The organism is Streptomyces sp. NPDC058620 (genome assembly GCF_042717135.1).
Classification (GTDB): domain Bacteria; phylum Actinomycetota; class Actinomycetes; order Streptomycetales; family Streptomycetaceae; genus Streptomyces.
Window position 1 is genome coordinate 36,130 of sequence record NZ_JBHXQO010000005.1, and the last position, 56,889, is coordinate 93,018.

The following is a 56,889-nucleotide window of genomic DNA, read 5'->3' on the forward strand; positions in this document are numbered from 1 at the left end:
GCGCAGGCCCGTGAGCGGCTGCGCCACGCCCTCCACGTCCAGATCGTGGCCTTCCCGCAGCACGGCGTCATCCGCACGCCGGGCACGGCGGCGCTGCTGGAGGAGGCGGCGCGCGAGGGGACCATCGACATGATCGGCGGCATCGACCCGATCGGCTTCGACGAGGCGCTGGACGAGCAGCTCGACCTCGTCTTCGGCATCGCGGACCGCCACGGCGTCGGCGTGGACATCCACCTGCACGACCGCGGCGAGAAGGGGATGGAGGCGATGCGCGGCATCATCGACCGTACGCGCGCCCTGTCCCTCGCCGGGAAGGTCACCGTCAGCCACGTCTTCTGCCTGCCGGAGCTCTCGGACCGTGAACTGGGCTCCGTGGCCGCCGACCTGGGCGATCTGGACATCTCCCTCACCACGGTGGCCCCGTCCGCCTCGCTGGTGCTGCCGATCGCCCGACTGCGCGAGTACGGCGTACGGGTCGGGCTCGGCTCCGACGGGGTGCGCGACTCCTGGAGCCCGTTCGGCAACGCCGACATGCTGCACCGCGCGCATCTGCTGGGCTGGGTGACGGACGTGCGCCTCGACCAGGAACTGACGGACTGCTACCGGGTCGCGGCACACGGCGGCGCGGAGGTCATGGACCTCGCCCGCGCGGACTTCGAACCGGGCGCACCGGCCGATTTCGTACTCGTCCGGGGCGAGTGCCTGCCCCAGGTCGTCGTGGACATGCCCCGGCGCGACATGGTGGTGCACGGCGGGGTCGTCGTGGCGCGCGACGGTGTGTTCCTCGGCCGATGACGCGCCCGGCCGGCCGGTGAGACACCGAATCGGCTGACCGCGCACAGAACCGCCCCGGCCGGGCAAAAAGCCGGCCGGGGCGGAGCGCTGTGCGGAGGATCGCCGTCGGGTGTCAGCCGAGCGTGGCGATGGCCTGGTTGAACGTGGCGGACGGGCGCATCACGGCCGCGGCCTTGGCCGGGTCGGGCTGGTAGTAGCCGCCGATGTCGACCGGCGAGCCCTGCACCGCGATGAGCTCGTCGACGATGGTCCGCTCCTGCTCGGACAGCGTCTTGGCGAGCGGCGCGAACGCCTCGGCGAGCTTGGCGTCGTCGGTCTGCGCCGCCAGCTCCTGGGCCCAGTAGAGCGCCAGGTAGAAGTGGCTGCCGCGGTTGTCGATGCCACCGAGCTTGCGGCTCGGCGACTTGTCCTCGTTGAGGAAGGTGCCGGTCGCACGGTCCAGCGTGTCGGCGAGGACCTGGGCGCGCGCGTTGCCCGTGCTCGTCGCGAGGAACTCGAAGCTGGCCGCGAGGGCGAAGAACTCACCCAGGCTGTCCCAGCGCAGGTAGTTCTCCTTGACGAGCTGCTGGACGTGCTTCGGGGCGGAGCCGCCTGCGCCCGTCTCGAACAGACCGCCACCGTTCATGAGCGGGACGACGGAGAGCATCTTCGCGCTCGTGCCCAGCTCGAGGATCGGGAACAGGTCGGTGAGGTAGTCACGGAGCACGTTGCCGGTGACGGAGATGGTGTCCTCGCCGCGGCGGATGCGCTCCAGGGAGAAGGCCGTGGCCTTCACCGGCGACATGATCTCGATCCGGAGACCGTCGGTGTCGTGGTCGGCCAGGTAGGTCTTCACCTTCTCGATGAGCTTCGCGTCGTGCGCGCGGTCCTCGTCGAGCCAGAACACGGCCGGGTTGCCGGTCGCGCGGGCGCGGGTGACGGCGAGCTTGACCCAGTCCTGGATCGGCAGGTCCTTGGCCTGGCACATCCGGAAGATGTCACCGGCGCCCACGGCCTGCTCCAGCACGGCGTTGCCGTCGGCGTCGACGACCCGCACGGTGCCCGTGGTGGGGACCTCGAAGGTCTTGTCGTGGCTGCCGTACTCCTCGGCCTTCTGCGCCATGAGGCCGACGTTGGAGACCGAGCCCATCGTGGACGGGTCGAAGGCGCCGTTGGCACGGCAGTCGTCGATCACGACCTGGTAGACGCCCGCGTAGCTGCTGTCCGGCAGGACCGCGAGGGTGTCGGCCTCCTGGCCGTCCGGGCCCCACATGTGCCCCGAGGTGCGGATCATCGCCGGCATGGAGGCGTCGACGATGACGTCGCTGGGGACGTGCAGGTTGGTGATGCCCTTGTCGGAGTCGACCATCGCCAGGGCGGGGCCCTCGGCGAGCTCGGCCTCGAAGGACGCCTTGATCTCGTCGCCCAGGTGGGGCACCGAGTCGAGGCCCTTGAGGATGCCGCCGAGACCGTCGTTCGGGGTCAGGCCGGCCGCTACGAGCACCTCGCCGTACTTGGCGAACGTCTTCGGGAAGAACGCGCGGACCACGTGACCGAAGATGATCGGGTCGGAGACCTTCATCATCGTGGCCTTGAGGTGCACGGAGAAGAGGATGCCCTCGTCCTTGGCGCGGGCGATCTGCGCGGTGAAGAACTCGCGCAGCGCGGCCCCGCGCATCACGGCGGCGTCGACGATCTCGCCCGCGAGGACGGGTACCGACTCGCGCAGGACGGTGGTGGTGCCGTCGTCACCCACGAGCTCGATGCGCAGGGTGCCGGGCTCGGTGACGACCACGGACTTCTCGGTGGACCGGAAGTCGTCGACGCCCATGGTGGCGACGTTCGTCTTCGAGTCGGCCGACCAGGCGCCCATGCGGTGCGGGTGCGCCTTGGCGTAGTTCTTGACCGAGGCGGGGGCGCGGCGGTCGGAGTTGCCCTCGCGCAGGACGGGGTTGACCGCGCTGCCCTTGATCTTGTCGTAGCGGGCGCGGACGTCCTTGTCCTCGTCGCTCTTCGCGTCGTCCGGGTAGTCCGGAAGCGCGTAGCCCTGCGCCTGCAGCTCGGCGATCGCGGCCTTCAGCTGAGGGATCGAGGCCGAGACGTTCGGCAGCTTGATGATGTTGGCGCCGGGAGTCTTGGCCAGCTCGCCGAGCTCGGCGAGTGCGTCATCGATACGCTGGCCGGCTTCGAGGCGCTCCGGGAAACTGGCGATGATGCGCCCCGCCAGGGAGATGTCACGGCTTTCCACCGCGACACCGGCCGTCGACGCGTACGCCTCGACGACGGGCAGGAACGAGTACGTCGCCAGGGCAGGGGCCTCGTCGGTGTGCGTATAGATGATGGTCGAGTCAGTCACCGGGTGCTCCGCTCCACGTCTGCAACATTGCTTGACATCAAGATATCTCCTAGCCGGTCCCCTCTCCACCCCCGGTGTGCGGTACGGGTCGGGAGATGCCCAGGCGCATCCCTTGCGGGCGGGGGTGTGGCTGGTCAGCGCCCGGCGCCCTTCCTGAGCCCGGGGCCGCTCGGGGCGGGCGGCCGGTGCTCGAACCAGCGGCGGTCGGCCTCCAGTTGGGCGGCGAGCGAGATGAGCCTCGCCTCGCTGCGGGAGGGGCCAAGCAGTTGGGCGCCGACCGGGAGGCCGTCGCCGGTGAAACCGGCGGGCACGTTGATGCCGGGCCAGCCCAGGACGTTCCACGGCCAGGCGTACGGGCAGGCCGCCGCCATCGCGAGATCGGTGCGCCAGGCGCTCAGGCGGTCGAACGCGCCGATGCGGGGCGGGGGCGCCGCGGTGGTCGGGGTGAGCAGTACGTCGAATCCGGACGCGTCGAAGAAGGCGCCGATCCGCCGGTGCTGGCGCACCTCGCGGGCCCGGGCCGCGCGTACCACCCGGCCGCCGAGGCGGGTGCCGGTGCGCAGGGCGCTGCGGGTGCGCGGGTCGAGGAGGGCCGGCTCGGGGTGGAGTGCGGCGAGTTCGGCGATCCCGGCGGTGGCGCGGGGGACGAAGGAGAGGCCGATCAGCCCGTAGCGGGGGCGGGCCTCCTCCACGTGGTGGCCCAGGCGGGCCAGGGTCTCGGCTAGTGCGGAGACGGCCCGGCGGACCTCTGGGTGGGGGGCCGCGTGGGTCAGGGTGAGCGGGGGCCGGAAGGCGACGGCGATGCGGAGGGTGCCGGGGTCGCGGCGGGCGGCGGCCGACGCGCCGACGGCGGGCGGGCGGTGCGGGTCGTCGGGGTGCGCTCCGGCGACGGCGTCCAGCAGCAGGGCGGCGTCGGCGACGGTACGGGCGAGGGGGCCGTTGACGGTGAGCCCCTGGAAGGCGTCGCTCTGCGGGTGCACGGAGATCCGGCCGCGCTGCGGTTTGATGCCGACGAGATGGGTCCAGGCGGCGGGGATGCGGACGGAGCCCGCGCCGTCCGAACCCAGCGCGGCGGGGACCAGTCCGGCGGCGACGGCGGCCGCGGACCCGCCGGACGAACCGCCCGGCGTGTGCGCGGTGTTCCAGGGGTTACGGGTGACGCCGAAGGCGGGCCCCTCGGTGAACGGCCACTGGCCCAGCTCGCACGAGTTCGTCTTGCCGACGACGACGGCCCCTGCGGCGCGCAGTCTGCGCACCGCCTCGCTGTCCGAGGTGGCCGGGGGCCGGTCGCCCTCGCAGCCGAAGTAGGTGGGCATCCCCGCGACATCGGTGTCGTCCTTGACCGCGACCGGCACACCGAGCAGGGGCAGCCGCTCCCCCGCCGCGAGTCTGCGGTCGGCCTCGGCGGCCTCGGCCAGCGCGGCCTCGGGGCGCAGATGCCGGAAGGCGTTGAGGGTGGGCTGCGTCGCCTCGATGCGGGCGAGCGCGGCGGCGACCAGGCCGGTCGAGGTGGTCAGGCCGTCCGCGAGGCGGCGTGCGCTCTCCGCCAGGCCGCTCGTGTCTGCTGAGGGCATGCGCCGACGCCTCCTCGTAGTGACTTACTGGAGGGTAACCACAGGGGGCGGCCCGCTCAAGCATGCGACCGGGACTGTCGGTGCTGGTTGCTACGTTCGGCAGCACATGAGAACGAGAGGAACGGTGGGGTCTGTGAGACCGGAGTTCGAGGGGGAGTTCGAGACGCACCTGACGGTGCGCCCGGCATCCGGACCCGACGCCACGGAGGGCTACGCGGACCGGCTGGGGCTCTGGGCCGTCCGCAGGGGACTGAAACTTACCCGCATCGTCCTGGACCGCGGGGCGGCCCCCGACCAGCCGATGCTGACGGAGCGGGGCCGGGGCACCCTGTCCGGTCAGCGGGAGGCGGCGGCCCGGCGCCGGGCCGAGCTGGAGGCGGCGGGCTTCCCGGTCGTCCGGGTGAAGATCGAGGCGGCTCCTTGGAACGAGGGCGTGCCCGGCACACCCTCCGCCGCGCGCGAGCTGGAAAGCACGCTCCCCGGCTGCCACTTCGAGCACCACATCAAGCTGGTGCTGTCGGGCGAGGACCAGCTCGGGGCGGCCAGGGCGGTGGCCGAGCTGCACGGGGCGCATCTCTCGCGCAATGCGCGCCGCGCGCACGAGGGGCGGCACGAACGGTTCGTGACGCAGCGCTGCCGGGCGGTGGGCCGCCCCGGGGCGCGGGCCCGGCTCGACGCGCTGCTGGCCGGGCTGTCGGCCGCCGCGCTGGAGGCGGTGGAGGTCGAGGAGGAGTTCGTGGTGTACGACGACTGCCCCGCGGTGGACGCGGGCTGGATCAACGAGCGCGAAGAGGTGACCGTATGAACGCGTCCGGGGAGAACACCTCCACCGAGCGACCGCCGGCGCAGAGCCCGTTCGACCGAGCCGCTCCCGGCGAACCGGTCTTCGCGGACCCGGCGCTCGCCCCCCGCTGGCGGGCCGCCCACCGGGCGGTGCGGGACCACGTGCTGCGGCTGGTCGCCGGGGCGCCGTGGGGGGCGGGCCTGGTACTGCGGGGCAGCCTCCCGGTCCAGGTGTGGGTGGGCGAGGCGGCGCGGGAGCCCGGCGATCTGGACTGGGTCGTGCTGGGCGCCCTGGACGTCCACGAGGTGGTCGTGGAGGCGCTGCGGACCGGTCCCGCACTGCCCGACGGCATACGGATCGACCCCTCCGCCGTGACGGAGGACGCGGACTGGACGGTCCGGGAGTACCAGACGGACGGCATACGCATCCTGATCCCGTGGGAGGCCGAGGGGCTGCCGCCTGGCGTGCTGCGCATGGACTTCGCGTACGACGAGGACATGCCCGAGGCGCCGGTACGGCTCGACTGTCCGCGTGGCGACGGCGGCCCGCCCACGGCGATATCCGCCGCGAGCCCGGGGCTCTCGCTCGTCTGGAAGCTGATGTGGCTCACCGAGGACTGGGACACCGAGGGGGCGGGCGCGGGGAAGGACCTGTACGACGCGATGCTGCTGGCCGAGCACCCGCTGACCTCCCTCACCCGGGACCACCTCCTGGTCCTGGAGACGGAGGTGGGGGACTGGTTTATCCCCGGCTCGGTGCGCGACTTCGAGGTGGACTGGGACGCGTTCCACGCCGGGCATCCCTGGGTGGAAGGCGACGCGGCGAAGACGGCCGAACGGCTGGAGCGGGCACTCACCCGGCTCTTCGACGAGGCACCGGCTCCGCGCTGAAGCCGCCGCGCGTCGGGCCCCGGGCCGGCGTACCCTCGAAGGCACGGATCGCACGCCTGAACACGGCCCTGACCAGGGCCTTTCAAAGGAGGCGACGTGACCGGACAGCGTACGGCGGCCCGGCTGGCGGCGGGAGCGGCAGCCGTCGTTCTCACGGTCACGAGCGGTGCGGTAGCGCGTGCGGACGACGACATCGAGTCGCTTCCCGCCCAGCAGATCGCCGACCGCTCCCGTGACGCCCTGCTGGACGCCGGCTCCCTGCGCCTGACGTCCGAGGGCGATCTCGGTGAGGGCAGGCCCCCGATGACCGTGGATCTCACCCTGGACCGGGAGGGGAACTGCCGGGGAGACGTGGATCTCGGCGACGACAAGGGCGCGGTCGAGATCGTCAAGCGGGGCGACGCGGTGTGGCTGAAGCCGGATTCGGCGTTCTGGAAGAACCAGGTTCCGATCGGCGGGACCACCTTCGAAGCCATTCTCGACGGCCGGTACATGAGGGGCGAGGCCGACGACCCGCGGCTGCGCGGTGTGACGGAAGCCTGTGACCTGGACACCTTCCGTGAGCTGCTCGTCGACAACGCGGACAGGACGGACGGGACGCTCACCAAGGGCGCGAGGACCACGGTCGGCGGCACCCCCGTCATCCCGGTCACCAGGACCGGGGACGGCGGGAAACTGACGCTGTACGTGGCCACGGAGGGCAAGCACTATCCGGTGCGCCTGACCGTCCAGAGCTCCTCGGCGGACGCGGTCGTGGGCTTCTCCGGCTTCGACAGGCCGGTGCCCACGGCCACGCCGTCCGAGGACGAGACCGTCGACGTCACCGCGCTGCTGGGCCGGACTCCCGCTCCGGTCTGAGACCGAGGCCGAGGAGGGTGTAGAGGACCAGCGAGGAGACCAGCCCGACGGCCCAGCCGTAGTCCGCGAGCGGTTTCAGGAACGGGATCAGTCCGTCGGCGGGGAACGGCCCCTTGCCGGGCGCCGAGTGGGAGCCGCCGACCGCGAGGACCCCGCCGAGGACGAAGGCGGCGGCGGCGCGCCAGTTCCAGCCGTTGGTGTACCAGTAGCGGCCGCCGGGGCGGTACAGATCGACCAGGTCCAGGACGGTGCGGCGGATGATCCAGTAGTCGGCGATCAGGATGCCGGCCACCGTACCGAGCAGCCCTCCGACCAGGCCGAGCCACGTGAAGATGTACAGCTCGGGGGTCTCGGTCAGCTTCCACGGCATGATCAGGACACCGATGACGCCGGTGATCAGCGCGCCGGTGCGGAAGCTGATGAACCTGGGCGCCAGATTCGCCAGGTCGTAGGCGGGTGAGACGACGTTCGCCGCGATGTTCACCGAGATCGTCGCGATCAGGACGGTGATCAGCCCGAAGAGCAGCCCGAAGACGTTGTCGGTCTTGGCGACGAGCTGGACCGGGTCCCAGACGGGCGCCCCGTACACCGCCTGCGAGCCCGAGGTGACGAGGACGGACAGCAGCGCGAAGAAGGTCATGGTCGTCGGCAGTCCGAGCGACTGCCCCCACAGCTGGGCGCGTTGGCCCGCGCCGAAGCGCGTGAAGTCGGGGATGTTCAGCGAGAGCGTGGACCAGAACGCGATCATGCCCATCAGCGAGGGGAAGAAGACCGGCCAGAACTCCTTGCCCCAGCCGAGCGCGGAGGGCTGGTCGAGGAGCGGGCCGAAGCCGCCCGCCTTGACGGCGATCCACACCAGCAGGACCACGGCGCCGACGATGACGAAGGGCGCCGCCCAGTTCTCGAAGCGCCGCAGGGTGTCCATCCCCCGGTAGATGATGGCGAGTTCGAGGGCCCAGAAGAGGGCGAAGCAGAGCCACAGCGTCCAGGGCTGGCCGCCGATCGGGGAGGCGTTCGCCCAGCCGCCGAAGATCTTGCCGAGCAGCGTGAAGATGCCGACGCCGCCGATCCAGGTCTGGATCCCGAACCAGGCGCAGGCGACGGCGGCCCGGATGAGGGCCGGCAGGTTGGCGCCGCGCAGCCCGAACGACGCGCGTGCCAGCACCGGGAAGGGGATGCCGTACTTGGGCCCGGCGTGACCGGTGAGCAGCATCGGGGCGAGGACGATCACATTGGCCAGAGCGATCGTGAGGACGGCCTGCTTCCAGTCCATGCCGAGGGCGACGAGCCCCGAAGCGAGCAGCCAGGACGGGATGTTGTGCGCCATGCCGACCCAGAGGGCGGCGAAGTTGTACGTCGTCCAGCGGCGCTGTGCGAGCGGTACGGGCAGGAGGTCCTGGTTGACGAAGCGGGGGTCGTCGGGGACGGAGCCCGGGGCCAGCTCGACGCGGCCGGACGGGTCGGGCGTCCGGTCGGGTATCCGGCCTTGTTCCGGGGCGGGTGGGACGGTCGATGTCATGGCGGCTGGACCCTTCGCTCGGGAACGGTGCCGTGCGGGGCGGGGGGGGTGTGTGCAGCCTGAGGGCGTGCGGAGCCGGGAGGGGTGTGTTCGGGGTCAGTCGGTCAGAGCGGGGATGATCTCGGACCCGTAGGCGTCGATGGTCGCTTCGCGCGCGTCGTGCATGTCGTAGACGGCGAACTGGTCGACGCCCAGGTCACGCAGGACCCGCAGCTTCTCGATGTGCGCCTCGGCCGGGCCCAGCAGGCAGAACCGGTCGACGATCTCGTCGGGCACGAAGTCGGTGTCCGGGTTGCCGGTGCGGCCGTGGTGGCTGTAGTCGTATCCGGACCGCCCGGCGATGTACGCGGTGAGCGCCTCGGGCACGAGATCCGAGTGCTCGCCGTACCGCGAGACGAGGTCGGCGACGTGGTTTCCGACCATGCCGCCGAACCAGCGGCACTGCTCGCGGGCGTGGTCCAGGTCGTCGCTCACGTAGGCGGGGGCGGCCACGCAGATGGTGACGGCGTCCGGGTCCCGGCCGGCTTCGGCCGCCGCCTGCCGTACCGCCTTGACCATCCACTCGGTGAGGTACGGGTCGGCGAGCTGGAGGATGAACCCGTCGGCCTTCTGGCCGGCCAGGGCGAGGGCCTTGGGACCGTACGCTCCCATCCAGACCGGCAGCCGGCCGTCCTTCACCCAGGGGATCCGGACGGGCTGGCCGTCGACGGTCGCCTCGCGCCCCTCGGCCAGGTCGCGGATGGCGTCGATCGACTCGCCCAGGCGGGCCAGGGTGTTGGGCTTGCGCCCCGCGACCCGCATCGCCGAGTCGCCCCGTCCGATGCCGCACACCGTCCGGTTCCCGTACATCTCGTTGAGGGTGGCGAAGGTGGAGGCGGTGACCTCCCAGGTGCGGGTGGAGGGGTTGGTGACCATCGGGCCGACGATCAGCCGCTCGGTGTGCTCCAGAATCCGGCTGTAGATGACGAACGGTTCCTGCCAGAGCACCGTCGAGTCGAAGGTCCAGCCGTAGCGGAAGCCGTTGCGTTCCGCGCGGCGCATGAGTCCGACGACGGCCGACGCGGGTGGGTCGGTCTGGAGGACGAGTCCGAAGTCCATGACAGGTGCTCCTAGTCCAGGTACTGACACGTGGCGCGGGGGGTGTACATGCCGTGCCCGGCGCGGCCGGTGAACTTCCGTCCCTCGATGACGGGTTCACCGCGCGAGAGCACGGTCTCGACCTGACCGGTGAGCCGCTTCCCCTCGTACGCCGAGTAGTCGACGTTCATGTGGTGGGTCTCGGCGGAGATCGTCTGGGTGGCGTGCGGGTCGTAGATGACGACGTCCGCGTCGGCCCCGGGGGCGATGGTGCCCTTCTTCGGGTAGAGGCCGAACATCCGGGCCGGTGAGGCGCAGGCGATCTCGATCCAGCGGCGGCGGGTGAGGTGGCCGTCCACGACCGCCTGATGGAGGAGGTCCATCCGGTTCTCCACGCCCGGCATGCCGTTGGGGATCTTCGAGAAGTCGCCGCGGCCCATCTCCTTCTGGCCGGAGAAGCAGAACGGGCAGTGGTCGGTGGAGACGACCTGGAGTTCGTTGTTCCTGAGACCCCTCCAGAGCGCTTCCTGGTGCTCCTTGGGCCGCAGCGGGGTCGAGCAGACGTACTTGGCTCCCTCGAAACCGGGCTCCGCGAGGTTGTCGGTGGAGAGGAAGAGGTACTGCGGGCAGGTCTCGCCGAAGACCGGAAGGCCCTTGTGGCGGGCGGCGGCGATCTCCGCCACGGCCTCGTCCGCGGAGACGTGGACGACGTACAGCGGCGCGCCGGCGACCCGGGCGAGCTGGATGGCGCGGTGGGTGGCCTCGGCCTCAAGCGCGACCTTGCGTACGTCTCCGTGGTAGCGGGGGTCGGTGCGGCCCTCGGACAGCGCCTGTTCGACGAGGACGTCGATCGCGATGCCGTTCTCGGCGTGCATCATGATCAGGCCGCCGTTGTTCTCGGCCCGTTGCATGGCGCGCAGGATCTGCCCGTCGTCACTGTAGAAGACGCCCGGGTAGGCCATGAACAGCTTGAACGAGGTGATGCCCTCCGATACGAGAAGGTCCATCTCCTTGAGCGAGGACTCGTTCACATCGGCGAGGATCATGTGGAAGGCGTAGTCGATGGCGCAGTTGCCGTCGGCCTTGGCGTACCAGGCGTCGAGTCCGCCGCGCAGGCTGCCGCCCACGCTCTGGACGGCGAAGTCGATGATCGTGGTGGTGCCGCCCCAGGCGGCGGCCCGGGTGCCGGTCTCGAAGGTGTCGGCGGCGAAGGTGCCGCCGAACGGCATCTCCATGTGTGTGTGCGCGTCGACTCCGCCCGGGATGACGTACTTCCCGGTGGCGTCGATGGTCCGGTCCGCGGTCCAGCTGTCGGCGGCATCGGTTCCGTGGGCGGCGAGGGCGGCGATGCGCCCGCCCTCGATGAGCACGTCGGCGTGGATTTCGTCGGACGCGGTGATGACGAGGCCGCCGTGAATGACGGTGCGGCTCATGTACCCCTCCTCGCGGTGGCGGAATGGGTCTACGCACGTAGACATGGTGCGTGGTGAAGAACGTAGAAGTGGGTTACCCACTGTGGCAATACCGCTGCTGCTAACCGCTGAAGACGTTTCCGTTTCCCGTACGGCGCACCCCACCGGCCCAACGCGCCACGCACCCCGGCACCGGCCCGGCGCCGGGATGCGCCGTCGCGCCGGGCCGTATACAGCGGACAGGAACCGGCATCCTGGGCGCTGGTGGCGGGCGCACCCGTGGGCCGAGACAGGGCCGAAGTGGACGCGGTGCGGGGCGACAGGGCTCCCTGACGTGCGACCGCGTGTTCCGGGCGAAGCCGTAACGGCCCTGGTGAGGGGCCGGGTCCGGGCCTCGCACCCGGGCCCGGCCGCCCGGCCGGTCTACTCCGCCGCGCGCAGGGCTTCCGCGAGGATCGCAGCACCCTCCTCCGCCTCGGCGACGGTGAGGGACAGCGGCGGGGCGATCCGCAGGACGCTGGTGCTGTGTCCGCCGCCCTTGCCGAGGAGCAGGCCGCCCTCCCGGGCCGCTTCGAGCACCGCGGCGGCCGCCTCCGGATTCGCCTCGTCGGTGCCCGGCCTGACCAGCTCGATGCCGATCATGAGGCCGCGGCCCCGCACTTCGCGTACGCAGGCGGAGCCCGCGCCGACCGCCCGCAGCCGCTCGATGAGCAGCCCTCCGACGCGTCGCGCGTTGCCTTGCAGGTCGTGTTCCAGGAGGTACGAGAGGTTGGCGAGCCCGGCCGCCATGGTGACCGGGGAGCCGCCGAACGTCGAGATGGAGTTGGCGTCCAGGCAGTTCATCACCTCGGCGCGGGCGACGACCCCGCCGATCGACATGCCGTTGCCGATGCCCTTGGCGAAGGTGAGGATGTCCGGCGGCCCGTGCTCGCCGTGCGCCTGCCAGCCCCAGAAGTGGTCGCCCGTCCGCCCCCAGCCGGTCTGTACCTCGTCCGAGATCCACAGGATGCCGTGCCGGTCGAGGACCTGGCGGAACGCGGCGAACAGCCCGTCGGGCGGTGAGGTGAAGCCGCCGACGCCCTGGATGGGTTCGGCGATCAGCGCGGCGGCCTCGCGGGTGTGCCCGAGCAGGTCCTCCAGATCGGCGACGCACGCCTTGACGAACCGTTCGTCGCTCAGCTCCGCGTACGGTCCGCGGGTGCGGACGCCTCCGTGGACGTACAGCGTCTGGAGCGGCGACAGACTCGTGGGCGACCAGGCCCGGTTACCGGTGATGGACACGGCCGCGAACGACCGGCCGTGGTAGCTGTTGCGCATCGCGAGGATCTGGTTGGACTTGCGGTACGTCGTCGCCAGCAGCAGCGCGGTGTCATTGGCCTCGGTGCCCGACGTGGTGAAGAAGACCCGGGCGTCGGGGATGCCGGAGAGGGTGGCGACGCGCTCGGCGAGTTCCACCATCGGGCGGTTGAGGTAGAGCGTCGAGGAGTGGATGATCCGCCCGGCCTGCTCGGCGACCGCCTTCGTCACCTCGGGCAGGGCGTGCGCGGTCATCGTGGTGAGGATGCCGCCGAAGAAGTCGAGGTAGCGGTTGCCGTCCGCGTCCCAGACGTGGCGGCCCTCGCCGTGGGTGAGCTCCAGGGGACGGCGGTAGTAGAGCGCCAGCCAGTCCGGGCTGACGGCGAGGTGGCGCTCGTGCAGTCCGGTCACGGCTCGACCAGCCCCTCGTACGCGTCGGGACGGCGGTCCCGGAAGAACGCCCACTGCTGCCGGACCTCCTCGATCAGCCCGAAGTCGAGGTCTCGGACGACGAGTTCCTCCTCCTTGTCGCTCGCGACGTCACCGACGAACTGGCCACGGGGATCGACGAAGTAGCTCGTGCCGTAGAAGTCGTTGTCGCCGTACTCCTCCTGGCCGACCCGGTTGATCGCGGCGACGAAGTACTCGTTGGCGACGGCGGACGCGGGTTGTTCCAGCTGCCAGAGGTGGCTGGAGAGTCCGCGCGAGGTCGCGGAGGGGTTGTAGACCAGCTGCGCCCCGTTCAGGCCGAGTTGTCGCCAGCCCTCGGGGAAGTGGCGGTCGTAGCAGATGTAGACGCCGACCTTGCCGACGGCGGTCTCGAACACCGGCCAGCCGGCGTTTCCGGGCTTGAAGTAGTACTTCTCCCAGAATCCCTTGACCTGCGGGATGTGGTGCTTGCGGTACTTGCCGAGATACGTGCCGTCGGCGTCGATCACCGCGGCGGTGTTGTAGTAGAAGCCGGACTGCTCGATCTCGAAGACCGGCACGACGACCACCATGCCGGTCTCGCGGGCCAGGTCCTGCATCCGCCGGACGGTGGGCCCGTCCGGGACGGCCTCGGCCCAGCGGTAGTGCTCGGGTTCCTGCACCTGGCAGAAGTAGGGGGCGTTGAACACCTCCTGGAAGCCGATGATCTTCGCCCCCTGCCGGGCGGCCTCGCGCGCGTGTTCCTCGTGCTTGGCGATCATGGATTCGGTGTCGCCGGTCCAGGTAGCCTGGACGAGTGCGGCGCGTACGACGTGGGACATGAGCTGCTCCTTCGACGCGGCGTCAGAGAGCCTCTACGTGGTTTCTACGCCCGTAGACACAGTGCATAGGGGAGAACGTAAGCCCCGCCCCACAGTGGGGCAAGACCATCGCCGTGAACCGGCGGAGTCGATCATGTTTCGTACCCGAGCGGTCCACTCCTTGCATTGAAGCGCACTCGAACTCGTAGCCTCCGGTACACGACCGACCGAAGGGGAAACCTCGTGCGTTACACACTGTTCGGCAGGACCGGTCTGCGCGTGAGTGAGCTCGCGCTGGGCGCCATGACGCTCGGCAGCCACGAGACGGACCCCCGGGCCGTCACCGCGACGAGCGGGCGCATCATCGACGCGTACGTGGAGGCGGGCGGCAACTTCGTCGACACGGCCGACATCTACGGCGCGTCCGAGGCGGTACTCGGCGAGGTGCTCGGCCGGCGCCGCGAGAGCCTCGTGCTCGCCAGCAAGTACACCTGCGCCACCGCCAAGGGCGATGTCAACGCGGCTGGCAACCACCGCGGGAACCTGGTGCGGTCGGTGGAGTCGAGCCTCGCCCGGCTGAACACGGACCGGCTGGACGTCCTGTGGGTGCACGCCCGCGACAACTTCACCCCGGTCGACGAGGTCATGCGGGCACTCGACGATCTCGTCCGGGCCGGGAAGGTGCTCTACGTCGGCGTCTCGGACTGGCCCGCGTGGGAGATCGCCCAGGCGTGCACCCTGGCCGAACTGCGCGGCTGGACGACGTTCGCCGGCTCGCAGCTGCGCTACAGCCTGCTGGAACGCACCCCCGAACGCGAACTGCTGCCGCAGGCCCGCGCGTTCGACCAGGCGGTCTTCGCCTGGAGCCCGCTCGCCCGTGGCCGGCTCACCGGCAGGGACCTGCCCGCCGGGCCGGAGGCCGCGGACAGCGGAGGGGACTCCACGCCGCGCCGGGAGCACGAGACGATCACCGCGGTCGTGGACATCGCCCGCCAGGGCGGCTGGACCCCCGCGCAGGTGGCGCTGGCATGGCTGCGCGGCCGGCCGGGCAACATCGTCCCGGTCATCGGCGCCTCCACGGAGAGCCAGCTCGCGGACAACCTGTCCTGCCTGGAGGTCGAGCTCGACGCCGCAGCCGTCGCACGCCTCGACGAGGTGAGCGCCGTACCGATGGGCTTCCCGCACGACTTCCTGCGTGAGCCGGGCGTCGTGGCGACGGTGTACGGCGACCGCTGGGCCGACATCGACGACCGGCGCTCCACGTACCGCCGCACGACGGACGGGGCCTGATCCGGCGAAAGTCCCTATGCCGTCCGCCGGATGTCACGCACCAGCGTGTGGACGGTGACCAGGAGGAGGGCGACGGCGCCCCAGACCCAGAGAACGGACGCGCCGTCACGGTGGTCGCGGACCGCGACGAGGAGCAGCACCAGGGCGACGGGAACGCCCAGGGCCGAGATGACGGCGTCGACGCGGTGGATCACCCGGTCATCATGCCCGGCCGGCGGCCGCCGCGTAAGAGCTCGGGGCAACTACCGCTCTACGCACCGGCGATGCCCGCCACCCGCAGGGCGTGGACGAGGTCCCACTCCCGCGCCGCCGACACCTCGCGGGCCGCGGCCAGCAGTTGGGGGACGAGGTGGCGAGGATCGCGTTCGGCGATCCTTGCCGCGTCCTGCGGTGTGCGTACGCGGACGAACGCGCCCAGCAACGCCCGCGCCTGAGGGGCCAGGCCCGCCCGGTCGAGGGCGGCCACGGCGTCCGCGATCTCGCCGGCGGGGCGTGCCGCGCCCTGGCGCAGCAGGTGGGCGCAGTCGTCGGACCGCCCGGCGACGGCCAGGGCTCCCGCCGCCGCGGCCAGCCCTGCGGGCGGGAGCGTGGACACCTCCCACAGCAGGGTCGCCCAGTCGGCGGCCAGGCCCGCCCCGTGCAGGGCCACCGCGAGGACCGGCAGGTGGTCGGCCGGCCAGGCCGCCCCCTCGCACAGCACGACGTGCGCCTCGCCGCTGCGGCCTTCCGCACGCAGCCCGACCAGCCGTTCGACGGCCTCCTCGGCGGCTCGGCGGGCGGCGGGACCGGGTACGGCGGGGCCGGGCGCGGTGGTGGGCGGGTCGGTCGCCGGGCGGGCCTCCCGGGCCGCGGCGCCCCGGAAGCGCGCGCCGCGGGGGCCTGCCGCGGCCGTCGGAGGTACGGGGAGCACGGGCATCGCCGAGGGTGCGGTCAGCTCGGTCTCGTCGTCGACGTCCAGGCCGGCGAAGCGGGCACCGCGCGGCTTCCTCCGCTTCGGGGAGGAGGGGGGCGCCGCCTCCGGAGCGGGCTCCGGCCGGTGTTCCTCGGTGGCTTCGACGAGCCCCGCACGGGCGGGGGTCTCCCCCGGTGCCCCGGCATCCTGTTCCTCCGTGCGGAACCAGCCCTTGGGGGCGGATGCCGCCGAGAGCCGCTTGCGCAGTTCCGTACAGCGGGCCGAGGCGCGTTCGTGGTCGTCGCGGGCCCAGGCCAGGGCCTCCGCACGGACGTCCGGGGTGTGCCCCGCGTCGGTGGCGACGGCGCGCAGGCGCTGCTCGGCCCGGGCCTGTTCCCGGAGCATCAGCTCCAGCCGTTCGACGAGGGCCCGGCGGCCGCCCGGCCGCCGGTCGTGGGCCGTGGCCGAGGCGGAGTACAGCGCGGCGGCCCGTACCGACTCGTGCTCCGCGAACGCCGTGCCGCGCGCCACCACCAGGTCCTGGAGCAGCGACTCGACCACGTCCCAGGGCGGCACCTCGGCGCCGTCGAAGCAGGCCCGCATGCCCTCGGGATCACGTCGGGAGAAGACCCCGTACCAGCCTCGTCCGGGGTCGAGCAGGGCCGTCAGGTCCCGCAGGTAGTGCGCGAACGTGGCTACTTCCACCGCAGGTTGCTGCACCGTCATCGTCGCCCTCGCCGGCCGTCGACTGGCACCTTCCAGTCCGCAGGTATTCGATCGCAGGCGTGTTACGGGACGACTACGCGGGCTTTTCGGGCAGGCTGCGGCCGGCGCGCACCGCTGCGCCGCGCGCCCCCTGGGACGCGGGGCTCAGAACGTGATCGCGATGCCCGTGTGCGGGCGCTTCCCGAGCCGTACAGCTGTCGCGGGCCAGTCGAGCAGCCAGTACTTCCAGGTGTACTTCCGGCCGATGACCTTACGGACCTTCCGGGTGCCCGCCTCGTCCAGCAGGCGCCCGGTGCCCTCGGCGGCCGGGGCGCCCTCGGTGACGCGGCCCCGCAGGTCGCAGACCGTGACGGTGACGCGACTGTTGTCGCGCAGCCGTTTGACCTTCCACGAGTCGGACCGGGTCCAGACGTACAGCACGTCCCCCTCGGCCGCGGCCCAGACGGGCGTGGCGACGGGTGTGCCGTCCTTCCGGTACGTGGTGAGGCTGACGTACTCGCTGCGCGCGAAATCCTGAAGAGTCACGGCGCGACCCTACGCTGCCGCGCCGCGGGTGCGTACGGCTCAGGCGGTGAGCGGGAGGGGTACCGGCGGAGCCCCCTGTCCCCGTGGGGCGAGCGGAACGAGGCCGCTCGCGGGCTCGGCAGCGCAGTGGGCGAGCAGGTCGTCCATCGAGAGGCCGAGGGCGCCGGCGAGGGCGGCGACCGTGAAGAAGGCGGGGGTGGGGGCCCGCCCGGTCTCGATCTTGCGGAGGGTCTCGGCGGAGATTCCGGCGCTCGCCGCGACCGCGACCATGCTGCGGTCCTCGCGCGCCTCGCGCAGCAGCCGGCCGAGGCGTTCGCCGCGAGCGCGTTCTTCCGGGGTGAGCGGTGTTCGTACCATGCCGTCATTCTAATACCGCCTCGACCGGTATAGTAATTGGCATGGTGCAACTCAAGACAGACACATCCATCGAAGCGATGCGCGAGACCGGCCGGGTCGTCGCCCAGCTCCTGACCTCCGTACGGGAAGCCGCGGCCGTCGGCGTCTCGCCGCGCGAACTCGACGAGGTGGCCCGCGAGGTCCTGCGCGAGGCGGGCGCCGGGTCGCCGTTCCTCGGATACCGCCCGCACTTCGCGCCGACGCCCTTCCCCGCGGTGATCTGCGCATCGGTCAACGACGCGATCGTGCACGGCATCCCGACGACGGAGCGGCTCAGGGACGGCGATCTGGTGAGCATCGACGCGGGCGCGACGCTGAACGGCTGGGCGGGCGACTCGGCCATCAGCTTCACCGTCGGCCGCGCCCGCCCCGAGGACACCCGGCTGATCGACACGGCGTTCGCCGCGCTCGACGCGGGCATCGCGGCGGCGGTCGTCGGCAACCGGATCGGAGACATCGCCCACGCGATCGGCACCGTGTGCCGCGGGGCGGGGTACGGCATCCCCGAGGGCTTCGGCGGCCACGGCATCGGCCGGTCGATGCACGAGGACCCGGGCGTCCCGAACGAGGGGCGCCCGGGCCGCGGCATGGTGCTGCGGCACGGCATGGTGCTCGCGATCGAGCCGATGCTGATCGGCGGCGGAGTCGACGACTTCCACCCGGACCGCGACGGCTGGACGCTCCGTACGAGCGACGGCAGCCGGGCGGCCCACGCCGAGCACACGGTCGCGATCACCGACGAGGGCCCCCGCATCCTCACGGCGCTCTGAAGTCCCCTCCGAGCGGCGTCAGTCGGTGCTCACGAACTCCCTGGCCGGCTCCGTCCCGGCGGCGACCGCAGCGCGCTGTGGCCCTCGATCGGTGACACCCTGGAGTTCGTGAACAGGATGTACGTTCAGCCCGGACGCACCACCATGGCCGAGCCCCCACCCCTGCGCACCTTTTCCGCCGCCGCGACCCAGCGCCCGTCGGGCAGCCGCTGCACCCCGGTCGCCGCCCCGATCTCCGGGTTCAGCCGGAAGGCGTGGCCGAGCGATTCGAGACCCGCGCGGACCTGACTGTCCCACAGCCCCGGCTCGATCTCCGTCGTCGGTGAGTTGCGCTGGCTGGCGCGCGGCGCCGCGATGGCCTCGACCAGCGGGAGCCCGCGGTCGAGATGGCCGGTCAGGGTCTGGAGCACCGTGGTGATGATGGTCGCGCCGCCCGGCGAGCCCAGCGCCAGGAGCGGCCTGCCGTCCTTCAGTACGATGGTCGGCGCCATCGACGACCGGGGGCGCTTGCCCGGACCCGGCAGATTGGGGTCGTGAACAGCCGGGTTGGCGGGCGCGAAGGAGAAGTCGGTCAGCTCGTTGTTGAGCAGGAAGCCGCGCCCGGGCACCGTGATCCCGCTGCCGCCCGTCGACTCGATGGTCAGTGTGTAGGCGACCACGTTGCCCCACTTGTCGGCCGCGGTCAGATGCGTGGTGTTCTCCCCTTCGTACGGCGTCGGGGCGGCCTCGCCCGTACTCGCGCAGGCGGCCGGGTCGCGCGGGTCACCGGGGGCCAGCGGGCTCGTCAGCGCCTTGCCGTCGTCGATCAGGCACTCCCGGGCGTCCGCGAACCGCTGGCTGAGCAGCTCCCGCACCGGTACGTCCTCGAACGCGGGGTCGCCGACCCAGCGGCCCCGGTCGGCGAACGCGATCCGGCTCGACTCGATGAGGCGGTGCAGATACCGCTCCGGGCTCGCCTTCGAGAGATCAGTGGACTCCAGGATGTTGAGCGCCTCGCCGACGCTCGTACCGCCCGAGGAGGACGGCGCCATGCCGTACACGTCCAGCCCTCGGTAGCCGACCCTCGTCGGGTCCTGGCGCAGGGTGCGGTACCGCTTCAGGTCCTTGGCCGTCAGATCGCCGGCGCGGACCACCCGGGTCGCCTCCGGGTCCACCGGCGGATTGCGGACGGTCCGCACGATGTCCTCGGCCAACTCGCCCCGATAGAGGGCCTCGACCCCTTCGCGTCCCAGCTTCGCGTACGTACGCGCGAGGTCGGGGTTCTTGAAGACGGAGCCGGTCACCGGGAGCTGCCCACCCGGCAGGAACAGCTTCGCGGAGTCCGGGAAGTCCGCGAACCTCGCCTGGTTCCCCTCGGTCTGCGAGCGGAACGTGCCGTCCACGACGAAGCCCTCACGGGCGAGCCGTTCGGCCGGTTTCAGCAGCTGGCGCAGGGACTTGCTGCCCCAGGCGTCGAGCACGCCGTCCCAGGTGGCCGGAGTGCCGGGCGTCCCCACGCCGAGCCCGCTGGTCATTGCCTCGCCGAAGGCGATCGGCCTGCCGTCCTCCAGGAAGAGCGAGGAGTCCGCGCTGCGGGGTGCGGTCTCGCGGCCGTCGACGGTCTGCACGGTGCGCCTGGCGGCGTCGTAGTAGACGAAGTAGCCACCGCCGCCGATGCCCGCCGAATACGGCTCGGTGACACCGAGCGCCGCCGCGGTCGCCACGGCCGCGTCGACCGCGTTGCCGCCGTTGCGGAGCACTTCGATGCCGGCGGCCGAGGCATCGGCGTCGACGCTCGCCACCGCGCCTCCGTATCCCACCGCCACCGGCGACTTGGGCGGCGGGCCGGCCGGTGTCGCGGAACCGGCGGGAGCGGCTGCCCCGACCGAGGCGATGACGGCGAGAACACCTAAGAACGAGACATTCCGCCCGACGGAACGACGCATGCGCACCTCCACTGAAGGATCGTCCGCGCAGGGTAACTCCACCCCGCCCCGATCGTCAGGACCGCCTCGAACAAGAACCCGGATGACCGCTGCCAAGACTGAGTCCGTCCGCGGTCAGCCCGCGGAGCCGGCCGCGGTCACACCGCCTTCACTGCGCGGAACCGCCCGCGCCCCGCACCTGGACCGTGCGCGCGAGTGGGTCGCCCGGCTCCACCCGGAACTGCGCCGCCAGCTCACGGCCGGAGCCGGCCAGCACCCACTGCCGGTTCACCACCCGGCCGTCGACGGCGAACTCGTTTCTCAGGACAGGCAGTTCGGTCATCCGCGCGAACCACTCCGCCGCCCGCTCGGCGAGGAATTCCGGCGACCCGTCATCCTCGATCAGCGTTTCCAGGGTCCGCTCAAGGGTGTACAACTGATCGTGGAATTCCCCGCCGACGAGACGCGAACCGGTGAAGAACGCGCCCACGGTCAGCACATGCTGCTCGGGCTCGGTCGTGGGATCGGACAGACCCAGGGTGACGAGAAGTTCCGTACGGTTCTCGAAGACCGCGAACGTCGCATAGGTGTCGTCGGGCTCGCAGCCCCATCCGCCGGACTCCGCCCGCTCCCGCAGCGCGGCGAGAAACCGCAGGCCGTCCTCGGTGGGCTCCAGCTCCGGATCGGCGTCGAACCAGCCGCCGGACGTGTCGTACTCGCTCATCACGCTTTTCTGCCTCGCAGGGCCCGGGGAAAGGCCCGAATCGTTGTGCCCGGACAAAGGGCCTGGTCCCCGCGGCACAGTGCACCGCGGGGACCAGGATATCGGGGGTGAGTTACCGGAGACTCACGGGTGAGTCACCAGAGACCCGGGGGGTGAGTCACCAGAGACTGTTCAAGAAATCACCCGCCTTGCTGCCGACATAGCTCCCGGCGATACCGCCGGCGATACCGCCGACCACGCCTCCGACGACTCCACCGACGGCTGTTCCGGCGCCGGGGATGATGGATCCGATTGCCGCGCCGGCCACTGCGCCGACCTTGGCACCCCCCCAGGCACCGGCCAGGCCGCCGGCCAGGGTGGAGCCGGCCGACACGGCCGCCTCACCCTTCTCGCCGTCCGGCGCCGACCAGACCTCGTAGGCGGCGACGCCGACGCCGAGTCCGAGCAGGCCGCGGCCGCCCCACTTGGCCGCCGTGCTCAGCTTGCTCGCGAAACTGGAGCCGCTGGAGGCCGCGCCCGCGGAGGACGTCCGCGCCGCGGCCGCCGAGGCGGCCTGCGTCGACCGGACCGCCACCAGCTCGGTGCTCGCCCGGCTCGGGATGGCCAGCTCACCGGGAGAGGTGTGGATCGCCCGGCCGCTGTCGAACCGGCCGCCCGGCTTCCACTTGGCATCCGCTGGGTACTGGCTGCGCGCCGAGTCGTTCTGGCAGTTCTCGCAGACGCCGATGATGGGCTGCTTGGACGGCCGCTGGTACGAGATGGCGTTGCCGAACCGCACCTGGTCCATCGGCAGACCGAGCTTCCGCGCGCAGTCCCGCTCGGCACAGCCGAACGGGTTCGACGACAGGCCCGCCGCGTAGCGGCCGGTCGCCGGGTCGTAGGCACCCACGTAGGTGCGGCCCTTGACCTTCGTCGTGCGGATGTAGTGGTCGCGGATGGTGTTCATCATCTCGTCGACCAGGTCGGTGACCGTGCCCGCGCTGTCGACGGCGAACGACGGCCGGCCGTTGGAGCTCAGCCAGCTGTGGCCGTCCAGCTCCACGTTCGACAGCGGGTTGCCGCCGGCGAACGCGTACCGGTTGCCGGTGACCGGGTCGGACGCCAGCCGCATGTCGAACAGGGCCCCGTTGTACATGTCACGGGAGAGGAACCGGTTCATCCCCGTGGAGTAGGTCCGGAAACCCATGTTGTAGTTGCCGGAGGCGGTGTCGACCCGGGCGCTGTTGAACCGGTACGCGTTGTACGGCTCGGCGCCCGCGCCGCCACCCGCGCCCGGCTTGTCGGCGCCGGACATCTGGGTGTCGTCCTGGGCGCCGTACGCGGTGTAGCCGTACGTCGCCTTGGTGTTGCCCTGGTCGTCGGTGAGCGCCGCGACGTCCGAGTGCGGGTTGTAGGTGTAGTAGGTGTAGTCCTTGGTGCCGCCCGTGCCGTGCACGATCTGGCTCAGCCGCTCGCCCATCGGCGAGTACTGGTAGGACTTCTTCAGGATGCCGTCGACGGTCTCGCTGACGACCGCGCCGCCCATGGCAAGGTAGTCGAAGACGGTGGTCTTCGCGGACCCCGTCCCGGCGCCCTTGACCTCGGAGACCGTACGGCCGAACGCGTCGTACGTGAAGTCGGTCCTGGCCAGGCCGGTCCCGTTGTTGTTCTGCTGGGACTTGATCCGGTCGTAGCCGTCGTAGGTGAACTTCTCCAGCACCACGCCGGCGCCGGTCACCGTGTCCATCCGGCCGAACGGGTCGTAGTTGTACTTGATCGTGCCCGAGGGAGTGCTGCTGGACAGCAGCCGGTCCCGCGAGTACGTGTTGGTGATCGGAGAGCCGCCCACGTTCTGCGACGTGATGTTGCCGTTGTCGTCGTAGGCGTAGTCCTGCGGCGAGGAGCCGTCCGAGTTGCGCACCGAGGCGATCTGGTCGCGCGGGGTGTACACGTTCGTGCTGGTCCGCGACAGGTACGCGGCGTGGTTGTCGGCGTTCTGCGTGGTCGAGACGTCCTTCGTCCGGTTGCCGTTCGGGTCGTACGTCAGGGAGTGCTCGGCCACCAGGGTGCCGCCCGACGTCCGCTCGGACGACTCCTTCAGTGAGCTGTCCAGGTAGTACTGGAACGTCGCCACGTTGCCGTTGCCCTTGGTCTGCGTGGCGAACTGCCCCGCAGGGGTACGGGTGTAGGACGTTGTCTTCGGGGAGGGGTCGGTCGCGGACTCCTTGTTGACGACCTTCGACAGCAGACCGCGCACGTCGTAGTCGAACGTGGCGCTCCGCGCGTCGTGGGTCTGGCTGACGATGTTGGAGTCGGCGTCGTAGCCGAATCCGGTGGTGTGCTTGACGCTGCCGGCCGCCTTCTCCTGGAGCCGGGTCAGCCGGTCCCGTGCGTCGTAGGTGAACGCGTAGGCGTCGTAGCGGGAACCGGGCGAACCGTCGGTGAGGTCCGTCATGTTGCCGTTGACGTCGTAGCTGTAGCCGAAGGACTGCGGCGGCAGCTGGGTGTCGCCGGAGTTGTCGCGGACCAGCTTCACGGCGTCGGCGACGACCGTGCCGCCGGCGTTCTGCGCCAGCGAGACGCGCTGCGGTGTGGCGCCGCCGGCCTTGAACCCGTAGCTGCCCAGGGGGACCCAGGCGCCCGCGTTCTTGGTCTGGTCGACCGGCTTGGTCGCCGAGCCGCCGTTGTGCTCCACCTTGTAGGAGGCGGTGGTGGCCGCGCCGGTGACGGCCGGGTACTTCACGTACACCTGGTACGTGCCGTCCTCGGGGATCGTCGTCTCCCAGGTGAACGCGTCCGTGCCCGCGCCGGCGGCGTGGGTGGCGTAGTCGTGTCCGGTGAGCCCCGTGCCGGACGAGGACGAGGTCCACGTGCCGGTCTTCGAGACGTTCTGCGTGTCGGAGTTGTCGACCAGGACGACCTGGAGGCCGGCGGGGACACCGGTGTCGGAGCGGGTCTGCAGCTTGCCGTCGGGGAAGTAGCCCCAGTTCATCGTCCGGGACGACGAACCGCCCGCGCTGGTGAGCGTGCGCCGGGTCTGCAGGCCCAGGGTGTTGTACTCGTAGCTGGCGACGATGTCCCACGGGTCCGTGGACGACTTCACCCAGCCGTTGTCGAAGTAGCTGTAGGTGGTGTCGTTACGGGTCGTCTCGCCCTTGGAGGGCGGGGCGCTCACCTTGGTCAGCCGGCTGACGGCGTCGTAGGTGTAGTCGGTCTGGACGGGCTTGTTGTAGACCGGGTCGTTCGCGTCGTACGGCGAGAGACGCGCCTTGACCCGCCCCAGCTCGTCGTAGACGGTCTTGGCGGTGAACGCGTCGGCCCGCCCGGAGGCGACGCCGCGCGGGGTGATCACCGCGGTCTGCCGGCCCACCACGTCGTACTCGTACTTCGTGGTGTTGTACGTGATCGTGCCGCCGGGTTTGTCGTGCGGCGCGCGCACCTGGGTGACCTGGCCGCGCTCGTCGTACGTGGACAGGACGGTGTTGCCGTTCTCGTCCGTCGCGGACAGCGTGAGGCCGTCCTTGTCGTAGGTCGTCGACCGGGTGTAGCCGGCCGGGTCCTTCGTCGAGACGGGACGGTGGTCCAGGTCGTACGTGTATGAGGCGCTGTAGTCGTCGGCGGCCGCGGTGTTGTTCTTCAGCGGGTCGACGACAGTGCTGACGTTGCCGACGTCGTCGTACGAGGCGGTGGTCCGGTTCCCGAACGCGTCGGTGATCGTGACCGGCCGGTTGAGCTCGTCGTACGTGTACGTCGTGGTGTGCGCGCCCGCGGCCGCTCCGGCCAGGTTGCCCTTGGGCAGCGTCACCGACAGCTGGTTGCCCACCGCGTCGTACGTGTACGTCGTTGTGCGAGCCTGCCCGGTGGGGGTGTCCTTCGGGTCGCTGAACGAGGTCACCTGGTCGCCGGCGTCGTACACGGCCGTGTGGACCGCGCCGTTGGGCGCCGTGGACGTGGTGATGTTGTCGTTCGCGTCGTACACCGGCGCCGGGTTGGCGATGTACACCCCGGCGGCCTGGTCCTTCGGCGTCCGTCCGTCCGTCGGGCGGCCGTAGACGTCGTAGTTCTGGGTGACGGTGTGACCGAGCTCGTTGGTCGACGAGGTCACCTCGCCGCGCGGGCCGTAGGCCACCGTCGACGTCTTGTTGAGGGCGTCCTTGGTCGTGCGCGGGTAGCCGGCCGGCTCGTAGTCCGAGTACGTCGTGGTGGTGTTCGCGGCGTCCTTCGCCGTGAGCATCTGGCCGTACCCGTCATACGTGTACGTCGTGGTGTAGTCGCCGACCGTGGGCGTCGCGACGCCCTTCGGGTCGGTGACCGCGGTCAGGTTGCCGAAGGTGTCGTAGCCGAACTGCCAGGCGCGGCCCTCCGGGGAGGTCTTGCGGAACAGGTCGGCCGAGTAACCGTCCACCCGCGTCTGGTACTCGTACTTCTGCGCGTTGGCCGGGTAGACGCCGGGCGCGCAGTCCGAGGACGGCGGGACACCGGACTTGTTCTGCTCCGCGGTGCGCTGCCAGAGCGGGTAGCCCGTCTTCTGGTCGTAGCAGTACGCGGCCTTGGCGCCGTTGTTCTCCTCGACGTACGTGACGTTGTTGTCCGCGTCCCAGCTCATCTTCGTGGTCTGGGACTTGGTGTTGGTCGTCTGGACCGGGCGGCCGAAGTCGTCCGTGACGAACGAGGTCGCCTGGGTCCGTGCGTCCGTCACCCGGGTGTCGACGAACTTCGGGTTCGCCGCGTTCTGCGCGTACACGAAGCTCAGGTCACCGCCGGTACGGTCGGTGACCTTCTTGCTCCACCAGTGGTACTTCGGGTCGTCACCGGCGGACGGGGTGTTGTACGTCAGCTTCGTCGGGTTGCCGCGCGGGTCGGTGACGCTCACGAGCTTGACGTTCTTGTTGCCCTGCGTCGCGTCGTACTCGAAGAGGAACACCTTCGGCTGGGTCGAGCCCGCGCCGTCGGTGAGCTTCGTCAGCAGACCCTTGTCCGAGTACTCGAAGGCCAGCTTGCGGCCCGAGACGTCGGTCACCGACTTGACGTGGTCGGCGATCTTCGGGCCGACGCCGTCGGCCTTCGTGAAGTACGTGACCGTCAGCGACTGCCGGTCCGCCGGATCGGTGATGTAGGTGAGGAACTTGGTCGGCTTGTTGTTGGACTTCCGCTCCTCGTACGTGTACGTCTGCGTGTTCCCGTTGTTGTCCACGATCGACGTCATGTAGCCGTCGCAGCCGAACAGGAACCGCGTGCCGTCCGGCCGCATCAGCGTCCAGGCGTCCGGGATCGGGTCCTTCTCAGGCGTGCAGTCCAGGCCGGGCTTGGCCGTGAGCTTGTAGTGGACGCCCGCCGGGGCCTTCCAGGAGCCGTCGGGCTGCTTGCGGAACACGTGGGTGGTGCCGTCGCCGTCCGGGAGACGGATCTCCGTCGGGTGCGGCTTCGGGTGGAAGTCCAGCGGCGCGCCGAGCCGGACCGGACCGGCGAGCTGGCCGGACCAGCCGTGACCGAGCACGGTGTCCGAGGTGTCCTGGCTGTTGTACGCGAACCGGGCGAAGGTGCCCAGGCCGCGACCCGGATTCGCGAACGCGTCGTACGACCACACGGTGTTTCCGGACGACAGGTTGTTCATCACCGAGGACGCGGAGCCGGTGTTGGCGCCGGCGTAGGCGTAGAACTTCTCCATGCCGAGGCTGTTGGAGGTCGGGTCCTCGACGGCCACGTTCTGCCGCAGGCCGGGGATGCCGGCGGTGCCGGAGGCCCAGGTGCCGGTCGTCTTGTTGTAGACGTCCCAGGTCAGCACGTAGTCGGTGCGCTTGTTGCCGTTGTCCGAGTTGATCGGCGTCTTCACCTGCGCCTGCAGGCTGACGCTGTCACCGGGGGCGACGTTCGACGGCAGGGCAGTCCGGACCTGGTTGCCGCCGTTGGTGACGTCGGTGCCGTCCGGGAGGGTCCACTTGTAGCTGAGGACCTGGTCGGCCGCGTTCCACGTCGCCGCGGTGGTGTTGGTGAGGGTGAAGTCCACCGTGTAGTCGGAGTTCGGGGTCATGCGCGCAGGGGTCTGCGGCGCGAAGTACGTCGACTCGGTGGTCGAGTCGACGTACGTGACCACGATCTTCGGGTGGAGCTTGGGCTCGGCGCCCTCGGAGGACAGGAACAGGGTGCGTTCCTGCGCGACGGCCTCATTGGCCATCTTGATGGCGACGCCCTTCTGGGACGTCGGGGTGGTCACCCAGGACTGGGCGAGCGAGGTGACGTTCCAGTCGTGCCGAGCCGGGTCGTTCGTCTTGGAGCCGGTGTCGGACACGGTCGCGCCGACGTCACCGCCCTGGGTCGTCCAGTTGGTGGCGGCGTTCGCCTTCACCCAGGTGGCGGTCTCGTCGAAGTCCCGGGTCAGCGGGCGCAGTTCGTAGATCGCGCCGGTGGTGTCCTGGCTGGTCTGGGTGCCCCACAGCCGTACCGTCGCGTCCAGGACGCGTGCGGTGGTGGGGATGCCGAGCTGGGGGAACTTCAGCAGGGCGCGGGTGTCGCCGTAGTTGACGGAGTTGTTGCCGGCGGAGATCCAGGTCTGCGGAACACCCTCGGTGAGGGTGTCGTGCGCCAGGGCCGGTTCGGCCGAGGACAGGGTCGTGTCGGCCGATGCCTCCAGCACCTTCGTGGTCCGGCCCGCCTTCGGGAGGCGAACCAGTTGGGTCTGGGCGCCCAGGACCTGACGGTCCTTGGTCTTGACGGCGACCATGTAGTAGTACGCCCGGCCGAACGGGTCCGGGTCGTCCGCCTTCGTCGGCACCGCCGTGGTGTCGGTGAACGACGTCGTACCCGGGGCGATCGGCGACACCATCGTGGCGGCCGACGGGGTGAAGGTCTGGTTGATGGAGCGGTGGACCTGGTACTCGACCAGGTCGTCGTCCGTGGTGGCGGCCGACAGGTCGGTGTACGCCGACCAGTTGAGCTCGGCGCCGGTGTCGTGGACGGTGGTGGGGGCGGCGAGGTCGACGCCCTGGCGGCCGTAGGTCAGCACCAGCTTCGGATAGTTCGCCGACTCACCCGCGTAACCGAACTCACTGCCCTCGTAACGCGGCCCGCCCTTCGGCCCGTTCGCGCTTTCGTCACCGGCCTTGATGACGAAACCGTTGTTGGTGTTCGTGCCGTCGATCCACGACTGAACGGTCTTCGTCACGGGGAAGGTGTGCCAGGTGTTGAGCTCACCCGGCTTCTTCGTGACCACACCGCCCTTCGTGAAGCGGACGGCGTCGGCGAGGACGGTGGTGGAGGTGGACGCCGGGCCGTCACCGAGGACGACCTTGCCCAGGGTGCCCGCCTTGAACGGGTGCGTCCCCAGCGTCTTCCACTCACCACCCGTACCGGCCTGCTGATTGACCGTGTACGCCTTGCTCCCACCGTTGTACGTCACGGTGTACGGGGCGTTGGTCGCGCGGTCGGTGGCCGGGACGTAGTGCGCCTCGACCTGGTAGTCACCGTCCTCCGGAAGGCTCGGCTGCCAGCTATAGGAATCCCCGGCGACCGTGTCCTTGTTGTAGAGGTAGTCCGTGTTCACCGCGTACTGGGTGTACGCGGTGTTCCCGGAAGCAGGCCACGCACCGACAGCCGCGGTGCGCCCGGCGTCACCGTCATCGACCACCACCGACGTACCGGAGAGTTCACCGGTGATGGTGGTGGCGTTGTTCCACGTCGCACCCGCCTCGGTCCACGGCTGCGTGGCCCGGTGCGCCTCCAGCTGCACCTCGGTGTCACCCGCGGTGTGCGTCTGGTCGTAGTACAGCTTCAGATCAGCCGAATCCAGCTTGGTACCAGCGGGGACCGTGCCCAGCGGAAACCGCAGCAGGGCGCGTGAGGAACCCGTGGTGGTGTTACCGACCGACAGACGCCAGTTGTCGTCGTAATTCGACGCCGGACCGTCCGAGGAGATCATCACGTCCTGCGCCGAAGACGGCGTCGGCGCGATCGTGATAGTCGGGTCGACGGTGACCGGGTACTGCCGCTCCTTCGCAGCCAGCCACTTCGCATCCGGAGTGACCGTCAGCTTCCAGTCCTCACCGGACTTGGTGAGCTTCTGCTCAACCGAGGCACTGTAACCGCCACCGTACGGAGATGCCGCGTTCCGCTTGGCGTCCGTCATGAACGCAGCAGGGATCACCAGTACCGGATTGGGCGCGTCGCTGTAGAACTTGACCGAGCCATCCTTGCCCGACTTCGGCGTCAACCCGCCCGCGTCCAGGGTGAACGTGAACGACACCGGACCGGCTGGGCGCTCCGCGAGAACAATGTTCTCCTTCACCTGCCCCGGACCCACCACATACGACAGATCCGCGCCCGCCACCGCGTCCTTGTACGTCACGGTGTTGCCCTCAGCCACGGGGCTGAGCTTGCCCGCGCCCTCCAGGCCCAGCGTCACCGTATGACCCTCGGCCTCGAACTTCAGCAGCCGATCCGCATCCGCGCCGAACCAACTACGCGCCGCGTTCGTCGTGTTCGCCAGAGCGAAACCCTTGGCATCGGTCTCGGTGACCGTCGGGTCGATGTCCTTGAACGACTTCCCCGACCGGTACCCGGTCGGCGTCACCGACACCTCGGCCTGCACCCGACCGTCCGACAGCCGCCAGAACCGCTGGTTCGCCGTGCGCTGGGAGGTCAGCTCCCCGACGCGCTTCGCCCTAGGGGCCGCCTTGCCCTTCGGCAGCTTCTCCCGGCTGGGGCGCACCGAGGCGTCGCCGACGGGAGGCTCCTCCAGGGCTCGGGTTTCGTCGTCGTCCGAGAACCAGCCGGAGAGGGCCTCTACGATACCCTCGCCGTCATCGCCCGAAACTGGTGCCGCGTAAGCGACTTGTGGCACCATGCTTCCGGCGATTGTCGCAACCACGAGGCAGGCTATCGCCCGCCCGTATCTGGCTTTCACGCAATCCCTTTCATCGACGCCCGCCGCCTTTCTGGCGAAAATGGGCGCGCCGTAGCGCCGACACGGCTGATCCGTGCCGGTTCACTCGTAGTTCACCTGCCGGAACGCACGCGTGCGTAGGTCAGGCGGTGGAATTTGTAGTCACTGATCTGTTGCGCCGTCAACCGATGTCACATATCCGGCATTCTTGATCCGAAGCCCCTTGTGTCCACGCTCGTTGACGGTGTGTGAGCGATCTGGTGGCACGACCCCGGTGTAGTTGATCTTTGATGCGGTTCGGCCGGCTTTGCCGGGGTGATGAGAGTGCTGATTGCAGTACGAGCGCGACTTCTGATGATCCTTCAGGTCTCCGGGCTGAAGATCGTCACAGGAGTCGCGCTCGTGTCCGCACCTCCTCCGATCAGCCCCGCTTGACCCGCTGAACGACCTGGCGCTGCGGGAGGGGCAGCTGGCAGTCGAACCCACCACGACGATCACCAACCAGGCGGCGTCCCGTTATCTGAGCCGCGACGACGAGAAGCTGCACCGCAGGCACGGCAGCGGCACGTTCTGTCTGCTGCTGAAGGTGGTCGACTCGCAGGCGTACGGCCCCGACGTCGTGGAGCAGGTCGCGGTTGTCACGCGTGCCGCGCAGGACCTGCCGGCTGCGCCGCGTACCTCGCACCGGGCCACGGGCTGACCCGTGACCGGGAGAGCGGCCCTCGTCGCGTATCTCCGCGACGTGGGGCCGCTCGGCCTATCGAGCACAACCCGACCGGCGCGCAGCTGACCTTCCCCCCGTCCGGCACGGACCGGATGGTGTCCGGTTCCGCCGCACGAGAAGTGATCACCGGCTGCTGCCGGACGGGCACCGCTCGGCTACTGCCCGCCGGGCAGCAGCGTTCCGGGTTCCGCCGGAGCGACCTCGACGGCCTTGGTCTTGACGTTGCGCCGCTCCCGTTTGGCCACCCACGTGGCGAACCACGAGAGCAACATGCAGAGCCCGATGTAAATCGGCGAGATCACCATCACCACAGGGATGAAAGGAAGATCGTAGTCGAGATTCGACGCGATCAGCTTCCCCGCGTGGAGAAACTCCTCGTAGGTGATCAGATAACCGAGCGAGGTGTCCTTCAGCGCCACCACCAACTGGCTGATGATGGTGGGCAGCATGGCCCGTACCGCCTGGGGTGCGAGCACGTAGGTGGTGACCTGGGTCTTGCGCATGCCGAGCGCATAGGCCGCTTCCCGCTGGCCCCGGTCCACCGAGTGGATTCCGGTACGGAACACCTCGGCGAGCACCGAGCCGTTGTAGAGCGTCAGCCCCGCGACGAGGGCGGGCAGCGGCTGCACCTTCAGCGCCACGAAGATGAAGAAGATCATCACCAGGACGGGCATCGCGCGGAAGAACTCCACGAGCAGCGTGGAGATCCAGCGGACTGGCCGGTGGACGGAGAGCCGCCCGACCGCGAGTACGGCGCCGAGCGCGAGGGAGAGCACCGCGGCGTACGCGAACGCCTTGAGGGTGTTGCCGAGTCCGCGCAGCAGGAGTTCCTGGATGCCCTTGTACTCGAAGGGCATCCACTTATCGCTGGTGAACTGGTCGGTGTCGAAGAGCAGGTAGATGATCCAGCCGAGCAGCGCGAGGATCAGGACCGTGGACACGATGCCGTACAGGCGGTGCCTTTTACGGGTCAGCGGCCCCGGGATGTCGTAGAGCGCGGTGGCCGAGGGCGCGGAGTGGGTCATCGGGCGACTCCCCAGCGCTTCTCCAGCACATTGAAGAGCGCACTGATCGACAGGGTGATGAGCAGGTAGCCGACGGCGATCCACACGAAGGACCAGATGATGCTGTAGCCCAGCTCGTTGAGGGTCTTGTACGTGCCGAGCAGCTCGGTGACGCTGAAGGCACCGGCGATGGCGGAGTTCTTCGCGAGGGCGATGAGGGTCGAGCCGACCGGTGGGATCACCGAGCGGAACGCCTGGGGAAGGACGACCGCGTTGAGTGTCTGCCCGAAGGTCATCCCGAGGCTGCGGGCCGCTTCGCCCTGGCCCGTGGGCACGGTGTTGATGCCGGAGCGCAGGACTTCGCAGATGAACGCCGAGGTGTAGCACCCGAGCGCGAGGACGGCGAAGACCTCGAACGGCAGGACCAGTCCGAAGCGCGGCAGCCCGAGCAGCACCGCGAAGAACAGCAGCGTGAGCGGGGTGTTGCGCAGGACCGTCACCCAGACCGTGCCGAGCACCCGGAAGGAACCGACGGGTGCGACCCGGAACGAGGCCATGAGGAAGCCGAGGACCAGGGCGAGGACCGAGGAGTAGACGGTGAGTTCGACGGTGCCGAGGAACCCTTCGCCGTAGAGGGAGAAGTTCTCCGTGAGTACATCCATGTGCTGGCCGGTCCCCTCAGTTCGCCGGGTAGCGGTCGATGGGCGGCGGCGTCGGCGCGGGCACTCCGGAGAGCCCCAGCGTCGCTTCGAACGCCTTCTTCCAGTTGCCGTTCTTCTCGTTGGCCTCCAGGGCGTCGTTCAGCGCGAAGCGCAGCGCGTTGTCGCTGCGCGGGACGCCGATGCCGTACGGCTCCTCGGAGAACGGCTTCCCGACGACCTTCATCTCCTCCGGGGCCTTGGCGGCGAAGCCCAGCAGGATGGCGTCGTCGGTCGTGACGGCGTCGACCTGGAATGTCAGCAGATTGTCGACGCAGATCGAGTACGTGTCGTACGCGACGAGGTCCGCCTCGGGATAGTCCTCGGCGATCCGCTGGTACGGCGTCGATCCGGCGGCGGAGCAGACGGTCTTGCCTCCCAGGTCCTGCGGCCCGTTGATGTCGTCCTCGTCGGTGCGCACCAGCAGGCCCTGACCGGCCATGAAGTACGGCCCGGCGAAGCCGACGAGCTTCTTGCGCATGTCGTTGATGGTGTAGGTGCCGACGTAGTAGTCGATCTGTCCGTTCTGGAGGGCGGTCTCGCGGTTGGCGGACGCGATGGTCCTGAAGCGGATGGTCTTCGGCTCGAAGCCGAGGGACGCCGCCATCATGCGGGCGATCTCGATGTCGAAGCCGGAGTAGATGCCGGTGGCAGGGTCCTTCTCGCCCAGGTAGGGCTGATCCTCCTTGGCTCCCACCACCAGGTATCCCCGGCTCCTGGCCTTCCGCCACGTACTGGAATCAGGCAGCTCGAAGCCGGTGGCGACCGCGTAGCTGGGCAGTGCCCCGGGCTTGGGACCCTTGACCGGCGGGCTGCCGTCCTTGCCGCAGCCGGCGGCGAGGACGGTGAGCAGCAGGCAGGCCAGCGCTGCCAGGAGTTTTCTCGTACGCACCATGGATCCCCCCGTCAGTGCTTGAGGATCTTGGACAGGAAGTCCTTGGCGCGGTCACTCGACGGGGCGGTGAAGAATTCCTCCGGGTGACGGTCCTCGACGACGGCTCCGTCGGCCATGAAGACGACGCGATTGGCCGCCGACCGCGCGAAGCCCATCTCGTGGGTGACGACGACCATCGTCATGCCCTCCCGGGCGAGCTGCTGCATGACTTCCAGCACCTCGTTGATCATCTCCGGGTCGAGCGCCGACGTGGGCTCGTCGAAGAGGAGGGCCTTGGGGTCCATGGCCAGGGCGCGGGCGATGGCCACGCGCTGCTGCTGGCCGCCGGAGAGCTGGGCCGGGTACTTGTCGGCGTGGGCGGCGAGCCCGACACGTTCCAGGAGTTCACGCGACCGCTTGTCCGCCTCGTCCCTCTTGCGCTTGCGGACCTTGATCTGCGCGAGGGAGACGTTCGCCAGCACGGTCTTGTGCGCGAAGAGGTTGAACGACTGGAAGACCATGCCCACTTCGGCCCTGAGCTGCGCCAGCCCCTTCCCCTCCTCGGGGAGGGGCTTGCCGTCGAGGGCGATGTGACCGGACTCGATCGTTTCAAGTCTGTTGATCGTCCGGCAGAGCGTCGATTTGCCGGAGCCGGAGGGGCCGATGACCACCACCACCTCCCCTCGGCCGACGGTGAGATTGATGTCCTGCAGTACGTGCAGCGCACCGAAGTGCTTGTTGACGCCCCGCAGCTCGATCAACGGATCGACGGCCATACACTGCCCTACCCACTATGTCGCTGTGCTGAGTCAGCGCAAACTATCCGTCCCGGTACGGGACTTAGAGGGCGACACGCATCAGAGGGCGATAAGGCTGTTTATCGCGATTTGGTGACGCATCAGTTCTCGGCGGACTCGGCGTACACCTGGGAGAGCTCAGGACTGCCAGACATCGCCCAGTCGAGACCGGCCTCGACCACGTCGATCTCCCGTCCCGAGTCCAGGCAGACCACGGGCTGGCCGCTGGGCCGGATATGCCACACGGCTCCGGGCACGTTGCGCACGAGGACGGTGCCGAGGTAGAGGCCCGCGTCGTTGCCGAGCCAGGGCAGTTCTTCGGGGTCGTCGCGCCAGCGGGGCGGGAGTTGGTCGAGCGCGGTCAACGAGGCGGGGCTGTCGTCCAGTTCGAGTCCGTTCTGCTCGGCTCGGACACGCAGCAGCTCGCACTCGGCGAGCAACTCGGCCACACCGGCCGGGTCGGCTTCGACGGCGGCCGCGAGCGCGACCCCCTGCGTACCACCCTGACGCTTACGCCAGTTGTCCAAGAAAGGGATGTTCATACCACTAGGGTCCCATCCTCGCCGTGTTCCGCACCACAGGGCGCGCGGCCTATTCCGACTGAGACCTGACACGTCGGGGCAGATCGGGGCGAACCAGGAAGGGCGGTGGCCGACCGCGGACCGGGGCAGGCCCGCGTCTAGGGTTTGGGCATGATCACGCAGTCGTATCTTTCCGAACTCTTCTCCCTGGACGGCCGCGTCGCCGTGGTGACCGGCGGCAGTTCCGGCATCGGCAGGTCCATCGCCGGTGCCCTGGCCCACGCCGGTGCGAGCGTGGTCATCGTGGCCCGCCGGGAGGCCGAACTGACCAAGGCGGTCGGCGAGCTGACCGCCGAGGGCTGCCGCGCGGCCTGGGTGAGTGCCGACCTGGGCACCTCCGAGGGCGTCCGCGCGGCCGCCGACGAGGCGGCCTCCGTGTTCGGGGAGCCCGACATCCTCGTCAACTGCGCCGGGATCAATCTGCGGCCGCCGATGGGCGAGCTCGGCGAGGACGTCTGGGACACCACGATGGATGTGAACCTGAAGGCGCCCTATCTGCTGGGCGAGCGGTTCGGGCCGGGGATGGCGGAGCGGGGCTACGGCCGGATCATCCACATCACCTCCCAGCAGGCGCACCGGGCGTTCGTCAACAGCGGCGCCTACGGGGTCTCCAAGGGGGCCCTGGAGTCGCTGGCCCGCTCGCAGGCGGAGGCATGGTCGCCGCACGGCGTCACCTGCAACACCCTCGTGCCCGGCTTCGTGATGACGCCCCTCAACACGCGGCTCTCGTCCGACCCGGAGAAGGTGGCCGCGCTGGCCGCACGCACGATGGTCAAGCGCAACGGGCTCGCGGAGGACTTCGCGGGTGCGGCCGTCTTCCTGGCGAGCGGCGCCTCCGCCTACGTCACCGGTCAGTCACTCTTCGTCGACGGCGGGTTCTCCGTCCACTGAGCGTGCGCGGGCCTCGGCTTCGGCTTCCACCGCTTCGGCGACGCCGGTTCCACCATCGGACTCCAGCAGGGCGAGCAGGATGTGCTCGGTTCCGACGTAGGAGGGCCCCAGCCGCAGGGCCTCGCGGAAGGTGAGCTCCAGGACCTTGCGGGCACCGGCGTCGTACGGGACCGACGCCGTGCGGTCCCACGCGCCGCACCTGCTGCCCGCCGCGAAGAACCAGCACCGGCCGGCGGTGCGGCGCGGGGCCCGCGCCGCGCTCAGAGGTCGAGGTCGACGACCACCGGGGCGTGGTCGGAGGCGCCCTTGCCCTTGCGCTCCTCGCGGTCCACGTAGCTGTCCTTGACCGCTGCCGTGAACGGGGCGTTGCCGTAGACCAGGTCGATCCGCATGCCCTTGTTCTTCGGGAAGCGGAGCTCTCGGTAGTCCCAGAAGGTGTACGGGCGGTCGTACTTGAGGGGGCGCGGCATCACGTCCGACAGACCCTCCTGGCGCAGACTCGCGAGTGCGGCACGCTCGGCCGGGGTGACGTGTGTGGCCCCTTCGAAGAGCGCCGGGTCCCAGACGTCCTCGTCCGTCGGGGCCACGTTGAAGTCGCCGAGGACGGCGAACGGCTGCGAGCCCGCGGCGTCCGCCGCGACGGCCTGCTGGAGCGCCTCGAACCAGGCCAGCTTGTAGGCGTAGTGGTCGTGCGCGACCTCGCGGCCGTTCGGCACGTACACCGACCAGAGGCGGACCGGGCCACAGGCCGCCGAGATCGCGCGCGGCTCCTGCACGCCCTCGAAGCCGGGGCCGTCGGGCAGGCCGGTGACGACGTCGGCGAGGCCCACGCGGGAGATCAGCGCGACCCCGTTCCACCGGCCCGTGGCGTTGACCGCGGACTCGTAGCCCAGCTCCCGGAGCGCCTCGGCCGGAAACTGCTCGGCCGTGCACTTGGTCTCCTGGAGGCAGAGCACGTCCGTGCCGCTGCTCTCCAGCCAGGCCAGCAGCCTCGGGAGGCGGGCGGTGATCGAATTGACGTTCCAGGTGGCGATGCGCATGGCAGTAAACCTAACGCCTCCCACTGACAGTCGCCCCGCTCCCCGCCGCCCCGCGCCCCCGCTCAGAGTTCGGCGGTGCCGCCGGGAGCCAGCCGTCCGTGGTCGGCCCCGCCCAGCTTGCCGATCTGGTTGTCGTAGATCGGGCGCGCGAGATCGGTGAGCAGGGCGTCGTGGATGTCGATGGCGCGCCGCGGCCGGACCTCGCGCACGTAGTCGATGACCTCGGAGATCTTGTTCCACGGGGCCATGACCGGCAGCATCAGGGTGTCGACCGGACGGTCGGGCACCGTCAGCGCGTCGCCGGGGTGGAAGACCGAACCGTCGATCAGGAAGCCGATGTTGGTGACCCTCGGGATGTCCGGGTGGATCACCGCGTGCAGCTCGCCGTGCACCTCCACGTCGAAACCGGCGGCGGTGAACGTGTCACCGTGGCCCACGGTGTGGACCCGGCCGGGAAAGGCCGCGGAGAGCTGGTCGGCCACACTGCGCAGGGTCCAGATCTCGACGGCCAGGTCGGCTTCCAGGGCGGCGCGCAGCCGGGCCTCGTCGAAGTGGTCGGGGTGCTCGTGCGTCACCAGGATCGCGTCGGCGCCGGCCACCGCGTCGCCCTCGGAGAAACCCCCGGGGTCGATGACGACCGCACGCCCTTCCCTCTCCAGCCGGATGCAGGAGTGCGTCTTCTTCGTGAGCGTGAGAGGCGATGCGTCCATGCGCCCATCTTGCTACGCGGGCGGCCTGGTTTCCTCCTGGATCACGGACCTCGCGATGGTGAACGCGGCGCCCGCGGCCGGGATGCCGCAGTACACGGCGGACTGGAGCAGCACTTCCTTGATCTCGTCGGGGGTGAGCCCGTTGCGCAGCGCCGCCCTGGTGTGGGCGGCGAGGCCCTCCAGATGGCCCGAGGCGACGAGCGCCGTGAGCGTGACGCAGCTGCGGGTGCGGCGGTCGAGGCCCTCGCGGTTCCACACCTCGCCCCACGCGTAGCGGGTGACGAGCTCCTCGAAGTCCTCGGTGAAGGCGTCGGACGCGGCGACCGCCCCGTCCACGTGGGCGTCGCCCAGCACTTCGCGGCGGACCTTCATCCCGCTGTCGTAGCGGTCCTGCGCTGCCGCTCCCGCGACGTCGGGGCCGACGGGGGCCGCGGCGATCTCCGCGACGGGCGCGAAGGGTGCGGAGAGCGCCGGAGCGGCGGGCGGCACCGGGATCGGGCCCAGGGTGTCCTGCCAGGCCGTGGAGAAGTGCATGAAGAGCAGGTCGGTGACGGCTCCGGGCTGCTCGACGGGGGCGAGGTGGGAGGCGCCGGGGACGAGGGCGAGCCGGGCGTCGGGTATCCCGGCGACGAGGGTGCGGGCCTCGGCGGGTCCGGTGACGTGGTCCCCGGCGCCGACCAGGACGAGGGTGGGGACGCTGATGCGGGCCAGGTCCGCCCGCATGTCGAAGGCGGCCAGCGCCTCGCACGCGGCGATGTAGCAGCCGGGATCGGTCGTGCGGACCATCTGGACGGCCCATTCGACGATGGCCGGCTGGGCGGCCGCGAAGCCGGGGGTGAACCACGCTTCGGGGGCGGTACGGGCCATCGGCTCCAGGCCGTTGGTACGGACGATCACGCCGCGCTGACGGAACTCGTCGGCGCTCCCGAACCGGGGCGAGGCCGCCACCAGGGCCAGCGAGGCGACCCGGTCGGGGTGGCGCAGCGCCAGATCGGCGCCGATCGCGCCCCCGATGGAGCAGCCCGCGTACCCGAAACGCTGGACGCCGAGGCTGTCCAGGGTGGCGAGCAGCCGGTCGGCGAGCTCGCCGACGCCGGTGGCGGGGTGCGCGGGCGCGCCGCCGTGGCCCGGGAGGTCGTACCGGAAGACCCTCCAGTGCTGGGAGAGCTCGGGAATCTGCCGGTCCCACATGTGCCATGTGGTACCGAGAGAGGGTCCTAGCACCAGCACGGGTGCGTCCTCTGGCCCATCTACCTGGTACTTCAACGTCTTGTTGCCTGTCTCGCTCACACTCACACGCTCCCACGTCTCACAGCCGTCTCACACACCGCCCTCCTGAGCACTGTGAAGACCGCCCCATGTCGTAGCGGCTCCACGAAGATCCTCTACGTCCGGCTTCACGTACCAGCGCTTGGTGGTCTTCACGTTGGTGTGCCCCGCCCATCGTGCCAGTAGGTGATCCGGCACCCCATTGTTGGCCAGGTAGGTAAAGCACGATGCACGCGCGTCGTAGAGACGCACCTGACGGAGTCCGATGTCTGCCATGAGCTTGTAGGCGCGAGTACGGAGTTGCTTCGTGGTGTGAACTTCTCCGGCCGCATTCACGCACATATAGCCGGCATCGGCGTAGCCCGTTCCCAGAGCCAACTTCTCAGCAGCTTGCAGAGCCCTGAACTTCTTCAAGGCTTCCTTTACCGGAGCGGGCAGAGGGAGAACGCGTTCCCCCGCCATTGACTTGGTGTCCTTCTCGATGACGGTTTTGTTTCCCATCATGGTCCGCGTGTTGGCCACGATGAGGGTGTCATCAGCCAGGTCAATGTCTGCCCAACGAAGTCCGCAGACTTCCGCCGGACGAAGACCCATGAGCGAGAGAAGGAGTGGAGCGTAAAGCCTGTCTCCGCTAATCCCCTGCACGAACGCGTGGACTTCCTTGACGTTCCAAGGCTCAAGTTTCCCCTTCGTCTTCCGCTCCACCTTCCTAGCCTTACGCGGGATGCTGATTTCCGATGCCACATTCATTTGCACGAGCCGCTTAGTCACGGCTCGATTCAGAACGTCCTTGAGCCGAGCAAGGCTCATATCCACGCTCGTCACGCCAAGTGGAGTTCCCGCCTTGTCGCCACGAACGCGACCGAACTTGAGAGACCAGAGCATCCACGCTTCTACGTCTTCCTCGGTCAGCTCTTGCAGCTTGATGTTTCCAAGCTTCCCGCGGACCCTATCCAGGGTGATCCGGTAGTTGTAGACAGTGGTCTCCTCCAGGTCCTCTGCCTTCTTTTCCAACCACTGATCAATCCACTGATTGACCGTAAGCAGGTGAGGCGGAACGAAGGCCCCTGTATTCTGTTCGTTCTCGATACGAGAGATCTCTGCCTTCACCTCTTTCGCAGTATCCTTAGTGATGGTGAGTTGCCTACGCTTACCATTCTCGTGCTTCCCGATTCCAATTACCGCGCGATAGCGGATTTTGCCGGAAGCCAGGACGATCTTCTTCGGTTCGGGCATGAACCCACATCCTTCAATTTTCCACGTGCTGACATCACAACGCCGCCCCTACCGATTAGGGGTAGGAAAATTGACGGCACCGTCCGCTCCGGCTCCACCGCCAAGCACAGCCAGGAGCGAACACCATCAATCCTCTCTACGATCCCCGGTTTCGGTAACCGGGGATCATGGCCTATATTCCGTCCCGCATTCTGGAGGGCTACGAGGTGAGTCGGGAAGACCTGAGCGCGGGGTAGGCATCGTCTTCGGCCAGGACCACCAGCCCGCTCTCGGCGAGTCGTCTGAGGTTGCGAGCCACGACGCGCTCGGGGCACCGACAACTCGGGCGACAGCACCAGGACGGCTGTGCCCTGCGAGCGTGATCAGGTGCTTGACGATCTCCGTGCTGCACCAAGTCCTTACCGAAAAGCCCGGCCGCGCAGAGGCACAAGACCAGGGAAAGAGCGGCGTAATCAGCTTCCGACCGGGCGGTACATGCGTTCCTGGCGACAAGCGCCAGATGGATCGGGGCATTGAAGCGGACAAAACGAAGTGTGGGCTGCGGCAGGCAAGCTCCATCGTAGGGACCGTGGCACGAGAAGGGGTACGGTGAGCAACATCGGAACGGCTGGCATCCTCACTGCTTCCATGTCTCTGACCTGGTGTTTTCCGGGAGCTTGTACGTTGACATGGCCTCCCGGGGTGGTTCCAGTCCCGGAGGGCTCTTTCTCGTCTGCCGGGAGCGAATCCCTCCTCGGCCTGGAGTGGTGAGAGACCCTGCACCGCTACGAGGCCGGCCGGACCTCAAGGCACTGTGGCCCTGATCTGACCGGATGCCTGGCTCCGCGACCAGGCCAGCCCCCTCACGGGCGGTGGGGCCTCATTCCGACTGCAGCTCGTGGCCAGCCGATCCCAAGTCGAACCATGAGCTGAGTGGTGGTGACGAGGCGGACTTGGTGAGTGCGGGCATACGAGACGATGGTCAAGGACAACTTAGGTTCCGCGGCGGCATCCCTTCTGGCCGTCGCGGTCCAGCAAGTACGACGTGAACCGCACCAGGCTGTGCAGGAGCCGTAGAGCACGCGGACCGTACTCTTCCGATCATCGTCTGTACTGGCCCCGCACACGACCACCGCATAGTGGCTGGCAGCCTCCGCGTAACGGGCCAAAAGCTGGTGCCGGGCCTGCACACACCGTGCCAGAACGCGGCGGCTCAACGGCACGAGCGGCGTGTCATAGGGGTGACGAACCAGGACGGCCCGCTCCCCGCCCGCCACCCCGCCTCCTCCATGACGTGTGCCAGGTCGGGCCGCTCCCACCCAGGGCGGAGTTCCTTTGGCGGGTACTGCGACCAGTCACCTAAGCGCGCCCTCGTGTCGGGCTGCAGCGATAGCGTCGGCGAATGCACACACGCGTGACGGGGATCGTTCTCAGCGACGACGACAAAATCCTTTTGCTGCACCAAGACACCGACGGGCCACGCCACTGGTCCCTGCCCGGCGGCAAGGTCGAAGACGGCGGGACTCTTGAAGAGGGCCTGGTCCGGGAGATGCGGGAAGAGACCGGCGCGGACGTCGAGGCTGGGCGGCTGCTTTACCTGTGCGACAACGTTCCGGCTCGCGTCGTGCACATCACCTTCGAGACTCGCATCATCGGCGGCGCCCTCGGCGCGGTCACCGAGAGCGCCGACACCCGGCAGATCCACGCTGTCGAGTTCGTGCCGCTCGATGACCTGCCCCGCCTCGGCTTTTCCGACCTGTTCGTGAAGCTGTGCCGGGACGGCTTCCCAGGCGCAGGCTCGTACATGGGGCCCAAGTCCGCCATCGGTCTATGACCCCACTGTGGCCATGAGCAGCGTCGAAGACTAAGCCGCAGCGTAGTCCGGCGTTCTACGATGCAGCAACGCAGCGGAATCCCGTGTCGTTGTCCTTCATAGTCGCAGCGGCTGTGTTCAGGAGGGATGGCGCAGCCCGTTCGAACGGAGACGTGAACGCGGACCCCTTCAGGTGGTACCGCCCGTTTCCGGGCTCCTCTTCCGTGGAGCACCACTCCCAGGCGTTGCCGCACATGTCGAAGGCGCCGAAAGGGCTGGCGCCGGACTGGTAGCGGGAGACAGGGGTTGTCGCGTCAATGCCCGCTTCGGCCGTGTTCGCCTTCGCGGCTGTCGGCTCATTGCCCCAGGGGTAGACGCGACCACGCGGTCCGCGAGCCGCCTTCTCCCACTGCCGGGCGGTTGGAAGGAGCTTGCCAGCCCAACGGGCGTAAGCGGCCGCATCGTGCCACGTCACCCACACCACGGGGTGGGTGGCCAGGGTGACGGGGCAATGGCCGTCTGGCCAGTGCTGGGGCGTCCGGTGCTTGGTGGCCAACACGAAGCGCGAGTAGTCCTCATTGGTCGTCGGGTAGACGTCGATGAGAAACGGTTCCAGCCACACCGAGCGGTTGTCAGGGCCGGAGAGATAAATGCCCTCCTCGACGAGGGCCATGACCTTCCCGTCGATCGGGTGCCGGCGAGTGCTTGGGTCCCGTCGCAGGAGTTCCTCGGCCCGCTCGTCGTGCTCAACGGCCGCACGTTCGGTCATGAGCGCGGCGAACCGTTGCTGGACGTCGGGCGTAGCCTGAGTCAGAATCGTATCGAGGGCCGTCTGGTTGTCGAGTTCGAGTTCGATGGTCTCGCCCCGGCGTTTCCACCGGGGGACCTGACGAGGGTTCACGCCTACCAGCTCGGCGAACTCCTTCTGCTTCTTCCGCATGGCCGTGCGCAGCAATTCGGCTTCACGGCCGGTCCACCTGGTAACCCGCGCCATAACGCTTGCTTCCCTACAGGGTCTCGCCGGCGATCGACAGGTACGCCTCCTGGAGCTGCCTCAAGACAGGGTGCTCCACGGAGAACTCGGTGTCGTCGATCGCGGCCAAAGGGCGCACGCCGATCGACGTGTTCGTGGCGAACGCCGCGGCCATGCCCTTGGCCTGGTCCAGGGTGACAGTGGAGATGCGGTGTTTCGCATGCTGCTGGAGCAGAGCCATGGTGACACCGGGCAGCACGGGGGCATCTGGCCACACGACAGTGCCCTCTTGGTCGACGAAGGCCACGTTCCAGGTGCCGCCCTCGGAGACGAACCCGTCCCAGCCGACGAATAGGGCATCGTCGAAGTTTGCTCGCTGAGCCGAGCCCCGGGCGTGCAAGGCGCCGAAGAGACCGATGTGCTTCACCTGGGGCAGGTCACGCTCGTACACCAGGCTCTGGGCGCGCAAGGGCGCCGGAGGAAGGGCGCCGGCACCGCGTACGGACACGAGAACGTGCGGCTCGTTGGCGTGGGCCGGGTGGCCCATCTCGACCTTCGGGTCATAGATCGTGACACGCACGACGCACGGGCGGGTCTGCCCCTCCAGAGCCTGACGGACGTACTCGCGCACGCGGTCGGTCTTCAGAGCCGCGTGCCACACGATCTCGCAGTCCCGCGCAAGGCGTTCCAGGTGCAACGTCAAGCCACGGACGCTGCCGTCGGAATCGACGCGCATGGACGTGAAGTGCCCGACGTTCGTGAGCGCCAGGGGAAGCAAGTCATCTACAGATACGGGCTTTCCATCGAGAGTCACCATGCAGCCAAGCATGTCAGGACCATGCCCTCAGGCGGCACCCAAATCTGGTTACTGACGGGTCAACGTCATCTGTAAGTCATTCCCAAGCCTTCACTGCGAGGTGTTCGCTGGTTACTGCGCGAATACGCCTCGCCATCGGCAGGGCGCCTCGTGCCGCGCGCTTGACGCCTCCGCCACACGTTCACCACGCCATTCATCCGGGAGGAGCCCGATGACGGTCGCAACAGCTCTCGCACCGGTTACGACGCGGTCGGTACCACGCCCCGGGTACGCCGCCTTCGAGTCATGCTTCGCCCCGGAACCGATCAACGTCGGCCGCGCGCGTCACACCAGCAGCGTCCTCCTGCGGCTATGGGAGGTCGCCGGCCCCTTGGCGGAGGACGTGGTGCTTTGTGTCTCCGAGCTGGTCACTAACGGTGTGACTCACGGCTCTGGAGACCTGTCACTGCGCGTCCGATGCCGCGAAACCGAGATCCTCGTCGAGGTCCAGGACGGCAGCTCAGTGTCGGCGACCATGCGTTCGGCCAGTGCTGATGCCACTTCGGGGCGGGGCTTGGCCCTCGTTAAGGCCCTCTCCGGGGATTGGGGAGCCAGCACGGACGGCCGGACGACGTGGTGCACGTTTCCTATCCTCGTGGGCAGGCCCTGATGACTGCCCCTGCGAGCACCACCATCGCGGCATTACAGGAAGTCGAGCTACGGACGTTCCGAGGCGTCAAGCCAGTACGTGGAGAGCATCTCGCCCGGCCAAGTCGGCTGACGGACTTCACTTCGCGGTCCCATCTCCTCGAAGTACGGCGCCAGGTCGATGATCGGTGTCCCGTCGACGGCGTCAAGATCCGTCACCAGGAGATCCCGGCCCTCCACTTTCAGCAACCGCGGGTAGCTGGTCGCCAGCTGGTTGGGCCTCCGATGGTTGCGGTGGACGAACGTACCCGTCGCCGGCCACCTCGGATTTCCCCGCGGGCTACGCGCGTGCAGCTGAACGTCTTCCGGCCGCGCCATGTGGAAGCGCCACGTCACCGTCAGGTGGGAGAACTCCTCGATGCCCCGCAATGTTTCGAGGGGGTACGCGTCGTTGAGCCTGATGACCGATTCGATCCCACCCTGGTAGTCATCCTGAACGCGGGTGTGGCCCCCGACCACCGTTGCGATCGACTCGACCTCGTACTTCGCCATCAGGGTCGTTCCTCTCACTCAGAACTTACGCATCCTGTAGCCGTCACGCGAAGCAACGGGCCTGATCCGCGGTCAGCCTATGACCCGCAGCATCTCCCGTGCCCGATGGTCCAATTCGGCAACGTGGCGACCTCCGCGTTGCCGAACGGGCGAGAGGTCGCTCTGCATCCGGACGATGACGTCGCGGACGCGGCCCGACAGGACGCCGGCCATGGCATCGAGGGCTTGCCCCCAGGTAGTGCATGCCTCGTCGAGGTGGCCCTGCTGAACCTGGACGGCGCCGAGGTAGCCGAGGGTCACGCTGTGGGTGCGGGCGTATTGCTGGCGGCGGCGAGTGGCAACGCTGCGCTGAAAGTGGATCTCCGCGTCGACTGGCTGACCCAGGTCGCGCAGGGCGCAAGCCGTCTCGTGGGCGAGGGAGGCTTCCTGGAAGAAGTCCACGCGGCCGGGCGCACCGTCGTTGTCCGCGCGGGCGAGGTCCCGCTCCGCGCGACTGATGGCCGCGATGGTGCCAGACCGGTTGCCGTCGGCCGCGAGCGCTCGTGCGTGAACGATCGCGAGCAGAGCTTTCTCCCGCTGGCTGGCCTGGCCGTAACGGTCGCGGGACATGGAGGCGTCGGCCAGGGCGAGCGCTTTGCGTGGGTGCCCGAGGTCCACTGCCTGATGGGCGAGGGCTCGCAGAATGTGACCGGCAAGTGGTCCGTCCCCGGCTTCTGCCGCAATGCGGGTGGCAAGGGTGAGGTAGCGCTGGGCTGTTCGGTGCTCGGAGGCGTCGAACGCCATCCAGCCGGCGAGGTAGGTCATCTCCGCGACAGCGGAGTACGTGTCCCGGCGGCTCTGTTCCGTGCGGAATCGGCTGCCAAGCAGGGGGACTGCTTCGTCGCGAAGGTGGCCGGCCAGCGCCGAGCGCCCGGAGGCGCCTCCGCGCTGCTGGTCTCGCGCGGAGTAGAAGTTCGTGAGGTCGCGGACGTCGTCGATGTCGGCCTGGGCCACCAGTCGGGGAGAGACTGCCGTGCGTCTGGCTGCTGCGGCAGGGGCGGCTGCCCACCACGAGGCGGTGGGCAGGGCCAGGCCGGCGGCGGAGTACGCGGAGGTCGCCAGCAGCTTGCGTCGGTGCATGTCCAGATCGTCGCTTCCCAGCTCAGCCAGCACAGTCAGAGGGTCGACGCTCCAGTCGGAGCCACTGTCGGCCGTGCCTGTTGGCACTTCCTCCAGCCCGAGGTCAGCCAAGGTGAGGCGGCGGCCGAGCCTGCGGGAAAGCGTCTCGCGCAGGATATGCCGCGCTATCCCGCTGGGCTTCGTACCCAGGACCCACATAGAGATATGCGAACGGGAGATGGCCTCCAGCTCCCGTACGCCACTCTCCGCAGCCACGCGGGCAACTGCAGCGGCCGCTTGAGGCTGGGACCAGCCCGCTTCGCGCAGAAGGGCGGAGAAGGCGAGGTTTCGCTCACGGGCCATGGACTGCCCCTCGGTCTCGAAATGATCTTTGGCGCCTTTGGCGGCCTTGGCAGCCGTGCAGGCATACCCCTCGGCGGTGATTCAGGGTTCGCTCAACGTAGCGGCCGGGTCACTCACTATGCACCTCAGCCGTCGGCACTCCAAGGCGAACCCCACTTAACTTGGCTTGATCCACACAGGAGTTGTGTCATGCGCCTCTCGCTGTTCCTGCATCAGACCCGTCACAGCGATGGTCGAGGCAAACTGGCCAACCTCACCCTGGGATCGGCCGATGTCCAGCGGGATCAAGCGGTGGCTGCAGCAGAGACGGTGGCGCTCGTGCTGGACGATGAGTCCCCGCTGCCGCAGAGCGCCGGCGACGTGGAGGAGCTTGCACGGCGCCTTCGCGGTCACATCGGACAGCTCGGGGCCGTCGTGCCGCCGGGAGCCGCAACACTGCGCGGCGCGCAGCAGCTCGCTTCGGCAGGCGTCCCCGACGAGTACATGCCGAGCAGGGTTCATCTGGTCAAGCTGGCCGAGGCCACTCAGGTACTCGTTGCGACCGTACAAGCTCACGGCGTGGTCCCCGCGAAGCCCATGCGGAGACGGCGTTGGTGGAGGCCGCAGCTCAATGTGCTGCGCGGCTCGGTCTTCGCTGTCGCCTTCGTCCTCTTGGCTCTGGCCGCGTCGGTGCCACGGGCATGACCGCCACCGGGGCAGTTCTGATCGCGGTGGTTCTCGGCTCGATGGCGTGGCTGATTCTTCGCGGTGGCCCAGCAACCGGCCGCGCCGCTCCCCAGAACGAGGACTCCGCACCGGGGCAGAACGGACCTCCCCCGCAGGTGCCCACCAAGTCCTTCCTCATCTACCGTTCCCGGCCGCTGCGGCGGCCCGATGCCATCCCCGGATCCGCGGGGTCTACGGAGATCCACACGATGACTCGCCTTCCGCGTATCGAGCAGTACGGCCTGATCGGCGACATGCAGACCAGCGCCCACGTCTGCGACGACGGCTCGATCGACTGGCTGTGCCTGCCCCGCTTCGATTCGCCGGCCGTCTTCGCCAGCCTCCTCGGAACCCACAAGCACGGTTCCTGGCAGATCGCCCCGGCCCCGTCTGCCGGCCGATCCGACGCCGGAGTGGTTTCCGAGCGCCGGTACCGCGGTGACTCGCTCGTCCTCGAATCGCTGTGGCGCACCTCGACCGGATCGGTTCGGGTACTCGACTTCATGCCGCCGCGCGACGGAGCACCCCAGGTGATCCGGATCGTCGAGGGCGTGGCCGGCGAGGTGCCGATGGTCTCGGCTCTGCGTCCGCGGCCGGGGTACGGCAGCGTCAGCCCGTGGATCCACGAGGTCGAGAGGCGCATGGTCGCGGAAGCCGGCGCGGACGCTCTGTGGCTCGACACGGGCGTCCAGCAAGTAGAAAAGGACGGTGTCATCGTCAGTGCCTTCGCCGTCGCCGCCGGGCAGAGCGTGGCGTTCGTTCTCAGCTGGTGCCCCTCCCACGCAGCCTCACCGGAGGTTCCCGACCCGGAGACCGCTCTCGCCGAGACGCTCGCCTTCTGGCAGGACTGGACGCAGGAATGCACCTACGACGGGCCCTACCGCGAGGCAGTGGTTGGTTCCTCGATCGCGCTGAAGGCTATGACGTATGCGCCGAGCGGCGGGATCGTCGCGGCCCCGACCACGTCGCTGCCCGAGGAGATCGGCGGCGGACGGAACTGGGACTACCGCTTCACCTGGCTGCGCGACGCCTCCACTACCTTGGCCGCGCTGCTGGGAACCGGCTACCGGCAGGAGGCCCATGCGTGGCGGCGTTGGCTGTTGCGTGCGGTGGCCGGCGATCCGGAGAACCTGCAGATCATGTACGGGATCACCGGCGAGCGGGATCTGCGCGAGCGGGAGCTGCCCTGGCTACCGGGGTACGAGGAATCAGCTCCGGTGCGGGTCGGGAACGGGGCGGCGGACCAGCTGCAACTCGACGTGTACGGCGAGTTGATCGAGACCCTCTACCTCGCCCACCAGAGCGGTGTCGCCCACTGCGCCGACACCGCGGCCCTGCACCAGCGGCTCATCGAGCACCTGACCCAGCGCTGGCAGGAGCCCGACGAGGGAATCTGGGAGATACGCGGGGCACGCCGGCATTTCGTGCACTCCAAGGTGATGGCTTGGGTGGCCATCGACCGCACCATCCGTCTGGCCGAGGCCGGCGCCCTCGCGCTGGATCCGGGCCCCCTGGTCGAGCTGCGCGAGACGATCCACCGCGAAGTCTGCACCCGGGGGTTCGACCCGGTGCGCAACACCTTCACCCAGTCTTACGGCTCGCAGGAACTGGACGCCGCCACACTGTTGATCCCCCGGGTCGGCTTCCTTCCGCCCGACGACCCCCGCGTCGTTGGCACCGTGGACGCCGTACGCCGGGAGCTGTCCACGCCGGTCGGGCTCGTGCGCCGGTACCCAACGGTCGGCAACCACCCCGGATTGGACGGCCTGGCGGGCGATGAGGGCACCTTCGTCCTCTGCTCTTTCTGGCTCGTGGATGCCCTGGCTTTGACCGGCCGCATGGAGGAGGCCCACGCCCTGTTCGAACGCCTTCTCACGCTGCGCAACGACCTCGGCCTCCTCGCCGAAGAGTACGACCCCGTCCAGCAGCGCCAACTCGGTAACTTCCCGCAGGCGTTCAGCCACATGGGCCTGATCCAGAGTGCCCTGCTCCTGCAGCAGCTGGCGACACAGTCCTCTCCTCACCGAGGCGCGGTGGCGGTTCCGGCGCGCCGTTCCCCCTCACTCGGGTCGCTACAGAACCGCAAAGCCCTGACGTCGCAGCACGCCTAGCCGCCTCTTTCCACTGACGAGGATTCTCATGTCTGACAGCGCGTTCCCGCCACGGCCGGCCGCGACCGGCCACCGCCGACGGCGGTCGCCACGGACCGATGCCTTCACGGTGCACCGCGTCCGTCGTGCCGTGGTGCTGCCCCTGCTGCTTCTTTCGGGCCTGCTGGGCATCGCCTTCGCCGCCTGGTCGACGGCCGCAGTGGCCCTCGGCTGGCTCCTGGTCGGCCTGGTCTGTGGACTGACCGGGGTCGCCCTGGTAGCGGCCCGCGGAGCGCGGACGGCCGCCGACGCCGTGCAGACAGCCGCAGAGGAACGACGCGCGGCGGTGCTGACCGCTGTCACGGGAGCGGCGGCGGCCGTCGAGAAGTCGGTGGCGTGGTCGGCGGACGAACTGTGCCGAGGAGCACGACCGCGGCTGCCGGACATGCAGATGCCGCAGCCGGCCAGTGCGGCAGCCGAGATCGACAAGGCGCTCAGTGCACTGCAGGTGCAGGCCATCGCCTCCCTGATACGCGTGCACGACGAGTCCCAGTACGTCGTCCTTCTGGAAGTACTGCGCCGCCTGGCCACTCGGGAGCACGCCCTGGTCGGGAAAGCGCTGGAAGCACTGACGCAGCTGGAGATGCTGACCGACGATCCGGAACTGCTCGCGAAGATCTTCGAGATCGACCACCTCGTGACGCGGATGCGACGTCAGGTGGAGAGCACCGCGGTGCTGGGCGGGCAGTCCCTGCGCAGCGTGCGCCAGCCGGTGCCCGTCACGACCACATTGCGCGGTGCGATTTCCGAGGTGGTGCAGTACCCGCGCGTGGTGGTCGCGGCCGGTTCCGTGGGGGGCGAGCTGGGGCTTCCCGGACACGTGGGTCCGGACCTGACGCACCTGCTGGCCGAGCTGATCGAGAACGCATGCGAGTGCTCCGACCCGGCGACGAAGGTGATGGTGCGGGCGCAACGGGTACCGAACGGGCTGGCGGTTGAGGTCGAGGACCGGGCCATCCCCATGCACCCGCAGGACCGCGCACGGATGAATCATCTGCTCAAGGCCCCCGATGAGGTCGATGTCAGCGGTCAGGTGCGTGATGGGCAGCTTGGCCTGCTGGTCGCCGCGAAGATCGCCCAGTCGCACGGCTTGTCCGTTCTCCTGCAGGAGAACGTGACGGGAGGAACCACCGCTCTGGTCGTCATTCCGGCCCGGCTCCTCGTAGCGATTTCTCCCGTGGGTGACGCGGGTGCTCGACGCCGGGAAGCACGCCCCTCCACGCTCCAGCCACGGCAGGCTGCCGCAGCGACGGCTGCTCCTGCAGGGCAGGTCCAGCACCCGCCCGCCGTAGGCCGGCCGGGAGGCGACTTGGAGGGGCAAGCTGCTCCAGTGCCCGACCTTCCCCGGCGTACGCGGCAGACCGGTTCCTTCCCTCCACCGCGTGAGCGGGAGCAAGCCCCCGCTACCGCGGCGTCGCCAGGGCTCGCAGCCGCCTTTCGCGCGGGCATCGAGGCCGGCGGGGCCGCCGGTTTTCCTCCCCCTCCGGCCGAGCAGCCCAGGCCCTGACCATCGCCCGGCCCCTCCCCGTTCCCGGTGGCCCGGACATGTCCGCCGGCCCTTCCCCCTTTCTGGAGCGATCCTCATGAGCACCCACCCTGAAATGAACCCGACGCCCGGTGTCGCGCCCGCATCCGAGGCGACGGCGAGCCATCAGCGGGATGACATGGCATGGCTGCTGCGGCAGTTCGCCGACGACGTTCCGGGCGTCCTGCACGCCGTTCTGCTGTCGCGGGACGGGCTGCGGCTCCTGGACAGCGAAGTCGACAAGGACTGGGCGGACGAACTGTCCGCAGCGCTCGCCGGTATGGCCTCCCTCGCGTCGAACGCCACCGGTCCCACCCACCGGAAGCGGCCGGCCAGGCAGATCATCATCGAGCGCGACGACTGCCTGTTCTTCGTCCAGAGCGCCGGCCGCAGCGCGGTCTTCGAAGACCACCCCGGCAACGAACGCGGGGAGGTGGACACGGTCCTCGCCGTCATCGCTGCCCCGGACGCCGACGCAGGCCCCGTCGGCTTCGAGATGGGGCGCCTGGTGAAGAGGTTCGCCCCCTACATGCAGATCCCCGTCCGCGTCGGAACAGGTGATGAGTCCCGGTGAGCACCCACGGCGATGCGGCCGAGGACTCGACGTTCGTGCGGACCTACACGCTGACGCGCGGGCGCACCAGGCCGCGGCACCTGCTGGGCTTGGACACCGTGCTGGACACCGGCCCTGGACGACCCGGCCTGGGCCAGGTCGAGGAATGCGAAGAGATCCTCGCCCTGTGCCGGGATCACCGACGGTCGGTAACCGAGCTGGCGGGACGGCTCGGCCGCCCCGTCACCGCCGTCAAGATCCTCGTCTCGGACCTCCTGGACTCCCAAGCCCTTGTCGTCTCCGTCACCGATGCCTACGGCTCCGACGCAGACGCGGATAGACGTCCCACCACCCACCTGTTGGCGGCCCTCTCAGTGGCCCTGAAAAGGAAGTTCCCCGATGCCATCGCCTACCGCCAGGCCGGATGACCCGCCTGTGGGCTTGCGGACTTCGCATGCCGGTGCACCGACCGTGCTGAAGATCGTGATCGCCGGGGGTTTCGGCGTCGGCAAGACCACCGCTGTGGGCGCGGTCAGCGAGATCACGCCGCTGAGTACTGAGGAGTACCTGACCGAGGCGAGCACGGACGTGGACAGCCTGGAAGGTGTTGAGGCAAAGCACACCACCACGGTCGCCTTCGACTTCGGGCGCCTCAGCCTGCCCGACGCGCCCGTACCTCTGGAGCTGTTCCTGTTCGGCACGCCTGGCCAGGACCGGTTCGTCGACCTCTGGTACGAACTCTCCCGCGGGGCCGTCGGTGCGGTTGTCCTGGTCGACACCCGGCGTCTGGAGAGCAGCTTCACGCCCGTCAGCTTCTTCGAGGACATCGGCCTGCCCTTCGTCGTCGCCGTGAACCACTTCGACGGAGCCCACCGCTACCACCCCGAACAGGTCCGCGCCGCCCTCGACCTGCCCGCCTCCGTACCGGTGGTCACCGACGTTTCGCCCCACTGGGCGGAGGGCGCGAGGGCGACCTCGTGGGACGCCCGCAATCCGAGCCACGTCGCCGGCGTCCTGCTAACCCTCGTCGGCCACGCAGTGCAGAACACACCGGCGCGCCCCGCTCACCCCACATCCGCCACCACCCTCCAGGACGCCTGATGTCGTATCAGCCCAACGATCCCCACCTCGGGCCCCAAGCCGCCCCGTCCGCGCTGTCTCTGCCGCAACGCGGCATGCGCGACGGCGCCCACGGGCTGTTCATCCCAGCCGGTGCTGCCATCACCGGCCCGCAGGTCCAGCAGGCGACCGAACTGGCGCAGCGGTACGAGCTGCTGGAGCGTCTGGGCGTGTCGACTGCTGCCAGCGCGGACTTTGACGAGCTGGCCCGCGACATGGCTGAGAAGACCGGGTTCCTGTACGGGTTCGTCAATCTGTTCCTGGAGGAGCAGACCTTCGTGGGACTGCACCAGCCGCCCGCGGACAGCGGGTACGTCATCGTGGGCCGCACCATGAGCCACGACCACGGCTGGTGCCCGGAGGTCGTGGCCCGCAAGAAGGCCCTCCCGCTGCACGACGTGCACGCCAGCCCCCGGTTCAGCGGTAACCACGTGGTCGACGCGGTCGGCATCCGCTCTTACTTCGGTGCCCCGCTCATCCATGAGAGTGGCACCGTGCTGGGCACGGTCTGCGTCATCGACCCCGAGAAGCGCCCCCTGAGCGAGGCGCGACGGCTCAGAGACATCGTCATCGACGCCGGCACGCAGGTGATGGACCGCATCGCCCCCGCGCCCTTCCGCTAGACCCGTTCCACCGCCCCCGCCCGGGAGCCGCTAGCGACACCCGGCCGCTCCACCGCGCGACTTCATCCAGGGAGAGGGAGACGACCATGCCCGCCACACCAGCCACACCGCCTCCGGCGCTGCGTCCTTATCTCACCGCCCGCCACGAACTGCTGTGGGACGAGGTGGACGCCTTCGCGGCCGAGCACGTCGCGCCGCGCGCGGAGCGGATGGAAGCCGCTCCGGGCAGGGTGGAGCGCAAGGTCGCCGATCTGATGGCCGCGCGGGGTTGGTTCGCCGTCACCGTCCCGGCTGCCTTCGGCGGTCTGGGCGCCGGCCATGTGGCCAAAACGGTCCTGATCCACCGCATCGCCTGCGTCTCGGCGGCTGCCGCAGCCATCCTGCAGGCCACCCTGATCCCCGTCGGCGCCCTGCTGCACTTCGCCACCTATGAGCAGAAAGGCCGCTGGCTTCCGGGGGTGGCGGACGGTTCGCTGCTCCTGTCGATCGCGGTGACCGAACCGATCGCCGGCGGACACATCGGTGGCATCGAGACGACCGCCGAGAAGGCCGGCAACCACTGGCTGATCACCGGCAGCAAGATCCATATCGGCAACAGCCATCTCGCGGGAGCCCACCTCGTGATCGCCCGGACCGCCGAGGCGGGCGTGCGCACCTCGCAGGCGCTGACCGCGTTCATGGTCGAATCCGACCGCCCCGGGCTCTTCATCCCTGCCCACCGCCCCGGCCTCGGACTGCACGGCTTCTCCGCCGGCCGCCTTGACCTCGACCACGTCCGCGTCCCCGTCGACAACGTGATCGGAGAGATCGGCCAGGGTCTGAGCGTCGCGCAGAGCAGCAGCATCCTGTATGGCCGTCCCAACCTGGCCGCCGTCAGCCTGGGCATTCACGAGGCGGTCGCGGCCACCACGACCTCCTACCTCAAAGCCCGGCCCCGCTACCGCGGCGCCCTGTCCGATCTGCCGGTCCTGCGGGACCGAGTCGGCGACATGGAGGCCCGCCTGCGCGCTGCACGCATCCTGGCCTACCAGGCCGTGCACCTCCTCGATCAGGGCCTGTCCTGCGACGCCGACCTGATCAACGCCAAGTACCTGGGCCACCAGTGGGCCATGACGTCTGCCCAGGACGCCATGGAACTGCACGGTGCCCACGCCCTCGACCGCGAGTACCTCCTCCAGCGCCTGTGGCGCGACATCCAGCACACCCACCCGCCGGCCGGAACGGGCGAGGTCCAGCGAATACGCCTTTCCGACGCTGCCTTCGACGAAGACCACATCCAGTGGTCCGAACGCCTCGCTGCCGAACCGGCCTGGGCACAACCCGACCCCACCGCCGCATGAACCCCCGCGCGCGGCACCCCGTGAATCCCGACCGCCGCGCGCGGGCCCGTGCCGCCGGCCCCCGTCCCCCCGCGGGGCCGGCGGCACCCCTTCCGGAAACCGTCCACCCCGCCGAGAAAGAGACACCCGTGACACCGTCCACGACGACCAGCGCACCGATCACACCGCTGAAGCCGACCCACCAGCGCGTCGCCCAGCACCTCGTGGACGGTCTCACCACCCAAGACATCACCACGAGGACGGGACTGTCGCCCCACACGGTCCGTCAGTACGTCCGCGACATCCGGGTGAGCGTCCACTGCCCGCCTCGCTGCAAGCCGCACGTGCTCGTGCATCGCCTGTTGGCGACCGAGCAGGTAGCCCAGCCCAAGACGGACCGGGCAACGCCGGAGCTCAACGCGGAGAAGCAGCTGCTGCTGAAGGCGGTGGCTGAACTCAGCTCCCCCCGCGACATCGCCCTCGCCGCCAAGATCGCCCCCGCCGATCTCCGGTCCGCACTCGACGAACTGCTCGACGAGACGGGCGCCGCCGACGTCACCCAGCTCGTCGTCCTGGCCCACGCCTGGCACCTACTGGGCACCAAGCCGACCGGCACGGTGGAGAGCGGAGCAGCGAAGTGAACACGTCTCCCTTCACACCGTCCACCGAGCCGTCTCCCGCATCACCGCACCAGCACGCATCAGAGTTATCAGCCGTGTACGAGATGCGAACTCTGTGCACGGACGCCGAGCGGGACGAGGCCGCCGCGCTCGTCCAGGACCGTCAGAGCTGGCTCACCATGCGCGGCCTGCCGGTACCCGCCCGAGCCGATGTCCCAGCCCTGTTCCGCGATCCTCAGTCGAAGCCGGCCGGACTGTTCGAGGACGGTGTGCTGCTGGCCTGCATGATCCCGCAGCGAGCGCCCGACCTCGCATGGGGTCAGGGCCTGTGTCTCTTCCTGAGCTGCATCCACACCCTGCCTGACAGCTCCGACGACACCACCCAGGTGATCACCCTGTGGGCCTCCGACTTCGCAGCACGACTCGACCTGCCCCTCGTGCGCGCCGAGGCCCTGGCCCGCCAGCCCCTCGACGTTGATCGGATCGCCCCCTTCCTTCGTCGGCTTACCGACATGGGCTGGGACGTGCGCGGGTCGGGGGCCGGCCAGCACGAGGAGCGGGTCGCTCGCCTTGAACTCATCGCCGAGCATCGTTCGGGACTGAGCGCGCTCATCGCCTGCCGGGTCCACGAACCGCAGTGCTCCGCAGACAGCCGGAACATCGCGTGACGGCCGCCGAACCCCTGCGACCGGACCTCGCACGCGAACTCATCGACCGAGCTGTGAAGGCGGCAGCGCGCAGAGCCAAGCGCCTGCGCAACCAGCTCGACGCCGTCCAACTCGGCCAAGACCGTCACGCCGACCACGCCGACGCCAAGGTGTTGCGCCGCGTTCTGGCCGAACACGACTGGCCCGGCCACCGCCTCGTCGGCCCCGACGCGGCACGTGCCGCCTGGAGCCTGGCTCTTCACGCCGACGACGACGCTGATTTCCAACGGGCGGCCACCATCCTGCTGGAGCGCGCGGTCCAGGACGGCGACGCGCGCGTCCAGCACTGGGCCCACCTCTACGACCGCACCCTGGTCAACAGCGGTCGCCCCCAGGAGTTCGGGACTCAACAGGTTGTCGCGGCGACAGGTGTTGAGCTGTGTCCGGTGCGCGCGCTCGATTCCTTGGACCAGCGAAGGGCCACCGTTGGACTGTCACCGATCGCCACGGCCCTGGAAACGGTGCGTCGCCGGTTCGCGCAGGATCACCAGGCCGGCGACTCCTCGACCGTCGTGCTTGCGGCGGTCGCATGACCCAGCGAGCTCCGCCCGCTCCGCCGATCCGACGCACCCACCGATCCCTCTTACCTGAAAGGACTGTTGAGGTATGAAGCTCTCCACCGCCGTCCTCGCCGCTGGCGCTGCCGTCTCCCTCACCACCGCCACGGTCGGAGCCGCCCGGCTCCGGCAGGACGCGCGGCACCAGACCGAGCGGAACGAAGCGGTCGTCGCCCGCAACCAGCTCGACTGGCTGGCACAGATGTCCACCAACCCCGACCTCGCCAAGCTCTGGGCCCCCGAGGGCATGGACGCCCAGGAGTACATGCACCTACTCAAGGCCAACCAGCTGATCTGCATCCTCAGCCTCCGCGACCGCCTCGGCTTTGTCCGCGACGGGCACCTACCGTTCTTCGCCTCGATGGTCATGAGCAGCGACGTCTGCAGGCGTTACTGGGCCCGTTTCGGAGACCTCCGCGCCCAGGAGGCTGACGGCGACGAGCGCGCCGAGCGGTTCACGGCCGCCCTGAACCGGGCCGCGCAAGCCCATACGCAGGAACACCCCGCAGCCGTCTCGTGAAGGGACTGCCTCATCCTGCCCGAGGCAGCCTCGCCCTCAATTCGCGAAGGAAACTAATGGACTTCAGTGCCGTCCCGCTCCCGTCCGGCGATTTCACCATTGGAAAGACATTCAGCTTCGAGGCTGGTCACCGGCTTCCCGGGCTGCCGGGCGAGCACAAGTGCTCGCGCCAGCACGGGCACAGCTACGAGGTCGAGGTCATCCTCACCGCGCCCTCGCTGGAGGAGCCCGGCTTCGTCACGGACTTCGGGGCGCTCGCCCCGTTCAAAGAGTTCCTGAACACCGAACTCGACCATCACAACCTGCACGAGATTCTTCCCTTCGAGCCGACCTCGGAGCGACTGGCCCAGTTCCTGGCCGGGTGGTTCGTCCAGAATCTTCAGCCCGCCATCCCCGGCCGCCTGGTCGCCGTTCTGGCCCGCGAGACCCAGAGCAGCTGGGCCCGCTTCGATGTGGAGCGGCAGTGACCGCATCCGAGACGATCACCGACGAACCGGCGGCTGAAGAAGGCGAACCCCGCCTGATCGTCGCGGAATGCTTCGGCGTCGAGGTGCCGACCTTCCAGGGCGAGGGGCCGAGCTGCGGACACCCG

Annotated in this window: 50 protein-coding genes and 2 pseudogenes (1 of these 52 only partly in view); 24 read left to right on the plus strand and 28 right to left on the minus strand. The window is 69.3% G+C overall.

Features of this window, described 5'->3' with window-relative positions:
- Window positions 1–795, plus strand: a 795-nt coding sequence (locus tag ACFWSK_RS07710; RefSeq protein ID WP_383782969.1) for an amidohydrolase family protein, incomplete at its 5' end; no start/stop codon positions are given.
- Window positions 796–907: 112 nt separating this feature from the next.
- Here the strand turns inward: ACFWSK_RS07710 and ACFWSK_RS07715 are convergent.
- Both ACFWSK_RS07715 and ACFWSK_RS07720 read right to left on the minus strand, forming a co-directional pair.
- Window positions 908–3,130, minus strand: a complete 2,223-nt coding sequence (locus tag ACFWSK_RS07715) for an NADP-dependent isocitrate dehydrogenase (protein ID WP_383782970.1) — start codon at window positions 3,128–3,130, stop codon at window positions 908–910.
- Window positions 3,131–3,264: 134 nt separating this feature from the next.
- Window positions 3,265–4,704, minus strand: a complete 1,440-nt coding sequence (locus tag ACFWSK_RS07720; protein ID WP_383782971.1) for an amidase — start codon at window positions 4,702–4,704, stop codon at window positions 3,265–3,267.
- Between the two features lie 133 nt (window positions 4,705–4,837).
- On the opposite strand from ACFWSK_RS07720, the gene ACFWSK_RS07725 reads away from it, so the two are divergent.
- From ACFWSK_RS07725 to ACFWSK_RS07735, 3 genes are all read left to right on the plus strand, one after another.
- On the plus strand, window positions 4,838–5,509 hold the full coding sequence (locus ACFWSK_RS07725; RefSeq protein WP_383782972.1) for a hypothetical protein: 672 nt from the start codon (window positions 4,838–4,840) through the stop codon (window positions 5,507–5,509).
- Window positions 5,506–6,378 (plus strand): nucleotidyl transferase AbiEii/AbiGii toxin family protein, encoded by an 873-nt coding sequence (locus ACFWSK_RS07730; RefSeq protein ID WP_383782973.1) that lies wholly within the window; start codon window positions 5,506–5,508, stop codon window positions 6,376–6,378. Before ACFWSK_RS07725 ends, ACFWSK_RS07730 begins: the two co-directional genes overlap by 4 nt.
- A 96-nt stretch (window positions 6,379–6,474) precedes the next feature.
- Window positions 6,475–7,236 (plus strand): hypothetical protein, encoded by a 762-nt coding sequence (locus ACFWSK_RS07735; RefSeq protein WP_383782974.1) that lies wholly within the window; start codon window positions 6,475–6,477, stop codon window positions 7,234–7,236.
- Here the strand turns inward: ACFWSK_RS07735 and ACFWSK_RS07740 are convergent.
- The 5 genes from ACFWSK_RS07740 to ACFWSK_RS07760 form a co-directional block, all read right to left on the minus strand.
- On the minus strand, window positions 7,199–8,755 hold the full coding sequence (locus ACFWSK_RS07740) for an NCS1 family nucleobase:cation symporter-1 (RefSeq protein WP_383782975.1): 1,557 nt from the start codon (window positions 8,753–8,755) through the stop codon (window positions 7,199–7,201). The genes ACFWSK_RS07735 and ACFWSK_RS07740 overlap by 38 nt on opposite strands.
- Window positions 8,756–8,851: 96 nt before the next feature.
- Window positions 8,852–9,853, minus strand: coding sequence for a TIGR03842 family LLM class F420-dependent oxidoreductase (locus ACFWSK_RS07745; RefSeq protein ID WP_383782976.1), 1,002 nt, complete (start codon window positions 9,851–9,853; stop codon window positions 8,852–8,854).
- 11 nt (window positions 9,854–9,864) lie between these two features.
- Window positions 9,865–11,265, minus strand: coding sequence for a dihydropyrimidinase (gene hydA, locus ACFWSK_RS07750; protein ID WP_383782977.1), 1,401 nt, complete (start codon window positions 11,263–11,265; stop codon window positions 9,865–9,867).
- 402 nt (window positions 11,266–11,667) lie between these two features.
- The gene (locus ACFWSK_RS07755) at window positions 11,668–12,951 is read right to left on the minus strand and encodes an aspartate aminotransferase family protein (RefSeq protein ID WP_383782978.1); all 1,284 of its coding nucleotides are present in this window, start codon (window positions 12,949–12,951) and stop codon (window positions 11,668–11,670) included.
- Window positions 12,948–13,790 carry a nitrilase-related carbon-nitrogen hydrolase gene (locus ACFWSK_RS07760; RefSeq protein WP_383782979.1) on the minus strand — a complete coding sequence of 281 codons (843 nt, stop codon included), beginning with the start codon at window positions 13,788–13,790 and terminating at the stop codon, window positions 12,948–12,950. Before ACFWSK_RS07760 ends, ACFWSK_RS07755 begins: the two co-directional genes overlap by 4 nt.
- A gap of 222 nt (window positions 13,791–14,012) precedes the next feature.
- On the opposite strand from ACFWSK_RS07760, the gene ACFWSK_RS07765 reads away from it, so the two are divergent.
- Window positions 14,013–15,059 carry an aldo/keto reductase gene (locus tag ACFWSK_RS07765; protein ID WP_383782980.1) on the plus strand — a complete coding sequence of 349 codons (1,047 nt, stop codon included), beginning with the start codon at window positions 14,013–14,015 and terminating at the stop codon, window positions 15,057–15,059.
- A 14-nt stretch (window positions 15,060–15,073) separates the two neighbouring features.
- Here the strand turns inward: ACFWSK_RS07765 and ACFWSK_RS07770 are convergent, their stop codons facing one another.
- The 4 genes from ACFWSK_RS07770 to ACFWSK_RS07785 form a co-directional block, all read right to left on the minus strand.
- The gene (locus ACFWSK_RS07770; RefSeq protein WP_383782981.1) at window positions 15,074–15,253 is read right to left on the minus strand and encodes a hypothetical protein; all 180 of its coding nucleotides are present in this window, start codon (window positions 15,251–15,253) and stop codon (window positions 15,074–15,076) included.
- 56 nt (window positions 15,254–15,309) lie between these two features.
- Window positions 15,310–16,677, minus strand: coding sequence for a hypothetical protein (locus tag ACFWSK_RS07775; protein WP_383782982.1), 1,368 nt, complete (start codon window positions 16,675–16,677; stop codon window positions 15,310–15,312).
- Window positions 16,678–16,821: 144 nt separating this feature from the next.
- Window positions 16,822–17,202, minus strand: a complete 381-nt coding sequence (locus tag ACFWSK_RS07780) for a PPOX class F420-dependent oxidoreductase (protein ID WP_383782983.1) — start codon at window positions 17,200–17,202, stop codon at window positions 16,822–16,824.
- Between the two features lie 39 nt (window positions 17,203–17,241).
- On the minus strand, window positions 17,242–17,559 hold the full coding sequence (locus ACFWSK_RS07785) for a helix-turn-helix domain-containing protein (RefSeq protein WP_383782984.1): 318 nt from the start codon (window positions 17,557–17,559) through the stop codon (window positions 17,242–17,244).
- Between the two features lie 41 nt (window positions 17,560–17,600).
- Here ACFWSK_RS07785 and map point away from each other — a divergent pair, with 41 nt between their 5' ends.
- Window positions 17,601–18,368, plus strand: coding sequence for a type I methionyl aminopeptidase (gene map, locus ACFWSK_RS07790; protein WP_383782985.1), 768 nt, complete (start codon window positions 17,601–17,603; stop codon window positions 18,366–18,368).
- A gap of 125 nt (window positions 18,369–18,493) precedes the next feature.
- On the opposite strand, the gene ggt is transcribed toward map, so the two are convergent.
- The 3 genes from ggt to ACFWSK_RS07805 all read right to left on the minus strand — a co-directional run bounded on the left by ggt (window position 18,494) and on the right by ACFWSK_RS07805 (window position 29,814).
- Entirely contained in the window at window positions 18,494–20,293 is a 1,800-nt protein-coding gene (gene ggt, locus ACFWSK_RS07795) for a gamma-glutamyltransferase (protein WP_383782986.1), read from the minus strand.
- A 148-nt stretch (window positions 20,294–20,441) separates the two neighbouring features.
- Complete coding sequence (locus ACFWSK_RS07800; protein ID WP_383782987.1) at window positions 20,442–20,996, minus strand: hypothetical protein; 555 nt, start codon at window positions 20,994–20,996, stop codon at window positions 20,442–20,444.
- A 157-nt stretch (window positions 20,997–21,153) separates the two neighbouring features.
- Window positions 21,154–29,814 carry a DNRLRE domain-containing protein gene (locus ACFWSK_RS07805; protein WP_383782988.1) on the minus strand — a complete coding sequence of 2,887 codons (8,661 nt, stop codon included), beginning with the start codon at window positions 29,812–29,814 and terminating at the stop codon, window positions 21,154–21,156.
- 532 nt (window positions 29,815–30,346) lie between these two features.
- On the opposite strand from ACFWSK_RS07805, the pseudogene ACFWSK_RS07810 reads away from it, so the two are divergent.
- Window positions 30,347–30,553 (plus strand): annotated as a pseudogene (locus ACFWSK_RS07810) (hypothetical protein); the annotation flags it as partial.
- 179 nt (window positions 30,554–30,732) lie between these two features.
- On the opposite strand, the gene ACFWSK_RS07815 reads toward ACFWSK_RS07810, so the two are convergent.
- The 5 genes from ACFWSK_RS07815 to ACFWSK_RS07835 form a co-directional block, all read right to left on the minus strand.
- Complete coding sequence (locus tag ACFWSK_RS07815) at window positions 30,733–31,602, minus strand: amino acid ABC transporter permease (protein WP_383782989.1); 870 nt, start codon at window positions 31,600–31,602, stop codon at window positions 30,733–30,735.
- Window positions 31,599–32,243, minus strand: coding sequence for an amino acid ABC transporter permease (locus ACFWSK_RS07820; protein WP_383782990.1), 645 nt, complete (start codon window positions 32,241–32,243; stop codon window positions 31,599–31,601). Before ACFWSK_RS07820 ends, ACFWSK_RS07815 begins: the two co-directional genes overlap by 4 nt.
- Window positions 32,244–32,259: 16 nt before the next feature.
- Window positions 32,260–33,174 carry a glutamate ABC transporter substrate-binding protein gene (locus ACFWSK_RS07825; RefSeq protein WP_383782991.1) on the minus strand — a complete coding sequence of 305 codons (915 nt, stop codon included), beginning with the start codon at window positions 33,172–33,174 and terminating at the stop codon, window positions 32,260–32,262.
- A gap of 11 nt (window positions 33,175–33,185) precedes the next feature.
- The gene (locus tag ACFWSK_RS07830) at window positions 33,186–33,929 is read right to left on the minus strand and encodes an amino acid ABC transporter ATP-binding protein (RefSeq protein WP_383782992.1); all 744 of its coding nucleotides are present in this window, start codon (window positions 33,927–33,929) and stop codon (window positions 33,186–33,188) included.
- Between the two features lie 122 nt (window positions 33,930–34,051).
- Window positions 34,052–34,492 carry a DUF6278 family protein gene (locus tag ACFWSK_RS07835; protein ID WP_382731996.1) on the minus strand — a complete coding sequence of 147 codons (441 nt, stop codon included), beginning with the start codon at window positions 34,490–34,492 and terminating at the stop codon, window positions 34,052–34,054.
- Window positions 34,493–34,642: 150 nt separating this feature from the next.
- On the opposite strand from ACFWSK_RS07835, the gene ACFWSK_RS07840 reads away from it, so the two are divergent.
- Window positions 34,643–35,422, plus strand: coding sequence for an SDR family NAD(P)-dependent oxidoreductase (locus tag ACFWSK_RS07840; RefSeq protein ID WP_383782993.1), 780 nt, complete (start codon window positions 34,643–34,645; stop codon window positions 35,420–35,422).
- Here ACFWSK_RS07840 and ACFWSK_RS07845 read toward each other — a convergent pair.
- From ACFWSK_RS07845 to ACFWSK_RS07865, 5 genes and pseudogenes are all read right to left on the minus strand, one after another.
- Window positions 35,387–35,593: pseudogene (locus tag ACFWSK_RS07845) on the minus strand (Clp protease N-terminal domain-containing protein); the annotation flags it as partial. The gene ACFWSK_RS07840 and the pseudogene ACFWSK_RS07845 overlap by 36 nt on opposite strands.
- Before the next feature lie 89 nt (window positions 35,594–35,682).
- Window positions 35,683–36,462 (minus strand): exodeoxyribonuclease III, encoded by a 780-nt coding sequence (locus ACFWSK_RS07850; RefSeq protein WP_383782994.1) that lies wholly within the window; start codon window positions 36,460–36,462, stop codon window positions 35,683–35,685.
- A 62-nt stretch (window positions 36,463–36,524) separates the two neighbouring features.
- Window positions 36,525–37,172, minus strand: a complete 648-nt coding sequence (locus ACFWSK_RS07855) for an MBL fold metallo-hydrolase (protein WP_383782995.1) — start codon at window positions 37,170–37,172, stop codon at window positions 36,525–36,527.
- Between the two features lie 12 nt (window positions 37,173–37,184).
- The gene (gene pcaC, locus ACFWSK_RS07860) at window positions 37,185–38,468 is read right to left on the minus strand and encodes a 4-carboxymuconolactone decarboxylase (protein WP_383782996.1); all 1,284 of its coding nucleotides are present in this window, start codon (window positions 38,466–38,468) and stop codon (window positions 37,185–37,187) included.
- 24 nt (window positions 38,469–38,492) lie between these two features.
- On the minus strand, window positions 38,493–39,677 hold the full coding sequence (locus ACFWSK_RS07865; RefSeq protein ID WP_383782997.1) for a tyrosine-type recombinase/integrase: 1,185 nt from the start codon (window positions 39,675–39,677) through the stop codon (window positions 38,493–38,495).
- A 1,381-nt stretch (window positions 39,678–41,058) separates the two neighbouring features.
- Here ACFWSK_RS07865 and ACFWSK_RS07870 point away from each other — a divergent pair.
- Window positions 41,059–41,490, plus strand: coding sequence for an NUDIX hydrolase (locus ACFWSK_RS07870; RefSeq protein ID WP_383782998.1), 432 nt, complete (start codon window positions 41,059–41,061; stop codon window positions 41,488–41,490).
- Window positions 41,491–41,545: 55 nt separating this feature from the next.
- Here the strand turns inward: ACFWSK_RS07870 and ACFWSK_RS07875 are convergent, their stop codons facing one another.
- Together ACFWSK_RS07875 and ACFWSK_RS07880 are read right to left on the minus strand one after the other, a co-directional pair.
- Window positions 41,546–42,463 (minus strand): formylglycine-generating enzyme family protein, encoded by a 918-nt coding sequence (locus ACFWSK_RS07875; protein WP_383782999.1) that lies wholly within the window; start codon window positions 42,461–42,463, stop codon window positions 41,546–41,548.
- 13 nt (window positions 42,464–42,476) lie between these two features.
- Window positions 42,477–43,259, minus strand: coding sequence for an aminotransferase class IV family protein (locus ACFWSK_RS07880; protein WP_383783000.1), 783 nt, complete (start codon window positions 43,257–43,259; stop codon window positions 42,477–42,479).
- Between the two features lie 211 nt (window positions 43,260–43,470).
- Here ACFWSK_RS07880 and ACFWSK_RS07885 point away from each other — a divergent pair, with 211 nt between their 5' ends.
- Window positions 43,471–43,908, plus strand: coding sequence for an ATP-binding protein (locus ACFWSK_RS07885; protein ID WP_383783001.1), 438 nt, complete (start codon window positions 43,471–43,473; stop codon window positions 43,906–43,908).
- Between the two features lie 47 nt (window positions 43,909–43,955).
- Here the strand turns inward: ACFWSK_RS07885 and ACFWSK_RS07890 are convergent, their stop codons facing one another.
- Complete coding sequence (locus tag ACFWSK_RS07890) at window positions 43,956–44,438, minus strand: SAM-dependent methyltransferase (RefSeq protein WP_383783002.1); 483 nt, start codon at window positions 44,436–44,438, stop codon at window positions 43,956–43,958.
- Between the two features lie 72 nt (window positions 44,439–44,510).
- Entirely contained in the window at window positions 44,511–45,899 is a 1,389-nt protein-coding gene (locus tag ACFWSK_RS07895; protein ID WP_383783003.1) for a Tat pathway signal protein, read from the minus strand.
- A gap of 189 nt (window positions 45,900–46,088) precedes the next feature.
- Here ACFWSK_RS07895 and ACFWSK_RS07900 point away from each other — a divergent pair, with 189 nt between their 5' ends.
- The 14 genes from ACFWSK_RS07900 to ACFWSK_RS07965 form a co-directional block, all read left to right on the plus strand.
- Complete coding sequence (locus ACFWSK_RS07900) at window positions 46,089–46,583, plus strand: DUF6415 family natural product biosynthesis protein (RefSeq protein WP_383783004.1); 495 nt, start codon at window positions 46,089–46,091, stop codon at window positions 46,581–46,583.
- Between the two features lie 230 nt (window positions 46,584–46,813).
- Complete coding sequence (locus ACFWSK_RS07905) at window positions 46,814–48,715, plus strand: glycoside hydrolase family 15 protein (RefSeq protein WP_383783153.1); 1,902 nt, start codon at window positions 46,814–46,816, stop codon at window positions 48,713–48,715.
- A gap of 28 nt (window positions 48,716–48,743) precedes the next feature.
- Complete coding sequence (locus ACFWSK_RS07910; protein ID WP_383783005.1) at window positions 48,744–50,261, plus strand: sensor histidine kinase; 1,518 nt, start codon at window positions 48,744–48,746, stop codon at window positions 50,259–50,261.
- 76 nt (window positions 50,262–50,337) lie between these two features.
- Entirely contained in the window at window positions 50,338–50,853 is a 516-nt protein-coding gene (locus ACFWSK_RS07915) for a roadblock/LC7 domain-containing protein (protein WP_383783006.1), read from the plus strand.
- Complete coding sequence (locus ACFWSK_RS07920; RefSeq protein WP_383783007.1) at window positions 50,850–51,260, plus strand: DUF742 domain-containing protein; 411 nt, start codon at window positions 50,850–50,852, stop codon at window positions 51,258–51,260. Before ACFWSK_RS07915 ends, ACFWSK_RS07920 begins: the two co-directional genes overlap by 4 nt.
- A 43-nt stretch (window positions 51,261–51,303) precedes the next feature.
- Window positions 51,304–51,933 carry an ATP/GTP-binding protein gene (locus tag ACFWSK_RS07925; protein ID WP_383783008.1) on the plus strand — a complete coding sequence of 210 codons (630 nt, stop codon included), beginning with the start codon at window positions 51,304–51,306 and terminating at the stop codon, window positions 51,931–51,933.
- Window positions 51,933–52,574, plus strand: a complete 642-nt coding sequence (locus ACFWSK_RS07930; protein WP_383783009.1) for a GAF domain-containing protein — start codon at window positions 51,933–51,935, stop codon at window positions 52,572–52,574. Before ACFWSK_RS07925 ends, ACFWSK_RS07930 begins: the two co-directional genes overlap by 1 nt.
- Before the next feature lie 86 nt (window positions 52,575–52,660).
- Entirely contained in the window at window positions 52,661–53,914 is a 1,254-nt protein-coding gene (locus ACFWSK_RS07935; protein ID WP_383783010.1) for an acyl-CoA dehydrogenase family protein, read from the plus strand.
- Window positions 53,915–54,042: 128 nt separating this feature from the next.
- Window positions 54,043–54,534 carry a helix-turn-helix transcriptional regulator gene (locus tag ACFWSK_RS07940; protein WP_383783011.1) on the plus strand — a complete coding sequence of 164 codons (492 nt, stop codon included), beginning with the start codon at window positions 54,043–54,045 and terminating at the stop codon, window positions 54,532–54,534.
- 74 nt (window positions 54,535–54,608) lie between these two features.
- Entirely contained in the window at window positions 54,609–55,181 is a 573-nt protein-coding gene (locus ACFWSK_RS07945; RefSeq protein ID WP_383783012.1) for a hypothetical protein, read from the plus strand.
- The gene (locus tag ACFWSK_RS07950) at window positions 55,178–55,753 is read left to right on the plus strand and encodes a DUF6624 domain-containing protein (RefSeq protein ID WP_383783013.1); all 576 of its coding nucleotides are present in this window, start codon (window positions 55,178–55,180) and stop codon (window positions 55,751–55,753) included. The genes ACFWSK_RS07945 and ACFWSK_RS07950 overlap by 4 nt, the downstream gene beginning before the upstream one ends.
- A 73-nt stretch (window positions 55,754–55,826) precedes the next feature.
- Window positions 55,827–56,297, plus strand: a complete 471-nt coding sequence (locus tag ACFWSK_RS07955; RefSeq protein ID WP_383783014.1) for a DUF6082 family protein — start codon at window positions 55,827–55,829, stop codon at window positions 56,295–56,297.
- Window positions 56,298–56,353: 56 nt separating this feature from the next.
- Window positions 56,354–56,764: a 6-pyruvoyl tetrahydropterin synthase family protein gene (locus ACFWSK_RS07960; RefSeq protein WP_383783015.1), complete on the plus strand. Its 411-nt coding sequence runs from the start codon at window positions 56,354–56,356 to the stop codon at window positions 56,762–56,764.
- Window positions 56,761–56,889, plus strand: partial view of a 7-carboxy-7-deazaguanine synthase QueE gene (locus ACFWSK_RS07965; protein WP_383783016.1) — the 5' portion only. 618 nt of this gene lie beyond the right edge of the window; only the first 129 of its 747 coding nucleotides appear in the window; it begins with the start codon at window positions 56,761–56,763; its stop codon lies beyond the right edge, outside the window. Before ACFWSK_RS07960 ends, ACFWSK_RS07965 begins: the two co-directional genes overlap by 4 nt.

Bases quoted from the DNA above. Each gene is read 5' to 3' on its own strand.
- ACFWSK_RS07760 (WP_383782979.1), bottom strand. From the start codon at position 13,790: ATGTCCCACGTCGTACGCGCCGCACTCGTCCAGGCTACCTGGACCGGC.
- ACFWSK_RS07880 (WP_383783000.1), bottom strand. From the start codon at position 43,259: ATGGTGACTCTCGATGGAAAGCCCGTATCTGTAGATGACTTGCTTCCC.
- ACFWSK_RS07910 (WP_383783005.1), top strand. From the start codon at position 48,744: ATGTCTGACAGCGCGTTCCCGCCACGGCCGGCCGCGACCGGCCACCGC.
- ACFWSK_RS07895 (WP_383783003.1), bottom strand. From the start codon at position 45,899: ATGGCCCGTGAGCGAAACCTCGCCTTCTCCGCCCTTCTGCGCGAAGCG.
- ggt (WP_383782986.1), bottom strand. From the start codon at position 20,293: ATGCGTCGTTCCGTCGGGCGGAATGTCTCGTTCTTAGGTGTTCTCGCC.
- ACFWSK_RS07865 (WP_383782997.1), bottom strand. From the start codon at position 39,677: ATGCCCGAACCGAAGAAGATCGTCCTGGCTTCCGGCAAAATCCGCTAT.
- ACFWSK_RS07740 (WP_383782975.1), bottom strand. From the start codon at position 8,755: ATGACATCGACCGTCCCACCCGCCCCGGAACAAGGCCGGATACCCGAC.
- ACFWSK_RS07830 (WP_383782992.1), bottom strand. From the start codon at position 33,929: ATGGCCGTCGATCCGTTGATCGAGCTGCGGGGCGTCAACAAGCACTTC.
- ACFWSK_RS07875 (WP_383782999.1), bottom strand. From the start codon at position 42,463: ATGGCGCGGGTTACCAGGTGGACCGGCCGTGAAGCCGAATTGCTGCGC.
- ACFWSK_RS07855 (WP_383782995.1), bottom strand. From the start codon at position 37,172: ATGGACGCATCGCCTCTCACGCTCACGAAGAAGACGCACTCCTGCATC.
- ACFWSK_RS07930 (WP_383783009.1), top strand. From the start codon at position 51,933: ATGTCGTATCAGCCCAACGATCCCCACCTCGGGCCCCAAGCCGCCCCG.
- ACFWSK_RS07815 (WP_383782989.1), bottom strand. From the start codon at position 31,602: ATGACCCACTCCGCGCCCTCGGCCACCGCGCTCTACGACATCCCGGGG.
- ACFWSK_RS07935 (WP_383783010.1), top strand. From the start codon at position 52,661: ATGCCCGCCACACCAGCCACACCGCCTCCGGCGCTGCGTCCTTATCTC.
- ACFWSK_RS07805 (WP_383782988.1), bottom strand. From the start codon at position 29,814: ATGGTGCCACAAGTCGCTTACGCGGCACCAGTTTCGGGCGATGACGGC.
- ACFWSK_RS07885 (WP_383783001.1), top strand. From the start codon at position 43,471: ATGACGGTCGCAACAGCTCTCGCACCGGTTACGACGCGGTCGGTACCA.
- ACFWSK_RS07775 (WP_383782982.1), bottom strand. From the start codon at position 16,677: ATGACGGTGCAGCAACCTGCGGTGGAAGTAGCCACGTTCGCGCACTAC.
- ACFWSK_RS07825 (WP_383782991.1), bottom strand. From the start codon at position 33,174: ATGGTGCGTACGAGAAAACTCCTGGCAGCGCTGGCCTGCCTGCTGCTC.
- hydA (WP_383782977.1), bottom strand. From the start codon at position 11,265: ATGAGCCGCACCGTCATTCACGGCGGCCTCGTCATCACCGCGTCCGAC.
- ACFWSK_RS07840 (WP_383782993.1), top strand. From the start codon at position 34,643: ATGATCACGCAGTCGTATCTTTCCGAACTCTTCTCCCTGGACGGCCGC.
- ACFWSK_RS07730 (WP_383782973.1), top strand. From the start codon at position 5,506: ATGAACGCGTCCGGGGAGAACACCTCCACCGAGCGACCGCCGGCGCAG.
- ACFWSK_RS07905 (WP_383783153.1), top strand. From the start codon at position 46,814: ATGACTCGCCTTCCGCGTATCGAGCAGTACGGCCTGATCGGCGACATG.
- ACFWSK_RS07820 (WP_383782990.1), bottom strand. From the start codon at position 32,243: ATGGATGTACTCACGGAGAACTTCTCCCTCTACGGCGAAGGGTTCCTC.
- map (WP_383782985.1), top strand. From the start codon at position 17,601: ATGGTGCAACTCAAGACAGACACATCCATCGAAGCGATGCGCGAGACC.
- ACFWSK_RS07835 (WP_382731996.1), bottom strand. From the start codon at position 34,492: ATGAACATCCCTTTCTTGGACAACTGGCGTAAGCGTCAGGGTGGTACG.
- ACFWSK_RS07785 (WP_383782984.1), bottom strand. From the start codon at position 17,559: ATGGTACGAACACCGCTCACCCCGGAAGAACGCGCTCGCGGCGAACGC.
- ACFWSK_RS07960 (WP_383783015.1), top strand. From the start codon at position 56,354: ATGGACTTCAGTGCCGTCCCGCTCCCGTCCGGCGATTTCACCATTGGA.
- ACFWSK_RS07800 (WP_383782987.1), bottom strand. From the start codon at position 20,996: ATGAGCGAGTACGACACGTCCGGCGGCTGGTTCGACGCCGATCCGGAG.
- ACFWSK_RS07720 (WP_383782971.1), bottom strand. From the start codon at position 4,704: ATGCCCTCAGCAGACACGAGCGGCCTGGCGGAGAGCGCACGCCGCCTC.
- ACFWSK_RS07915 (WP_383783006.1), top strand. From the start codon at position 50,338: ATGAGCACCCACCCTGAAATGAACCCGACGCCCGGTGTCGCGCCCGCA.
- ACFWSK_RS07955 (WP_383783014.1), top strand. From the start codon at position 55,827: ATGAAGCTCTCCACCGCCGTCCTCGCCGCTGGCGCTGCCGTCTCCCTC.
- ACFWSK_RS07745 (WP_383782976.1), bottom strand. From the start codon at position 9,853: ATGGACTTCGGACTCGTCCTCCAGACCGACCCACCCGCGTCGGCCGTC.
- ACFWSK_RS07850 (WP_383782994.1), bottom strand. From the start codon at position 36,462: ATGCGCATCGCCACCTGGAACGTCAATTCGATCACCGCCCGCCTCCCG.
- ACFWSK_RS07900 (WP_383783004.1), top strand. From the start codon at position 46,089: ATGCGCCTCTCGCTGTTCCTGCATCAGACCCGTCACAGCGATGGTCGA.
- ACFWSK_RS07870 (WP_383782998.1), top strand. From the start codon at position 41,059: ATGCACACACGCGTGACGGGGATCGTTCTCAGCGACGACGACAAAATC.
- ACFWSK_RS07890 (WP_383783002.1), bottom strand. From the start codon at position 44,438: ATGGCGAAGTACGAGGTCGAGTCGATCGCAACGGTGGTCGGGGGCCAC.